This is a genomic window from Pseudenhygromyxa sp. WMMC2535, assembly GCF_011083025.2.
Genome location: NZ_JABJWV010000001.1, coordinates 2,471,659 through 2,528,909, shown reverse-complemented (window position 1 = coordinate 2,528,909; position 57,251 = coordinate 2,471,659). Strand labels below are relative to the sequence as shown.

General features: G+C 70.1%; 46 protein-coding genes and 2 tRNA genes (1 of these 48 running past the window's edge). 17 read left to right on the top strand and 31 right to left on the bottom strand.

Going from position 1 to position 57,251, the window contains the following annotated elements; translation table 11 throughout:
- Positions 1-84 carry the final stretch of a hypothetical protein gene (locus G6O69_RS09625; RefSeq protein WP_172303220.1) on the top strand. 975 nt of this gene lie to the left of the window's left edge, so only the last 84 of its 1,059 coding nucleotides appear in the window; the start codon falls outside the window, past its left edge; the stop codon is at positions 82-84.
- Positions 85-89: 5 nt separating this feature from the next.
- Entirely contained in the window at positions 90-557 is a 468-nt protein-coding gene (locus G6O69_RS09620) for a helix-turn-helix transcriptional regulator (protein WP_255215750.1), read from the top strand.
- A 22-nt stretch (positions 558-579) separates the two neighbouring features.
- On the opposite strand, the gene G6O69_RS09615 is transcribed toward G6O69_RS09620, so the two are convergent.
- Entirely contained in the window at positions 580-1,101 is a 522-nt protein-coding gene (locus G6O69_RS09615; protein WP_172303219.1) for a hypothetical protein, read from the bottom strand.
- A gap of 122 nt (positions 1,102-1,223) precedes the next feature.
- On the opposite strand from G6O69_RS09615, the gene G6O69_RS09610 reads away from it, so the two are divergent.
- Both G6O69_RS09610 and G6O69_RS09605 read left to right on the top strand, forming a co-directional pair.
- Positions 1,224-1,862, top strand: a complete 639-nt coding sequence (locus G6O69_RS09610) for a methyltransferase domain-containing protein (protein ID WP_172303218.1) — start codon at positions 1,224-1,226, stop codon at positions 1,860-1,862.
- Positions 1,859-2,641, top strand: a complete 783-nt coding sequence (locus G6O69_RS09605) for a patatin-like phospholipase family protein (protein ID WP_172303217.1) — start codon at positions 1,859-1,861, stop codon at positions 2,639-2,641. Before G6O69_RS09610 ends, G6O69_RS09605 begins: the two co-directional genes overlap by 4 nt.
- A 934-nt stretch (positions 2,642-3,575) precedes the next feature.
- Here G6O69_RS09605 and G6O69_RS09600 read toward each other — a convergent pair.
- The 9 genes from G6O69_RS09600 to G6O69_RS09560 form a co-directional block, all read right to left on the bottom strand.
- Positions 3,576-4,352, bottom strand: coding sequence for a hypothetical protein (locus G6O69_RS09600; RefSeq protein WP_172303216.1), 777 nt, complete (start codon positions 4,350-4,352; stop codon positions 3,576-3,578).
- Positions 4,353-4,604: 252 nt separating this feature from the next.
- A complete protein-coding gene (locus G6O69_RS09595; RefSeq protein ID WP_172303215.1) occupies positions 4,605-5,186 on the bottom strand; it encodes an ADP-ribosylation factor-like protein in 582 nt (193 codons plus the stop codon).
- Positions 5,187-5,191: 5 nt separating this feature from the next.
- Positions 5,192-5,818: a GTPase domain-containing protein gene (locus tag G6O69_RS09590; RefSeq protein WP_172303214.1), complete on the bottom strand. Its 627-nt coding sequence runs from the start codon at positions 5,816-5,818 to the stop codon at positions 5,192-5,194.
- A 6-nt stretch (positions 5,819-5,824) separates the two neighbouring features.
- On the bottom strand, positions 5,825-6,307 hold the full coding sequence (locus G6O69_RS09585) for a roadblock/LC7 domain-containing protein (protein WP_172308187.1): 483 nt from the start codon (positions 6,305-6,307) through the stop codon (positions 5,825-5,827).
- Between the two features lie 544 nt (positions 6,308-6,851).
- The gene (gene recR / locus G6O69_RS09580) at positions 6,852-7,481 is read right to left on the bottom strand and encodes a recombination mediator RecR (RefSeq protein WP_346017024.1); all 630 of its coding nucleotides are present in this window, start codon (positions 7,479-7,481) and stop codon (positions 6,852-6,854) included.
- Positions 7,478-7,801, bottom strand: a complete 324-nt coding sequence (locus G6O69_RS09575; protein ID WP_172303213.1) for a YbaB/EbfC family nucleoid-associated protein — start codon at positions 7,799-7,801, stop codon at positions 7,478-7,480. The genes recR and G6O69_RS09575 overlap by 4 nt, the downstream gene beginning before the upstream one ends.
- Before the next feature lie 10 nt (positions 7,802-7,811).
- Positions 7,812-10,742, bottom strand: coding sequence for a DNA polymerase III subunit gamma/tau (gene dnaX, locus G6O69_RS09570; protein ID WP_172303212.1), 2,931 nt, complete (start codon positions 10,740-10,742; stop codon positions 7,812-7,814).
- 45 nt (positions 10,743-10,787) lie between these two features.
- Positions 10,788-12,380: an alkaline phosphatase family protein gene (locus G6O69_RS09565; RefSeq protein WP_172303211.1), complete on the bottom strand. Its 1,593-nt coding sequence runs from the start codon at positions 12,378-12,380 to the stop codon at positions 10,788-10,790.
- Positions 12,381-12,579: 199 nt separating this feature from the next.
- Positions 12,580-12,810, bottom strand: a complete 231-nt coding sequence (locus G6O69_RS09560; RefSeq protein ID WP_172303210.1) for a hypothetical protein — start codon at positions 12,808-12,810, stop codon at positions 12,580-12,582.
- Positions 12,811-13,179: 369 nt separating this feature from the next.
- Here G6O69_RS09560 and G6O69_RS09555 point away from each other — a divergent pair, with 369 nt between their 5' ends.
- Positions 13,180-15,147, top strand: coding sequence for a serine/threonine-protein kinase (locus G6O69_RS09555; protein ID WP_255216190.1), 1,968 nt, complete (start codon positions 13,180-13,182; stop codon positions 15,145-15,147).
- Between the two features lie 486 nt (positions 15,148-15,633).
- Here the strand turns inward: G6O69_RS09555 and G6O69_RS09550 are convergent, their stop codons facing one another.
- The 3 genes from G6O69_RS09550 to G6O69_RS09540 form a co-directional block, all read right to left on the bottom strand.
- Positions 15,634-17,673: a cytochrome c peroxidase gene (locus G6O69_RS09550; RefSeq protein WP_172303208.1), complete on the bottom strand. Its 2,040-nt coding sequence runs from the start codon at positions 17,671-17,673 to the stop codon at positions 15,634-15,636.
- A gap of 610 nt (positions 17,674-18,283) precedes the next feature.
- The gene (locus tag G6O69_RS09545; RefSeq protein ID WP_172303207.1) at positions 18,284-20,005 is read right to left on the bottom strand and encodes a bifunctional aminoglycoside phosphotransferase/ATP-binding protein; all 1,722 of its coding nucleotides are present in this window, start codon (positions 20,003-20,005) and stop codon (positions 18,284-18,286) included.
- 4 nt (positions 20,006-20,009) lie between these two features.
- Positions 20,010-20,720 (bottom strand): CBS domain-containing protein, encoded by a 711-nt coding sequence (locus G6O69_RS09540; protein ID WP_172303206.1) that lies wholly within the window; start codon positions 20,718-20,720, stop codon positions 20,010-20,012.
- A 140-nt stretch (positions 20,721-20,860) separates the two neighbouring features.
- Here G6O69_RS09540 and G6O69_RS09535 point away from each other — a divergent pair, with 140 nt between their 5' ends.
- Complete coding sequence (locus G6O69_RS09535) at positions 20,861-23,050, top strand: prolyl oligopeptidase family serine peptidase (protein ID WP_172303205.1); 2,190 nt, start codon at positions 20,861-20,863, stop codon at positions 23,048-23,050.
- A gap of 64 nt (positions 23,051-23,114) precedes the next feature.
- Positions 23,115-23,942, top strand: a complete 828-nt coding sequence (locus G6O69_RS09530) for an SDR family oxidoreductase (RefSeq protein ID WP_172303204.1) — start codon at positions 23,115-23,117, stop codon at positions 23,940-23,942.
- A 91-nt stretch (positions 23,943-24,033) separates the two neighbouring features.
- On the opposite strand, the gene serA is transcribed toward G6O69_RS09530, so the two are convergent.
- On the bottom strand, positions 24,034-25,269 hold the full coding sequence (gene serA, locus G6O69_RS09525; RefSeq protein ID WP_346017023.1) for a phosphoglycerate dehydrogenase: 1,236 nt from the start codon (positions 25,267-25,269) through the stop codon (positions 24,034-24,036).
- A 189-nt stretch (positions 25,270-25,458) separates the two neighbouring features.
- Between serA and G6O69_RS09520 the strand changes: the two genes are divergently transcribed.
- Positions 25,459-25,527 (top strand) — tRNA-OTHER (locus tag G6O69_RS09520).
- A 2-nt stretch (positions 25,528-25,529) separates the two neighbouring features.
- A complete protein-coding gene (locus G6O69_RS09515) occupies positions 25,530-27,989 on the top strand; it encodes a hypothetical protein (RefSeq protein ID WP_172303203.1) in 2,460 nt (819 codons plus the stop codon).
- Positions 27,990-28,049: 60 nt separating this feature from the next.
- Here G6O69_RS09515 and G6O69_RS09510 read toward each other — a convergent pair whose 3' ends face one another.
- Positions 28,050-29,048 (bottom strand): hypothetical protein, encoded by a 999-nt coding sequence (locus G6O69_RS09510; protein ID WP_176396738.1) that lies wholly within the window; start codon positions 29,046-29,048, stop codon positions 28,050-28,052.
- A gap of 188 nt (positions 29,049-29,236) precedes the next feature.
- Between G6O69_RS09510 and G6O69_RS09505 the strand changes: the two genes are divergently transcribed.
- The 3 genes from G6O69_RS09505 to G6O69_RS09495 all read left to right on the top strand — a co-directional run bounded on the left by G6O69_RS09505 (position 29,237) and on the right by G6O69_RS09495 (position 34,807).
- Positions 29,237-30,241, top strand: a complete 1,005-nt coding sequence (locus G6O69_RS09505; RefSeq protein WP_172303201.1) for a hypothetical protein — start codon at positions 29,237-29,239, stop codon at positions 30,239-30,241.
- A complete protein-coding gene (gene tssI, locus G6O69_RS09500; protein ID WP_172303200.1) occupies positions 30,238-33,726 on the top strand; it encodes a type VI secretion system tip protein TssI/VgrG in 3,489 nt (1,162 codons plus the stop codon). Before G6O69_RS09505 ends, tssI begins: the two co-directional genes overlap by 4 nt.
- A gap of 100 nt (positions 33,727-33,826) precedes the next feature.
- A complete protein-coding gene (locus G6O69_RS09495) occupies positions 33,827-34,807 on the top strand; it encodes a hypothetical protein (RefSeq protein ID WP_172303199.1) in 981 nt (326 codons plus the stop codon).
- Positions 34,808-34,946: 139 nt separating this feature from the next.
- Here G6O69_RS09495 and G6O69_RS09490 read toward each other — a convergent pair whose 3' ends face one another.
- The 5 genes from G6O69_RS09490 to G6O69_RS09470 all read right to left on the bottom strand — a co-directional run bounded on the left by G6O69_RS09490 (position 34,947) and on the right by G6O69_RS09470 (position 40,795).
- Complete coding sequence (locus G6O69_RS09490; protein WP_172303198.1) at positions 34,947-36,566, bottom strand: TolC family protein; 1,620 nt, start codon at positions 36,564-36,566, stop codon at positions 34,947-34,949.
- Positions 36,567-36,577: 11 nt separating this feature from the next.
- Positions 36,578-37,906: an HlyD family efflux transporter periplasmic adaptor subunit gene (locus tag G6O69_RS09485; protein WP_172303197.1), complete on the bottom strand. Its 1,329-nt coding sequence runs from the start codon at positions 37,904-37,906 to the stop codon at positions 36,578-36,580.
- A 27-nt stretch (positions 37,907-37,933) separates the two neighbouring features.
- Positions 37,934-40,120 carry an ABC transporter ATP-binding protein gene (locus G6O69_RS09480; protein WP_176396735.1) on the bottom strand — a complete coding sequence of 729 codons (2,187 nt, stop codon included), beginning with the start codon at positions 40,118-40,120 and terminating at the stop codon, positions 37,934-37,936.
- Between the two features lie 150 nt (positions 40,121-40,270).
- Positions 40,271-40,447, bottom strand: a complete 177-nt coding sequence (locus G6O69_RS09475; RefSeq protein WP_176396734.1) for a hypothetical protein — start codon at positions 40,445-40,447, stop codon at positions 40,271-40,273.
- 57 nt (positions 40,448-40,504) lie between these two features.
- The gene (locus G6O69_RS09470) at positions 40,505-40,795 is read right to left on the bottom strand and encodes a PAAR domain-containing protein (protein ID WP_172303195.1); all 291 of its coding nucleotides are present in this window, start codon (positions 40,793-40,795) and stop codon (positions 40,505-40,507) included.
- Positions 40,796-40,982: 187 nt separating this feature from the next.
- On the opposite strand from G6O69_RS09470, the gene G6O69_RS09465 reads away from it, so the two are divergent.
- The gene (locus G6O69_RS09465; protein ID WP_172303194.1) at positions 40,983-41,315 is read left to right on the top strand and encodes a hypothetical protein; all 333 of its coding nucleotides are present in this window, start codon (positions 40,983-40,985) and stop codon (positions 41,313-41,315) included.
- Between the two features lie 220 nt (positions 41,316-41,535).
- Here the strand turns inward: G6O69_RS09465 and G6O69_RS09460 are convergent, their stop codons facing one another.
- From G6O69_RS09460 to G6O69_RS09450, 3 genes are all read right to left on the bottom strand, one after another.
- Positions 41,536-41,958 (bottom strand): hypothetical protein, encoded by a 423-nt coding sequence (locus tag G6O69_RS09460; RefSeq protein WP_172303193.1) that lies wholly within the window; start codon positions 41,956-41,958, stop codon positions 41,536-41,538.
- 110 nt (positions 41,959-42,068) lie between these two features.
- Positions 42,069-43,121, bottom strand: a complete 1,053-nt coding sequence (locus G6O69_RS09455; RefSeq protein ID WP_172303192.1) for a hypothetical protein — start codon at positions 43,119-43,121, stop codon at positions 42,069-42,071.
- A 12-nt stretch (positions 43,122-43,133) separates the two neighbouring features.
- Positions 43,134-43,775 (bottom strand): sigma-70 family RNA polymerase sigma factor, encoded by a 642-nt coding sequence (locus tag G6O69_RS09450; RefSeq protein WP_172303191.1) that lies wholly within the window; start codon positions 43,773-43,775, stop codon positions 43,134-43,136.
- Between the two features lie 95 nt (positions 43,776-43,870).
- Between G6O69_RS09450 and G6O69_RS09445 the strand changes: the two genes are divergently transcribed.
- Complete coding sequence (locus tag G6O69_RS09445) at positions 43,871-44,695, top strand: PHP domain-containing protein (RefSeq protein WP_172303190.1); 825 nt, start codon at positions 43,871-43,873, stop codon at positions 44,693-44,695.
- Here the strand turns inward: G6O69_RS09445 and G6O69_RS09440 are convergent.
- From G6O69_RS09440 to crtD, 3 genes are read right to left on the bottom strand one after another with little or no spacing between them, the layout of a single operon-like run.
- A complete protein-coding gene (locus G6O69_RS09440) occupies positions 44,692-46,056 on the bottom strand; it encodes an NAD-dependent succinate-semialdehyde dehydrogenase (protein ID WP_172303189.1) in 1,365 nt (454 codons plus the stop codon). The two genes, G6O69_RS09445 and G6O69_RS09440, sit on opposite strands and share 4 nt — an antisense overlap.
- A 10-nt stretch (positions 46,057-46,066) precedes the next feature.
- Positions 46,067-47,164 carry a carotenoid 1,2-hydratase gene (locus G6O69_RS09435; protein WP_172303188.1) on the bottom strand — a complete coding sequence of 366 codons (1,098 nt, stop codon included), beginning with the start codon at positions 47,162-47,164 and terminating at the stop codon, positions 46,067-46,069.
- Entirely contained in the window at positions 47,161-48,702 is a 1,542-nt protein-coding gene (gene crtD / locus G6O69_RS09430; RefSeq protein WP_172303187.1) for a 1-hydroxycarotenoid 3,4-desaturase CrtD, read from the bottom strand. The genes G6O69_RS09435 and crtD overlap by 4 nt, the downstream gene beginning before the upstream one ends.
- Before the next feature lie 256 nt (positions 48,703-48,958).
- On the opposite strand from crtD, the gene G6O69_RS09425 reads away from it, so the two are divergent.
- Positions 48,959-49,789: a polyprenyl synthetase family protein gene (locus tag G6O69_RS09425; RefSeq protein ID WP_217909801.1), complete on the top strand. Its 831-nt coding sequence runs from the start codon at positions 48,959-48,961 to the stop codon at positions 49,787-49,789.
- Positions 49,790-49,896: 107 nt separating this feature from the next.
- Positions 49,897-49,970, top strand: a tRNA-Asp gene (locus tag G6O69_RS09420).
- A 1,441-nt stretch (positions 49,971-51,411) separates the two neighbouring features.
- Here G6O69_RS09420 and G6O69_RS09415 read toward each other — a convergent pair.
- From G6O69_RS09415 to G6O69_RS09395, 5 genes are all read right to left on the bottom strand, one after another.
- Positions 51,412-52,098: an MBL fold metallo-hydrolase gene (locus G6O69_RS09415; RefSeq protein WP_172303185.1), complete on the bottom strand. Its 687-nt coding sequence runs from the start codon at positions 52,096-52,098 to the stop codon at positions 51,412-51,414.
- A gap of 75 nt (positions 52,099-52,173) precedes the next feature.
- The gene (locus tag G6O69_RS09410; RefSeq protein WP_172303184.1) at positions 52,174-53,358 is read right to left on the bottom strand and encodes a peptidoglycan DD-metalloendopeptidase family protein; all 1,185 of its coding nucleotides are present in this window, start codon (positions 53,356-53,358) and stop codon (positions 52,174-52,176) included.
- Positions 53,359-53,362: 4 nt separating this feature from the next.
- Positions 53,363-54,970: a permease-like cell division protein FtsX gene (locus tag G6O69_RS09405; protein ID WP_172303183.1), complete on the bottom strand. Its 1,608-nt coding sequence runs from the start codon at positions 54,968-54,970 to the stop codon at positions 53,363-53,365.
- A complete protein-coding gene (locus G6O69_RS09400) occupies positions 54,970-55,254 on the bottom strand; it encodes a hypothetical protein (protein ID WP_172303182.1) in 285 nt (94 codons plus the stop codon). The genes G6O69_RS09405 and G6O69_RS09400 overlap by 1 nt, the downstream gene beginning before the upstream one ends.
- Positions 55,254-56,078, bottom strand: a complete 825-nt coding sequence (locus tag G6O69_RS09395; RefSeq protein ID WP_172308184.1) for an ABC transporter ATP-binding protein — start codon at positions 56,076-56,078, stop codon at positions 55,254-55,256. The genes G6O69_RS09400 and G6O69_RS09395 overlap by 1 nt, the downstream gene beginning before the upstream one ends.
- Positions 56,079-56,237: 159 nt before the next feature.
- On the opposite strand from G6O69_RS09395, the gene prmC reads away from it, so the two are divergent.
- A complete protein-coding gene (gene prmC / locus G6O69_RS09390; RefSeq protein WP_172303181.1) occupies positions 56,238-57,131 on the top strand; it encodes a peptide chain release factor N(5)-glutamine methyltransferase in 894 nt (297 codons plus the stop codon).
- Positions 57,132-57,251: the final 120 nt, after the last annotated feature.

Below are 57,251 nucleotides of genomic sequence, written 5' to 3'. Positions count from 1 at the left end.
CGCGGCTTTCGTCGCTGCGCCTGCGCCGAGCTCGAGGCTCGCGGCGACGCGCGCTGGGCCGCCTTTGGAGCACAGGAGCAATGAGTACGATGGCTAGTCAAGACAAGGTTCGAGTCCGCTTCTCCGTCGACGACGACGAGCAGGCCAACAAGATCTCCGCGCTGCTCGAGGCCCTCGGCTACGAGCCCGTTCGCGAGATCGATCATGGCTCCCCGCAGCTTCGCCTGCGCTGGGCCGTCACCCGCCTGGCGCAGCTCGCCCGGCTGACCGAGCGCGAGCGCGACATCCTCGGGCTCGTGCTCCACGGGAAGCTCAACGCGGAGATCGCCGCCGAGCTCGAGATCAGCAAGGCCACGGTCAAGTGGCACATGCACAACATCTTCACCAAGACCGGCGCGGGGACCCGCGAGGCGCTGCTGCGCGAGGCCCTGCAGCTCAGCCCCAGCCAGCCCCTGGGCGTGCGCACGGAGGACATCCAGGCCGAGCTCGCGGGCAGGGAGGCGGCCGGGTCCAAGGCGGGGCCCGAGGATCAGGAGGATCCCAAGCCCGAGGGTTGAGCTGAACTCGGCCGAGCTGGGCTCAGCGCTCGGACTTCAAGGTCACGTAGAGGAACTCGCGCTCGTCGCCGCGCAGGCGGATCTGCACCCGAACCAGGTACAGGCCGTCGTCGAGGCGACGCAGCTCGCTGCTGAGCCGACGCAGAGGTCGCGGGTTGGCGGCGACGTCGTAGTCGAGGCGCAGGACCTCGCCGCCGTCGCGGCCGGCGACCTCGCGGACCAAGAAACGCCCGAAGTGCAGGCCGGCGTAGGGCAGCAGCCAGGCGTTGGCTCCGAACTCGCCCTCGATGTCCTGGCCGCGCCACAGCGGGAGCTCGGCGACGACCTTGAAGAGCAGCGCGCGGGCCTCGCGGGGCAGCCAGTCCAGGCCGAAGATCGCGATCACGCGGCCGCGCTGGTGGCCGCAAAAGGCCGAGGCCGGGGGCGCCTGCAGGCCCGCGAAGAGCTCGTCGAGCTCGCGCATGCTCATGCGCGCGAGGGTCGAGGGGTCTTCGCTGTCGAGGGAGTGCGCGCGGGGGTCCGCCTGGAGCTGAGCCGTCGACATGTGCGCATCATACCTCGTGGGCGGGAGGCGCAGGCGCGGGCGCGCGCGGCGAATCGGGCGCTCCGGCCTCGATGCGTCTCGGGGGAGCTTGTAGAAGCAGCCTGCGTCCGTATCATCGCCGGGTGCGAGGCGTCCGCCAGCACGTCAACCCCCTGGGCGGGACCTATCTCGAGCCCAGGGCAGAGGCGATCACTCCCCCGAGCGCGGCATCCCGCGTCGAGGTCGAGCTCGGCTGCGCCGACGCCAAGTTCAGCTTCGAGCTCGCCGAGCGCGTGCCCGAGGCCTTCGTCGTCGGCCTCGAGATCCGCGAGCCCCTCGTCGAGCGCAACGCGATCCATGCCCGCGCCATGGGCCTCGACAACCTGCGCTTTGGCTACGTCAACATGAACGTCGACCTCGACCGGGTGTTCGAGCCCGGGAGCGTCGACTGCTTTCACCTGCTCTTCCCGGATCCATGGTTCAAGGCGCGGCACCGCAAGCGCCGGGTGGTCGAGCCCGGACTGCTCGCCGTGATCGCCGAGCAGCTGCGCCCTGGCGGCGAGCTGCACTTCGCCAGCGACGTCTACGAGCTCGCCCTCGAGGCCATGGCCGAGCTCGAGGAGCCGCGGGCGGCGAGCCTGGGCTTTCGCAACCTCGCGGGCGAGTGGTCCTTTTGGCGCGGCAACCCCTGGCCGGCGAGCAGCCGCCGCGAGGACACGACCCTCGCCCGTGGCCAGCGGGTCTGGCGGATGCGCTACGTGCTGGACGGGGCCGCGCGATGAGTCGCCGCGTCGAGGCCCTCGCGGCCGAGCCCTTCACCTTGGCGCTCAGCGCCGGCTTCTTTGGCTTCTACGCCCACACTGGCGTGCTCTTGGCCCTCGAGCAGGCCGGCCTGAAGCCGCGCCGAGTCGTCGGCGCCTCGGCCGGGGCGATCGCGGGGGGCATGTGGGCGGCGGGTCTCTCGGGCGCGCGCCTGGCCGAGATCCTCACGAGCCTGCGGCGCGAAGATTTTTGGGATCCAACCTGGCAGCGAAGCCGCCCCGAGCAAGCGCGAGATCCGGGCACGGCCTTTGGCCTGCTGCGCGGGCGCAAGTTCGATCGCTTGCTCGCCGACGCCCTCGCCGAGGTCGGCGTCGAGAACATCGAAGACTGCGCCGTGTCCTTCGCGGGCGTCACCCACGAGCTTCGTCGCCGACGCACGGTGGTCCACGAGCGCGGCCCGATCCGCCCGGTGATCCGCGCCAGCGCGGCCTTGCCTCTGATGTTCGGCCCGGTCCGCGTCGCGGGCACACTGCACGCCGACGGTGGCATCAGTGATCGCCCGGCCTTCTCGGCGCTCGCGGCCGACGAGCGCTGCCTCTACCACCACCTGCCGCATCGCTCGCGCTGGCCGAGGGTCTCGGGCTCGGAGGCGGACGACCGCCGCGAGAGCGTGCTGCGAATGGTGGTGGTCCACGACGAACTCCCGCGGGTCAACCCGATGGCGCTGGATCAGGGCCGCCGGGCGCTCGAGAGCGCACGCGAGCAGACCCTGCGCTGGCTCGACGGCCGCTCGGGGTGAGCTCTCTTTTCTCGGCCGGCAGCCACGCGCACGGACCAGCAGGGGCCCACGTGTCGAGAGGAGATCTGGCTGGTCTCTTGCGAGGACCTTCCTGGCCGGCAGACACGCGCACGGGCCAGCAGGGGCCCACGTGTCGAGAGGAGATCTGGCTGGTCTCTTGCGGGGACCTTCTTGGCCGGCAGACACGCGCACGGGCCAGCAGGGGACCCCATCCGCTCAGACAGGTCGCTGACTCCGGAGAGCTTGGTTCGAGCGGGGGGCCCACCTTTGCGAGGGGCGTCGCTTCGAAGGTGCAGATCGTACGCGAAACTCGCTGATGGGGTCCCCTGCTGTCCCTCTTGTGCGCGTCTTTGTCGGGGGGAATCTCCGCTCCAGAGAAGAGGAGGCCTGGATCTTGGAAGGAAGAGCGCATCTTGGAAGGAAGAGCGCATCTTGGAAGGAAGAGCGCATCTTGGAAGGAAGAGCGCGTCTTGGAAGGAAGAGCGCATCTTGGAAGGAAGAGCGCGTCTTGGAAGGAAGAGCGCGTCTTGGAAGGAAGAGCGCGTCATCACCCCTCCGGATCGGAGACACCGTCCCACTGCTCCGGGACCAGAGAGCTCTCCAACAAAAGACGCGCACAAAAGGGCCAGCAGGGGACCCTCAGGCCGAGTTTAGCGAACGTACCCAACCTTCGACGCGCATCTCCCCACCAAAGAAGCCAATCGCCCCACGCAGATCCGGCCGCAGTCAGCGATCTGTTTGAGGCCTGAGGGTCCCCTGCTGGCCCGTGCGCGTGCTCGCTACCGAGAGCATCCCAGCCCAAAGCCCGCACCCCTCCACCGGCAAGCAGCCGCCCCCCCAAGACCGGAGCAAGCAGCAGCCCCCCAAATAAAGAGAACCCGAGCACCGCACGAGCGATCGCGCAGCCTCGGGTCGAGAGGATCGAGCGAGAAGCTCAGCCCAGGGGGTCGCCGCCGCCCAGGGGATCGCCGCCGCCCTTGAGCTTGAGCGGCTTCTTCTTCTTCTCTTCCTTCTTCTTCTTCTTCCCGCCGCCGTCGTCATCATCGGCGGTGGGCGAGATCTGAGCCTCGCCACCTTGGGCCGCGTTGGGCTCCTCGGTGTCCTCCGGCACCTCGCCGGCCTTGATCACCTGCACCGGCCCCTGCTCGGGAGCAGGCGGCGGCTTGCTGTCCTGGATGTGCTTCCACGCAAAGAAGCCACCCACGCCCAGGCCGATGACCAGCACCGCCCCGAGAAAGACCCACTTGCCGCCGCCACCGGCCGGCTTGAGGTCGATGTCGTCGTGGTGCGCCTCGGGGGGCGGGCTCGAGAAGCTCGCCGGGCCGCCAAAGGGGTCGTCCGCGGGCGAGGCGATGGGCGCCGCCGCCGGGGCGGCCGCGGGCACAGCCAAGACAGCGGCCGCCGCTGGGGCTGCCGCCGCCGCGAAGTCCCCCGAGCCGGGGTGAGGCTTGGACAGATCGTCGTCCGCGATGGTCGAGCGCGGAGCGTCGTCATCGTCGTCCGCGTCTTCATCGTCGTCCGCGACGGCCTCGAGCTGGGCGTAGAGCGCCTTGATCTCGGTGTCGAGAGCGTCGAGGGCCGCCGTGTGCTGCTTGAGCACCGCGGGATCCGTCGCGCTTTCGATCGCTGCCTCGTGCTCGCCACGCTTCGCCTCGAGCTCTTCGAGCTTGGCGATCGAGGCCTCGATCCATTCGGGGGAACCGACTTCCATCGTGGGTGGGTCTCCTTGCATGCTCCAAACGGAGCTTCGCCGCCGGGAGCTTCGCCGCGGCGCCAGGGCGCAACATAGCAAATTCTGACCATCGGCCGCGAGCGGGCGCCGACCGCGGGGTTGGTGCGATCCCCGGGCGGGCGTTGACGACTCGTCTGAAACACAAAAGGCGCGAGGTGTGCACACCTCGCGCCCTTGCGCCCTCCGGTCAGGAGGCCCGGGAGCCGAGCCCGAGGGCTCGCGCCCGCGAGCTCAGCCGCGCTGCTTCTTGATGACCTGGCGGGCGAGGCCCTTGAGGGTCTCGAACACGCCGGTGCCGTCGATGGCGATGGCCTCGTAGGAGGGCACGCCCGTCGTGTTGAGGGCGCCGTCGAGCTCCTCGACGGTCACGACCTCGGGCATGTCGCGCTTGTTGTACTGGATGACGTAGGGCAGCTCGTCGAGGTTGAAGCCCTGCTCCTCGAGGTTGAAGCGCAGGTTCTCGAGGCTCTCGAGGTTGGCGTCCATGCGCGCCTCCTGAGAGTCGGCGACGAAGCAGACCCCGTCGACGCCGCGCAAGATCAGCTTGCGGCTCGCGTCGTAGAACACCTGACCGGGCACGGTGTAGAGGTGAAAGCGCGTTTTGAACCCGCGGATCTCACCGAGGTCGAGCGGCAGGAAGTCGAAAAAGAGCGTGCGCTCGGTCTCCGTGGCCAGCGAGACCATCTTGCCTTTGGCCTCGGGCTTGGACTTGGCGTAGATCCACTCGAGGTTGGTGGTCTTCCCGCACAAGCCGGGTCCGTAGTAGACCAGCTTGAAGTTGATCTCTCGTGCGCTGTAGTTGATGAACGACATGGTAGTTAACCGCTGCCCTTGCGAAGTTCAGTGAGGACTTGCCTTGCCAGGGCCTTGAGCGTGTCGAACACCCCCTCACCGGACACCGCGCACGCCTCGAATTCTGGGACCCGGCGGGGGTTGAGAACGTCGGACAGCTCGTCCACCGGGACGGCGCTCGGCAGGTCGCGCTTGTTGTACTGGAGGCAGTGAGGGAGAGCGTCGAGGTCGTAGCCGATCTCCTCGAGGCTCGCGCGGAGCGACTCGAGGTTCTCGGTGTTGGCCTCCATGCGCTCGAGCCGGGAGTCGGCGACGAAGGAGACCCCGTCGATGCCATCGAGGATCAGCCTGCGGGTGTCACGGAACACCGAGCCAGGCAGGGTGTAGAGGTGCAGGCGGGTCTTGAACCCGCGGATATCGCCGAGGCTCAGCGGGAGGAAGTCGAAGAACTGCGTGCGCTTGGTCTCGGTGGTGTGCGAGGTCACCTCGGAGGCCGGCGAGACCATCTCTCCCTCGAGCTCCGGAGGACGGGTCTCGGGAGGGCGGGTCTTGCTGTAGATGAACTGCAAGTTGCTCGTCTTGCCGCACAGCTCGGGGCCGCAATAGACGAGCTTGCAGTAGATCTCGCGCGCGCTGTAGTCGATGAAGGACATCCCCCGTCAGCTGAACAAGTTGTCGATGTCCTCGTCCGTGATCGCGTCGAAGATGTTCTGCTTTTGGGTGTCGTTGGCGCTCTTCTCGGCCAAGCGCGTGAACACGTCGGTCAGCGCCTCGCTGGCCTTCTTGACCCGAAGACGAACCAAGCCGTGGGTCGTGTTCTTGTCGAAGAGGACGACGAGGATGATCCGCCGATCCACGATGGTCATGTGGACGGAGATGTCCTTGCCTTCGTGGAACTGGCCAGTGAACTCCTCCTCCTCGATGAGCTTGGCGATACCACCGGTCGCGGCGACGTTGCCGGCGACCAGCGAGCTGAGCGAGGTGGTGTCGAGCTCGGCGTCGACACCAGAGGCTGCGATCATCTGGCCGTTCTTGTCGACGATCAGGATCGTGCGAGCGCGAGAATCCTGATGGAGCCGGTCGGCGATCTCTTTGATCTCGGCCAGCTCCTCATCGTACATCGAGAGCTGCGGGTTCAGCATGTTCAAGATGGAACTCCTGACCGAACTGCGCCCACTTGGGCCCGGGGCACTCCCCCGTCGAGCTGCCGGTCCACGCCGCGACGGGGGCCCACACACCGTGATTCCGTGCTTTCCCTATTGGCTCGCATGACATCGTAAGCGAAGCCCACGTGAGACGGGCTCCTCACCGGAAGCGAGTCGACTGGGAACGGGGGGAACACGGCGTGCTGGAGGTGGCCAAGTTAACAGACTCCGCCGAGCAAGTCCATGCACCATGCGCGCTGAGATCCGGATGGTTCTCAAAGGCGATCTCGCGCCCCTTCGTCCATGCTGGACCGCATGCGCGCGGCCGAGGTCCCGCCGGGGCGCGGTCTTCGGGCGCAGATCGGCGATAGATGCACGCGCTGCCGCGCCTCGCCGCGCGACGCTTTTTCCAAAACGAGTTCGCCGGATGCCTTGACTTTTGGGCCAGAGACGGGTGCCTGGCGCTGGGCACCTGGGGCCATGCTGGACGAACTCGAGGCACGCTCTCGGCGCAATGGCGCGGCCTCGCCCCAGCCGAGATCTAGATCGCGCGGCGGTCTTCGAGCGCGCGGTGCAGCGTGGTCATGTCGGCGTACTCGAGCTCGCCGCCCACGGCGACGCCGGAGGCGATGCGGGTCACGGACAGACCGAGGGGCTCGAGCAGCTTGGCGAGGTACAAGGCGGTGGCGTCGCCTTCGACGTTGGGGCTGGTCGCGACGATGATCTCGCGGACCGGGCTGGGCTTGGCGCCCTCGCCCGTGCGCAGGCGGGCGAGCAGCGAGTCGATCTCGAGCTCGTTGGGCCCGACCCCGGCGAGGGGATCGAGCACACCGTGGAGCACGTGGTAGCGCCCGCGGAACACCCCCGCGCGCTCGAAGGCCATGCGGTCCTGGGGCTGGGCGACCACGCAGATGACGCTGGGATCTCGGCGGGGATCTCGGCAGATCTCGCAGACCTCTGCGGCGGCGAGATCTCGGCAGATCGAGCACGGCTGCATGCGCGAGGCGGCGCTCTCGATCGTCTCGGCCAGGGCGTGGGCGTAGGCCTCGTTGCTGCGCACGATGGCCAAGGCCAGGCGCAGCGCCGACTTCTCACCGATGCCCGGCAGGCGCGCGAGCAGCTGCGTCAGCCGGCGCAGCGGGTCGCCGGAGGCGCCGGAGCCCTCGCTCACAGGTTGGGCACGCCGCCCGGGAAGAGCCCCGGCGGGAGCATGGACCCGAGGCCCTCCTGGGCCAGGGCCTTGGACTTCTCGATCGCGTTGTTGGTGGCCGCGACGATCAGGTCTTGGAGCATCTCGCGGTCCTCGGACATCGCGGCCTCGTCGATCTCGATCGCCGTGACTTGCTGGGCGCCGGTCATCTTGACCTTGACCATGCCGCCGCCGGCGGAGCCCTCGACGGACTGCTCGGCGAGGCCCTTTTGCAGATACTCCATCTGCTCACGCATCTGCTGGGCCTGCTGCATGAGCTGGGACAGGTCGAAGTCGGCCATGATGGGGCGACTATAGGTCGCGCGGGGCGTCGCCGCCAGCGTTGGGCAGGCCGCGCTGGCCGACCGGGGGGAGGCTGGGGCCCTGGAGGGGCACGATCTCTTGCACGGCGCCGTCGAAGTCGTGCAGCAGCGCCTGGATGCGTGGGTGGCTGCGGGCGTCGTGCTCGACCTGCGCGACGTGCCGCCGCCGGCGCTCGGCGTCGACGAGCTCGAGGCTGGGCAGCTCGGGCAGCGCGGGCGCGGCGTCGATGATCTCGAGGTGCATGGCCTCGCCGAAGTACACCGAGGTCAGGTGCTCGAAGGCCGCGTCGAGCTCCGGGTTCTCGCGCAGCTGGTTGCAAGAAAAGTTGCCCGTCGCGCCGGCGAGCTCGATCCGACCGGGGCGCAGGGCGACCAGGCCGAGGCGCGAGAGCACGGCGTGCAGCATCGTGTCTTCGTGGCGGATGCGATCGAGGAAGGTCTCCCAGGCGTCCCAGGGGGCGAGCTCGGTCCAGGAGATCGCCTCGCGCGGCGCACAGCGAGAGCTGGGACAGCCGGCCTCTGGATCTTCATTTTTGGTCGGCGCGAGCTCGCTGTTGGTCAGCTCGAAGCCGTTGGGCCCGGGCTGGCCGTTTGGGCCGGGCTGGCCGTTGGACCCCGGCTGGTTGGCCCAGGGTTGAGCGTCGGGCCCGGGCTGGTTGCGCCAAGCTTGGCCGTTGGGCCCCGGTTGGTCGTGCTGAGTCTGCGCGTTGGATCCCGGGTGTTCGTTGGGCTCGGGCTGGCTGCGCCAAGCCTGGCCGTTGGGGCCCGGGTGTCCGTTGGGCCCCCGTTGACCCTTGGGCCCGGGCTGGTTGCGCCAAGCTTGGCCGTTGGGGCCCGGGTGTCCGTTGGGCCCGGGCTGGCTGGGCTCGGGCTGGTTGGCCCAGGGCCGCTCCTGGCCGTTGAAGGCTGGCTGGCTGTGCTGAGCCTGCGCGTTGGGTCCCGGGTGTCCGTTGGGCCCGGGCTGGTTGGCCCAGGGCTGAGCGCGATCGCCCGGGCCCGGATGGTCGTGCCGAGCCTGAGCGTTCGGGCCGGGCTGACCATGCTGAGCCTGGTCGTTGGGCGCCAGCAGATCGGCCCAAGGTCGAGCGCCGTCGGGGCCACCTCCGGGCTGGCCGTTGGGCCGAGGCTCGGGCCGCGCAGCCTGGCGAGGAGGCGTCTGGCGTGCGGGCGGGGTGGTGCGCGGGGTCGGTGGCGGGCTGTCGGGGAGCAGCCCCGCGTCACGGGCGAGCTGCTCGAGCATCTCGAGGTGTGCGTCGGCGGCGGGCGCAGCCGAGCGTGGCGCGGCGGCCGGCTGGGCGGGCGCGGCCTCGGGGCTCGGCTCGGGACGCGGCGCGCCGTGCTCGAGATTCGCTCGCTGCGGGGGCGCGTGGTGATTGGGCTGAGCGCTCGGCCCCTGCTGTGCGCGCGCCTCGATCGCCGGGCCGGCCTGCGCAGGCTCGGGTCGCGCACCGTGGGCCTGGCCCTGCGCCCGAGGACGGGCGTCTGGCTGCGCTTGGGACCGGGCGTCGTGTTGGGGCCGGGCGTCGTGTTGGGGCCGAGCGTCGTGCTGCGGCTGTGCGTGCCGGGGCGCGGGCGAACCCTGCTCTGGCGCGACGAAGCCCCGCGGTCCCGGGCCACGATCGCCGCGCGGTCCACCGCCGCCGCGAGAGGGCGCGCCGCGACCTCGCCCGCCGCCGCCCTGACCCGAGCCGTGGCCGCCGCCCTGACCCGAGCCCCGCCCGCCGCCCTGACCCGAGCCCCGCCCGCCGCCCTGACCCGAGCCCCACCCGCCGCGACCCTTGCCCAGCGCGTCGAGGCGCTCGACCAGATCGCCGAGCGGCAGCATGGGCTCGACGCTGACCAGCTCGAGCAGGCCCATCTCGATCACCAGCCGAGGCACGCGGCTGTTCTCGAGGCTCTCGACCACCCTGGAGAAGCGGTCGAAGTACTGGGCGATCTGCGAGGCCTCGACGCCGCCGGCCTGCTCGACGAGCTGCTCGTAGAGGTCGTCGCTCATGTCGAGGAGCGCGTCGCGGCTGTGGGTCAGCTTGACCACCGAGAGGTCGCGCAGGTGCTGGAGCACCGCGATCGCCAGCTGCATGAGGTCGTTGCCGCCGCCGGTCAGCGCCTCGAAGCGGGCGAGGACGTCGCCCGCGTCGCGCTGGAGCACCGCCCCGACGAGCTCGGCGATGGCGTAGCGGCTGGCCTGGCCGAGGACCGTGCGGACCTCCTCGGCGGAGATCGCCTTGGGGTCCTGGGCGAAGGCGATGACCTTGTCGAGCAAGGTCAGCGAGTCGCGGACCGAGCCGTCGCCGCAGCGGGCGATCACGTAGAGCCCCTCCTTGTCGACGGCGAAGCCCTCCTTGGTGAGGACCTCCTCCAGGTAGGGGATCAGCGTGGCGGCCCGGACCCGGCGGTAGTCGAGGCGCGAGACCCGAGAGAGGATCGTGGGCAGGACCTTGTGCGGGTCCGTGGTCGCGAACAAGAAGGTGACGTGCGGCGGGGGCTCTTCGAGGGTCTTGAGCAGCGCGTTGAAGGCGTGCGAGCTCAACATGTGGACCTCGTCGATGATGTAGATCTTGCGCCGCGCCGACTGGGGCAGGTAGTTGACCTGCTCGCGCAGCGAGCGGATGTCATCGACGGAGTTGTTGCTCGCGCCGTCGATCTCGATCACGTCGACGGAGCGGCCCTCGTTGACCGCGACACACTGTGTGCACTGGTTGCAGGGCTCGGGCGTGGGGCCCTGCTCGCAGACCAGGCACTTGGCGAGGATCCGCGCGGCGGTCGTCTTGCCCAGGCCGCGGACGCCGCAAAACAGGTAGGCGTGGTGGACCCGGTCCGCCTTGATGGCGTTCTCGAGCGTGCGCGTGACGTGCTCCTCGCCGATCATGTCGGCGAAGCGCTGAGGTCGGTATTTGCGCGCGAGGGCGAGGTAAGCCACGGGCCCCCGATATAGCACGGGCGGCTGCGCCCGGAGCACCGCGGCTCAGACGAGCTCGACGGCGCCGAGGCGCTGGCCGGTCTCGAGCAGCTTCATGACCCGAGCGCGCTCGCGGGCGGTGAACGCCGGGGTGATCGGCCAGTTGCCCGTCGCGCGCATCAGCTCCTCTTGAGAGCTGTGGACTCCGCAGCGCGCGAGCACCTGCTCCACGTTCACGACCGCCTTGGGCAGGGGCGAGGGCGGGGTCGGGGCGCCGAGGGTGTCGGGGTCGATGCAGCTCGCGAGGTCGTTGACCCCCGCGGTGCGCTCGTTCATCTCGGGCAGGCCGAACCTGCGGGTGACCGTGGCCGGGAAGCTGGCGTGGTCGAAGACCGTGTGGTTGACGCAGCCCTTGCGCACGTGCGGGCCGATGACCACGGCCGGGACGCGGAAGCCCTGCTGCTGCCACTCGCTGCCCTCGGAGTCGGGGGTCGTCGGCGGCGGCACGTGGTCGTAGAAGCCGCCGTGCTCGTCGTAGGTGATCACCAGCAGGCACTTCTCCCAGTACTGCGACTGCGCCAGCGCCTCGTAGACCGTGGCGATCAGCGCCTGGCCCAAGCTGATGCTGTGCGAGGGGTGATCGTCGTTGCTGCTGAAGCTCGGATCCAAGATCACCACCTGCTCGAGCTTGCCGTCTTCGATGTTGGTGAAGAACTCGTCGAAGCTGTCGGTGCCGCCGAAGCCGAGCAGCGGGAAGGCGCCCCAGCGCCACGCGAGGTCGCCGTAGTAGTTGTTGTTGGAGATCCCCGCGTCGTTGCAGGCCTGCTGGACCGTGGTCGGATAGGGGAAGGCCGGGGTGTTGCCCTGGCGGCCGTTGGACGTCCCGCAGTGCAGGTAGTAGCGGTTGGGCCAGGTCGGGCCGAGCAGCGAGCAAAACCAGCGATCGCAGAGGGTGTACTCGTCGGCCAGGGCCCACAGCACCGGCAGGTCCTCGCGCACGTGGTAGCCCATGACCTCGTGGGCGAGGTCGATGCCATTTTCGGCGATCTGCTCGGTCACGAAGCCGTCGTTGGCGCCGTTGTTCCATTGGGCGTGGACGGGATCCCAGGCGTGAGGCGGATCCGCCGGCTCGAAGTTCTCGAGGTGGAAGACCTGCTGCTCCCCGCCGAGACCGTCGGGGTTGCTCTCTTCGCCCGTCAGCCCGTCGACGTCCGTCTGACCCTCGACCAGCTGGCGCGCGCCAAAGAAGTGGTCGAAGGAGCGGTTCTCCATGCACAACACGATGATGTGCTCGACCTCCGCGAGGGCGGCAGCGGCGTCGAGGCCCGTGTCGTCGACGCAGGCGTCGCCACCTGCGCTGGTCTCCGAGTCCGTGTCCGTCTCGTCTTGCGAGGTGTCGGTCTCGGTCTCGGTCTCGGTCGAGCCGCTCTCGTCGTCCGAGCCGCTCTCACCGCCGTCCGAGCCGCTCTCGGTCGTGCCAACCTCGTCTTCTCCGCCAGAAGAGTCGCTCTCTTCTGTACCGGTACCTGCGTCATCGGTACCCGACGCCCCCTCGTCGCTACAGCCAACTGCGGCGGCGCCGAAGAGCGCGCCCATGCCCTGCATGGCGCGGCGGCGAGAGATCAGCCTGCGGACGGAGTCGAGGACCTTCTTGCTCATTCGCCCGGCATGCTAACGCCGCGGGCGCTGCGACTGGGCCCCCGTGCGCTCAACGTGTCGGAGATGGCCCCAACGTGAAACAGGCACCCTCTCGGAGTGCCTGTCATCGCGTAACTTCGCGGAGCTCGAGCGGATCTCGAGCGGATCTTGCGCCGCTCATCGAGCAGCGGTCTCAGCTCGGCTTCAGCTCGGCTTCACCTCAGAAGGTGAAGTGCTGCGAGACGATCTCTTCGGGCTCGGTCTCGGGCTGGCGCTGGGGGCGAGCCTTGAGCACCGTGGGCACCGGGACGCCGGCCGCGTCGAGCTTTTCGGCAATGATCTCTTCGAGATAGCCGCTCACGCTGAACCCGTTGGCGTCACAGTAATCCTTGAGTCGCTGGTAGGTGATGCCCTTGACTGAGATGCTTCGCCGGGTCTGTCGCTTGGCCATGTGTGTCGTTGCTCCCCGTACTCGTCTCCTACGCCAACGGGATCTGGCACGCAAGGGTCATTCCACAAGATGTTGTGGTGCGCTCGATACGCGAACACCACATCCTGTGGATGGACCGACGGAAGTGATCGGAAACATTGCATAAATTAGCTGTCGATGGATTTATTTTAGACCGACCGATTCACCATCATCTAGATAGACTCATCACTGATATTTTCACCTGTGGAGAAGATCTCCGAGATCTCCTCAGGCAATTTCACGATGTTCGTTGTGGTTATGGGCCACCAGAGCGGCCCGCGGGGAGACCGGTGACCCACCAGACGCTTTTGGCGTATCGTGATCACCGGCGGACTTCGCCCTGTGACCTCCATGCAACCCGAGGCCGACACACGAGTGCTCTCGCCCCGCGTTGGGCAGGGGGACGCTCGGGAGGAGCAGCAAGAGCCGGTGCTCCTGCGGCGCTGGGTTGGTCGCTATGAGCTGATCCAGCGCCTGGCCCACGGGGGCATGGCGACGGTCTACCTCGGACGCGCCAAGGGCAAGGCAGGTTTCGAAAAGGTGGTCGCCGTGAAGGTGATCCACCCCCACCTGGCCAGCGAGGCCGAGTTCGTGGGCATGTTCCTCGACGAGGCTCGGATCGCGGCGCGCATCCATCATCCGCACGTCGTCGAGATCCTCGATCTGGGGCGAGTCGACGAGGGGGACGGCTCCTACTTCATGGTGATGGAGTTCATCGAGGGCGAGAACCTCGCCGCGCTGGTCCGCGCCCTCGGGGGTGAGCGCCTGCCGATCTCGGTGATCCTCCTGCTGCTCGCCGACACCCTCGAGGGTCTGGGCGCGGCCCACGACCTGCGCGACGGCGAGGGCGAGCTCTACCGCCTCGTCCACCGCGACGTCTCACCGCACAACATCCTCATCAACCTCGGCGGCTGGGCCAAGGTCGCCGACTTTGGGATCATGAAGGCCGCCGGCAAGTCGTCGAGCACCAAGACCGGCGAGCTGCGCGGGAAGCTGGCCTACATGTCCCCGGAGCAGGCGCGGGGAGGCCGGGTGGACCTACGCACGGACCTCTTCGCCGTCGGCGTGGTCGCCTGGGAGCTCCTCGCTGGCGAGCGCCTGTTCGCTTGCGAGACCGAGGCCGCGACCCTCGAAAAAGTCATGGCCTGCCGGATCCCCGCGCTGATCGGGAGCGAGGCGGAGCACGCCCGCCCAGAGCTCGACCTCGAGCGTTGGCCCGAGCGCGCCGAGCTGGCCGAGGGCCTCGACGCGCTCTTGGCCCGGGCCCTCGACGCGGATCCAAAGGCGCGCTTCGAGAGCGCCGCCCAGATGCTCACCGAGGTCAAGCGCCTCGCTCGGCTGTGCGAGGACATCCTCGACGAAGACCCCGAGCCGCGCACCTACCTCAGCGAGCTGATGCAGCGCTTCTTCCAGGCGCGGGTCGACTACGCCCGCGCGGCCCTGCGCCGCACCGGGGAGTACGACGCCCTCGTCGCCGACCCCGAGCCACGCAGCGCCCAGGCCCGCGACGACGACACGCGCTGGAGCGAGGCCACCTTGGAGATCGCCCGCCCCGTCACGGGCTCCAACCCCACCCTCATCGACGGCACCATAGGCCACCACGGAGACCCGCGGGCCCTGACCGGCCCCTACCCGCCGGTGCCCACGGGCTCACACCCCAGCCTGCCCGGTCAGGACCTCCGCGCCTCGGCCAGCTATCCCTACATCCCCGCCCCGCCGCCCGCGAGCACGTGGCTGATGTGGCTGCTCCTCCCCATGCTCGGAGCCGGCATCGCCGTCGCCGCCATGCTCGTCCTCTCCCCCTTCGCCCAGGCCCCAAAGAGCGACCCCTCGCCGGTCCAAGACCAGCCCCAGCCCCAGCCCCTCACCCCGAAGAGCGCGGCCACCAGCGCAGGCGCGACCGCCAAGGGCAAGGAGCCGACCGACACAGACAAAGCCGCCGCCAGCGAGGTCAGCTGGTTCATCACCACCCAGCCTCCTGGCGCCACCATCCGCCTCGAGGGCGAAGCCTGGTCCGACCCCACGCCGACCACCGTCAGCCTCCCACGCGGCGACACCACCATCGACCTCACCCTCGAGCTCGACGGCTACAAGACCGAAGTCTTCCCGATCATCCCCTCGACCGGCCAGAGCTTCAGCCACACCTTCGACCCCAACCCCACCTCGGCCAACAAAGCCCGCACCCGCCCGCGCGTCCGCCCCAGCACCGAGGCCGGCGACGCCACCGCTACCGCGGACACCCAAGACACCCCCGTCTTCGCCGGCGACAAAGCCCTCCTCGGCGCCCCCGACAGCCTCCGCGCCCCAGGCAAAGACTAGCGCGCGGGGCCTCCCACCCCAACCGCGCTACCCCGACCATCGAGTGCGGCGAAGACTCTGACCATCGAGTGCGACGGAGACCCCGACCACCGAGTGCGACGGAGGCCCGCCCATCGAGTGCGACGGAGGCCCCGCCCACCGAGTGCGACGGAGAAACTCCCCTCATTGTTGGCGGCGGAGAAACCCCTCGCCAAAGACGCGCACAAAAGGGACAGCAGGGGACCCCCTGAGCGAGTTTAGCGTACGTACTGCCCATTCGACGCAACAACCCACAAAAACCCCACCCCAGGCTATCGAGAATCAGGTCGAAGTCAGCGATCTGTTTGAGCGCAGGGGGGTCCCCTGCTGTCCCGTGCGCGAGCCTGTCGAGCACCGAGCTCTCCGCAGACCCCGAGACACCCCTCTCCGACAACAAAGACCCCATAAAACCAAAAAAGAGGACCCCACCAAAGCAGGGCCCCCTCGACCACCAAAATCCTCACCCCCTCAAGGCTGATCCCCCCCATCCATATTGATCCCATCCCACTGAAAGTTCGTCCCACACTCCTCCTCGAACACCGGCAACAACTCCGGCGGCAGATCCGGAAAGGTCGTCCCATACCCGAGCATGACGTTGTCCCGCGAGTCCAGGTAGGAAGGCTTCGGATCAGGCTCGATGCTCACCGCCAGCCCCAGCCCGCCCTTGCCCATGTTGTTCATCTCGATGAAGTCATCGAAGCTCATCGCGTACTCCTCTGGCAAGCTGGTCGAGTAGTACACCTCGAGCTCCGTGGGGTTGTAGATGTTCTTGGGCAGCAGCGAGAACATCACCCCCGCCTTGCCCAGCTCATCGAGGATCCTGTCGTACTCGAGGTCGAAGTGGACGTTGGCTTCGAGGGTCTCGGGATCCGGGTCGAACATCTGCGTGCCGATCATCTGACCCGCCGGCAGGTAGACCATGAACGCGTTCGCCGGCGGCTCGTCGAGCACCCAGTCCGTGTCGATGAAGTCCCCGCTGACCGCGTCGTACCAAAAGGGCGCGATCAGGTTGAACATGCGCGGGACCATCCACATCTGCCAGATCCCGTCCTCGACGCAGTCCGGGTAGGCGTTCCACTCCGTCGAGGGGTTGTACTCGTAGCAGAGGTCCGGGCGGTAGGGCAGGCCCTTGATCTGCGCGTCGATGGCCAAGGTGTTGGCGTTGCGGTCGAAGCTGACCGTGACCGTGCCCGTGTCCTCGACGCACATCGAGGGCTCCTGGATCTGGTACTCGCGGAAGGTGGTGCCGCCAAAGCCCCACTCCATGGTGATCGCGCCCTCGTAGTTGTCGGGCACGACCAGCTGATCGTGGCCGACGGGCAGCCCGCTGGGCACGGTCTCGGGGATGGTGTGCTCGAGGTCGAGGCTCGCGGGGTCCGTGAGCGCGTGCATGAACTCGACCATCTCGTCGAGGCGCTGCTCCCTGAAGTCCATGTCGGCGAGCAGCGGGCTGACGTGGTCGAGGACGAGGTCCTGGTTGGCGACCAGGGTATCGGAGAGCGCCGGATCGACGCCCTCCTCGTCGGGGTCGAAGTCGAGCAGGCTGGCCTCGGGGTCGAGGTAGTGCTCGATGAAGCTCTCGAGCGAGGTGTACTGGCCCGCGTGGCCCCACGGCCCCGTGAGGTCGATGTTGCGCAGCGGCGCGGTGCGGAAGCGGTAGAAGTCGTCGGTGCTGCGGCTGACGTCGTAGTGACCCCAGTCGTCGGTCAGCGAGACCCCGCGCGCGCCCTTGCCTGGGCCGATCTGTGGCAGCGCCGTGTTGTGGAACTCCACGTCGGTCAGCGAGGCGCCGCTGTGACATTGGGAGCACTTCGCCTTGCCCAGGAAGTGGTTGGCGCCCTGGAGCTGGTCCAGGCTCAGCGCCCAGTCGTCGCCGCGCAGGAACTGGTCCCAGGGTGTGTCGGCGGCCTCGAAGGCGGCGACCTCGAAGCCCGCGATGGCGTTGGCCGCGTGGGCGAAGCTCATGTCCTCGAAGTCCGTGCCGGGGTAGGCGGCCTCGAACATCTCGACGTACTCGGGGATCTGCGCGAGGCGGGCCATGAGCGCCTCCCACATCAGCGTGAAGCTGCTGTCTCGAATCAGCGAGAGCTCGCTGGTGCCCAGCTTTCCGCGCATCTCCTCGCGCGAGGTCACCGGGAACATCGCCTGGGCCGAGACCACGCCAAACTCGAACACGTCGAGCATCTCCTGCGTCAGCTCCTCGTCCGCGGGGCTCTCGACGCCCCCGTGGAAGCTGACCCGCCCGTCCCAGAACATCGTATCCATCGCGTGGAGATTGAATAGCGGCGGGGCGTTTCGAGGGATGAAGATACCGTCGGGGTGCACGCGATCGGCCCCCAGTCCGACTCCACCCACCCCAATGGACAGGCTCAAATTGTCATCTGAGCTCAATGTGGGGTGGTGACATGTCATACATGACACGTCACGTGTGCCTGATAGTTCCTTGTCGAATGCCAGCGCTTGGCCGAGCTCTACCAGCTCTTCGCGGACCTCGGGGGCCGGCGGCATTGCTTCGATTCCTTGCTGGTGAGCGCGATATCGAACTACTTGAGCGAGGATTAAATGATAGAGGATTTGAGAACCGCCGCGAAATTCGGGGTCCTCGTCCGCGATGACGTCAATTTCGTCATCTGCGATGTCACAGGCAGCAATCGGGGCAGAAATCCCCAGCGAGCAAGCGATTAGCCACGGCTCTACGCGCCGGCCATTCGGTCGGGTCATGTTTTTACCTCATCTTCGAGCGAAGGTTCGAAGAAGAACTTTAGGCGAGAGGAAATTATAAGCAATTACAATTTGCCCAATCTGTTATGAATTTTTCTGGGCAGTAGGGCTGCGATGAATCTCCGAGCGCGAAAAAGGGCGCTCAATCGCGCCTGTGATGAGCGCAGGGCCCACTTGCGGTGAGTGACGCCAAACCCCCTTTCCCTCGGTGCAACTTTGTTTTGGCGCTATCTAGAGTCGCAAAGCCGACCCCGAGCATCACGCGCCAGCGCCGTGGGGGGAGAGTGCACGGATCTGAGTCGTGGGTTTTGGACGCCGAAACCTGCCGGCCAGCCAGTTGAGACGGCCAGCCAGTTGAAACGGCCAGGGTCGAGCTCAGGCCCTCTGGAGCGCCCACTCAGCGCAAGCCGACGCGAGCCAGGGCAGCGAGGCCCGCATCGACGAGCTGCGCGGGGCTCCCCGAGGCGTCGACCACATCGCTGCGGCACAGGCGGGGATCCACGGGCGTCCAGCGCTCGCGGGCCGCGAGGTACACCGCCCAGTCCGCGTCGGAGGGGTCGCCGCGGCGGGCCGCGAGGCGCTCGCGGACCAGGGCCTCGGGAGCGGTGAGCACGAGCAGGTGCGCCGGGATCCCCCAGGCGATGGCGCTGTCCACGAAGCGCCGACGTCGCTCGCCGTCGATGAAGGTCGCGTCGACGATGGCGCGGCCCCCCGACAGGCAGACCGCGCCAGCGCGCTCGAGGCAGGCCGCGTAGGTCCGGTCGCTCCACGCTCGCGAGTAGATGCCGCCGTCGACGGTCTCGGCGGCCGAGGCCAGGGGATCGAGGCCGGCGAGCTGCTTGCGGACCTCGTCGGCCCGGATCCACTCGAAGCCAGCGCGCTCGTGCAGGCCGCGGGCGAGGACCGACTTGCCCGTGCCCGGCAGACCCGCGAGCAGGATCAGGCACGGCCGGCTGGCCGGTTCGGAGAGCTCGACGAGGGCCAGGCGCGCGCGGGCCTCGGCCTTGGCGCGCGCCTTTTGTTGGGCTCGCTCCCCGAGCTCGGCCTCGGCGGCGGCCATGGCCGCGACCTTGGCCCGGACCATGGCGCGGTAGCCCGTATAAAAGGAGAGCAGCGCGGCGCCCTCGTGATCTCGGCTGGCCGCGAAGAAGGCGTCGGCGAAGGCCTGGGCCAGAGACCAGGCGCCGCGGGCCTGGAGATCCATCATCAAGAAGGCGAGATCCGAGATCGGGTCGGCCCAGCGGAAGCGGTCGGTGAACTCGATGCGGTCGATGACCAGCAGCTCCCGGGCGCCGGGGAGCTCGAGCATGGCCTCGGCCCGGGCGCGGTCTTCGGCCGTGGCCGAGGGCAGGTGATAGACGTGGTCGAGGCGCAGGTCGCCGTGGGTGTCGCGGACGTGGCCGCGCTGGTGGCGGTCGTGGATCGTCTCGCGCACCCGGGCGAGCTCGGCCTCGGTCGCCGCGCGCACCCGGGCGAGGAGCGCCGAGTCCATGGGGGCCGGCCGTCCAGCCGCCTCGGCTGCGGCGATCAGCGCCTCGAGCTGGCTGAAGTTCTCTCGCGCGTTGCCGCTGACCGTCTCGATGTCGCCGAGGCGCGCGAGCTCGGGGTGGGCCTGAGCCGCGGCCTCGCCGGCGGCGTAGAAGCTGGCCAAGGTCGAGGCGAGCGCGCGCAGCTGCGGCGGCTCGAGGGCGCCGCGGCGCAGGAGCTGCTCGAAGGTCGCCGAGTCCGGCAGGCGCCGCATCCACACCGCCCACTCGAGCACCTGGCTGGGGTCGGGGCTGGGGTCGGGGTCGGGATGATCGGGATTGGGGCGCAGGACCCGGGGGCGGCCGTCTTCGTCGGCGACGATCGCAACGACGCCCAGGTAGACGCCGGGAGCGAGGGCCGCGTTGACCTCGACCTCGGCCTCGCAGTCCTCGCGCCTGGCCGCGAGGGTGGTGAAGTTCAAGAACCCGAAGTCGACGGGCTTGTGGATCTTGAACACCTCCTCGCCGACCAGGAACACGGCCGAGATGTGGGTCTGGCACAGCTCGATGGCGGGCGCGGCCGCGGGGTCGAGCCAGGGGTAGGCCCGCGCCTCGGACAGGCCAGCGATCAGCGCCTCGAGCTCCATCGTCATGGCTTCACTGCGAGCGCCGGGGCAAGAGCACGTCGATCACGCTGGGTCCGCCACCCTCGTCGCCGCTCGGACCGAAGGCCGCGGCGCGGAAGGCCAAGCTGCCCTGCTCGAGTCGCGTGCGGACCTGCTCGGGCAGGCCGTGGTCACCCTCGAGCAGCGAGCGCAGGCGGGCGGGGACGTCGGCGTTGGCCTCGGCCCACAGGACCTCGTCGGGGTTGCCGGCGTGGGTCAAGACCAGCATGCCTGGGCCGCCGCGGAGCTTGGCGATGTGCTCGGCGTCCAGCGGCAAGTTGGGCGACCAGCTCAGGCCGCTCTCGGGCTCTTGGTTGGGGAAGGCCGGCGGGTGTGCGGCGGGCAGGCCGACGAGACCGCGGATCACGTCGAGGGAGGACACGAAGCCCACGACCTTGTCGCTGGCGTCGACGACCACGAGGTGGTGATAGGCGAGCTGACCCATCTCGCGCCCGGCCTGCTCGGCCTCGGCGCTGGGAGAGATCGTCGCCGGCGGCGTGGTCATGTGCTTGTCGACGCTGTCCTCTCGCGACGCCCGGGCGAGGTTGCGCAGCGAGACCAGGCCCAGGGCCACGCCCTCCTCGTCGACCACCGGCGCGGCGGTGATCCCCAAGGTGAGGATCATGCCGAGGACCTCGCCGACGAGCTCGTCGGTGCGCACGGCGTAGACTTCCTTGTTCATGATCTCGGCGACGGTGGTCATGGCGCGCGCGCAGACTAGCAAGGATCGCGGGGCCTCGCAGGCGCCGAGGATGCGCGCGTGGGTGGCTCCGGCCCCGCGAGATCATGTGAGGGTGGTCGCGGGGCTTGCCGCCGAGCCGCGGGCGGTGTTCGATGAGCCCGATGTCTCGCGCCCCTCGTGCCCTCGTCCTCGCGCTGCCGGCCCTCGCCCTGGGCGCCCTGGCAGCCTGCGCGCCGCCCAACGCGGCCACGCCCTATCCGACGACGGAGCCCCCGGAGGGCGAGGCGCAGGCCGAGCAGGCGCAGGCCGGCGATCCCAACGTGGTCCGCTTCCTCGGCCGCGAGATCGACCTGGCGCCCTTCATGGAGGGCTTCCCCTATGAGCGCTTCTCGCCGTCTCTGGAGCACGGCGAGCTGTTCTTCATCGAGACCGGGGACCGCTACCTGCTGCGCGCCCTGGCGCTGCCGCCCGAGGGCAGCGAGCCGCGCAGCCTCGACCTCGCCCAGGCCCCGGCGATCACCGAGGTCGACTGGTCGACGCGCAGCTTGTGGGGCGTGAAGGTGCACGGCGAGACCGACACCCTGTGGCTCCACGCCGACGCAAGCAACGACGAGCAGATGAACCTGTGGCGCCTGCCGCTGGCCAAGGGCGACGCCAAGGCCGACGCCAAGGACGACGCGGGGCTGCCCGAGCCCGAGCAGCTGACCTTCGCCGACTACGTCTACGGCTTCGGCTTCTCCGAAGACGAGGCCCGCGTCGGCTACCTCGCGCGCAGCGGCAAGCAGGCGCCCTACCGCACCTGCCTGCGCCTGCTCGACGCGAACGACCCCAAGGCCGAGCGCGCGGACCAGGAGGTGGTCTGCGACAGCCCCGAGCTGAGCTTCACCTGGTCCGACCTGCATTTTTCGCCCAGCGGCGAGCAGGTCTACTTCGCGGCCCTGCGCGAGGGCGACCGCAAGCGCGCCCAGCTCGTCGAGGTCGACCTTCGCAGCGAGCTGCCGCGGGTGAAGGTGATCACCAACGAGAAAGTCTCGCGCAACGCCCCGAGCGTGCTCGAGGGCTGGGTCGACGGGGACCAGCTGCTCTTCACCGCCAACGACGAAGGCTTCGACAATCTCTATAGCTGGTCGCGCAAGACCCGAAAGACCCGCAAGCTGAGCGACCTGAGCGAGGAGATGCTCGGGGCCGTGCGCACCGAGGCCGGGGTGTTCATCGCCCACGGGACCCCGGCGGGCAGCACCTTGGCGATGCTCGACGCGCGGACCGGCGCGCGCCTCGGCGAGGCCCAGGTCCCCGCCAAGGTCTCGCTCCTCGACGGCCACGGCGGCCGGGCGCTGTGGTCTCAGCAGTCGCCCAGCAAGGTCTGGGAGCTCGACCTCGCCAGCTTCTCGCGCACGGGCGACGAGCTCGAGCTCGCCAACACGACCCTCGTGGGCCTGCCCGCGCAGCTCGAGGGCGAGCTCGTTCGCTGCGAGGTCGAGGCCGCCAAGATCCCGACCTTCGACGGGCGAGAACTGCACGCCTTCGTGCTCCGGCCCAAGCAGCCCCTCGCCGCCGAGGCCGGCGGTCCGGTGGCCATGGTCCGCTCGTTTTACGGCGGCGACAACGAGTGGAACCGCTACGACCAGATCCTCTGCGCCGCGGGAGTCACCGTGGTCTCGCCGGCGGTCCGCGGCTCCTCGGGCTTCGGCAAGGAATTTTACGGGCTCAACGACCGCGACCTCGGCGGGGACGAGATCGTGGATCTGTTTTGGGTCGCGCGCTGGATCGCGTCCGAGCTCGGCGTCGACCCGGGCCGGATCGGCGTCTACGGCCGCAGTCACGGCGGCTACGCGACCATGCGCGCCATGACCTTCCCGCCCCAGACCAACGCGCGCGACGAGTCCTACCGCTTCGCCTTCGGCCTGGCCGAGGCCGGCTTCTCGGACATCGTGGCCTTCCACGACGCGACCAACATCCCCGACTGGGTCGTGCTCGAGGCCGGAGACCCGGCGGTGCCCGAAGACCGCACGCGGCTCGAGGATCGCAGCCCGGTCAACCATGTGGATCTGCTCCAGGCGCCGATCTTCTTGCTCCACGGCGCCAACGACTGGCGCGTGCCGGTGGATGGCTCGCGCGCCTTCGTCGAAGCGGCCGAGGCCGCCGGCAAGCAGGTGACCTACGTCGAGGTCCCCGGTCAGGGCCACCACATCGAGGGCCAAGAGCGGATCGTCGCGGCCTGGCAGGCGCGCTTCGGGTTCATCGAGGGCGTGCTCGCCGGCGACGCGGCCGAGACGGCGATGAAGACCGAGGCGAGCGCGAAGACCGAGGGCGCCGGGGAGGCCGAGGGCGCCGAGGCCCCGGCGCCCTGAGCTGCGCCCACGTGTGCCCGGCGCGAGCGTGGACGGGGCCCGCGGGCGCTGCTAACACGGCGGCGTGCGTTTTCGAGATCGCGTCGTCATCGTCACCGGAGCCTCCCTCGGCGTGGGCCGGGCCGCCGCCGAGTCCTTCTTTCGTGAGGGCGCCAAGGTCGTGCTCGTCGCCCGCCGCCTCGGCCCGCTCGAGCAGGCCGCCAAGGAGATCGCCGGCCGCGAGGACCACGAGCGCCTGCACGTGATCCCGGCCGACGTCGCCGAGCTCGACTCGCTGCGCGCCATGGTCGAGGGCACCGTCGAGCGCTTTGGCGGCCTGCACGGCCTGGTCAACAACGCCGGCGCCCACTTCCGCGGCCCGCTGAGCACCCGCTCCCCCGAGGAGCTGGGGGTCATGGTCGACGTCAACTTGCGCGCCCCGATCGTGCTCACGCGCCTTTGCCTGCCGCACCTCCAGGCGGCCACGGGCGCGCGCTTCGTGGTCAACGTCGCGAGCTTGGCCGGCAAGATCCCCCTCGACGGCGCGGCCACCTACTCGGCCACCAAGTTCGCCCTGCGCAGCTTCTCCTTCGCCCTGGCCGAGGAGCTGCGCGGCTCGGGGATCAGCGTGTCCGCCGTCAGCCCCGGGCCGATCGACACCGGCTTCATCATGGACGAGCTCCACGAGGTCGAGGACATCGTGCTCTCGCAGACCATGTGCACCGCCCAGGACGTCGCCGACATGGTCCTCGACTGCGCGGGCGATGGCCGGCGCGAGCGCGAGTTCCCCGTGGGCGGGGGCAAGCTCGCAACCTTGGGCTACCTGGTCCCCGGCCTGCGCCGGGCGATCAAGCCGGCCCTCGAGCGCAAGGGCGCCAAGGTCAAGGCCAAGCTGATCCGCGAGCGCAGCTGAAGCTCCGCGCACGCCACATGTGCTTCGACCGAGCGCCCGCGCAGGGCGGGGCTCGGTCGAGTCGGGCTTGGGGACGGACGCGGCGGCGCGCTCAGCCGAGCAGGCGGGTGCGCAGCGAGTGGTCGAGGGCCTGCAAGCCGCGGCGGAGCTCCTCGGCTCGGGGATCGTCCCGGGGCAGGTCGACGTCCATGAGCAGCAAGCCCACGCCGCCGCCGGTCTCGAGCCGCTGACCGGTGATGTTGAGGCCGACCTGCGAGACGACCTGGTTGGCCGCCGAGAGCACGCCGGGCACGTCGCGGTGGATGTTGACCAGGCGGCAGCCGCCGGGGCGCAGGGCGGGGGCGTCGATGTTGGGCAAGGTGATGCAGGCCGTGGTCCGGCCGGTGGTCATGTAGCCGGCCAGGGCCTCGCTGACCTCGCGGCCGATGTTGGCCTGGGCCTCCTGCGTGGAGCCGCCGATGTGCGGGGTCAAGATGACCTCGCGCAGGCCCTGGAGCGGCGAGGTGAAGCGGTCCCCGGCGGCCTTGGGCTCCGCTGGGAACACGTCGATGGCCGCGCCGGCGACGTGCTTGGACTGGATCGCGTCGCGCAGGGCTTCGATGTCGACGACGGTGCCGCGGCTGGCGTTGACCAGGTAGGCGCCGCGCTTCATCTTGGCGATCTGCTCGGCGCCGAACATCCCCCGGGTCTCCGGGGTGTTGGGCACGTGCAGGGTCACGAAGTCGGCCTCGGCCAGGAGCGCGTCGAGGCTCTCTGCCGCGCTCGCGTTGCCCAGGGGCAGCTTGTTGACGATGTCGTGATAGATGACGCGCAGGCCCATGGCCTCGGCGAGCACGCTGAGCTGCGAGCCGATGTGCCCGTAGCCGATGATGCCCAGGGTCTTGCCGCGGACCTCGTGGGCCCCCTTGGCGTCCTTGCGCCAATTGCCCTCGTGGGCCGCCCAGCTGCGCGCGAAGAGCTGGCGCGAGAGCGCCACGACCTCGGCGATGACGAGCTCGGCCACGGAGCGGGTGTTGGAGAAGGGCGCGTTGAACACCGCGACGCCGTCCTCGTTGGCGACGTCGAGATCGATCTGGTCCGTGCCGATGCAAAAGGCACCGACTGCTACCAGGCGCGGCACGGCCTCGAAGATCTGCTTGCGGATCTTGGTCTTGCTGCGCACGCCGATCATCACCGGGCCCTCGCCGGGCAGGGCGTTGAGGGCGGTGATCAGCTCGTCGGGGCCGAGGCCCGCGGAGCTGCGGTGGACGGAGATGTTGGCCCGCTCGAAGGCATCGTCGGCGGACGCGTGAATGCTCTCGCTGAGCAGGACGTGGGCACGGATCACGGTGCGCGAGTCTGCAAGCCAGGGACGCCGGGGTCCAGGGGTGGTGGGCGCTGTGGGCGCGATTGGCCGTGATCGCGGGGGGAAGGGCGCTCACGGCTGGGTCGCCGACCGCGGGGCAGGGTGCTGTCGCGCTGGTGTCGGGGGGTCGCAGTCGGCTACAGTGTCTCGCAGCGATCTTCTCGAAGTTTTCCTGAAGTAGTTCAGCGGAAGAACGGCTGGCTGACCAGTTGGGCGCAGGTTCGAATCCTGCCTTCAGGTTCATGAGTGACACGGAAGATCCCAAGCCGAGCGCGTCCATCGGCTACGCCTTTTCCAGGCTCGAGCGCGCGCTGAAGACGGCCACCTCGCACGCAGACGCGGATGTTAGAGCGCGCGCTCGAGCGCGGCACGAGGCCTGGGCGAGGGTCGTCGAGGGCATGGCGGGAGGCCGCTTGCAGATCGGCTCGCGCACGCCCGTGGCGGACACCCCGGCGTGGGTCACCCTCGAGGTCGTCCACGGCGGGTTTGCGACGGGTCGCTACCTCGCCGAGGGCGAGCTGCGAGCGCACGAGCTCGCGCTGCTCGATACGCTGTCGGCCCCGGGCAAAGACACCCCGCGGGCCCGCCTCAACGCCTGGTACCTCGGCGACGCCGGACAAGCGCAGCTCGCCGCGGCCGTGGACGAGGGGCGCCTGGAGATCGCCATCCCCGAAGAGGCGGCGCTGCCCGTGGTCGCGGCCTTGCTCGCGCGCGGTCGGGAGCCCGAGGCGCTCGAGCTGATAGCGACCTTGGGCCCGCTGATGCACCGGCTGCGCTTCTACCCGCGCTTGCGGGCGACCCCCGTGCTCGAGGGAGGATGCGTGCGTCGCCGCAGCGTGGCGGAGGTCGCCAGCATGCTGCGGGCGACCCGACCCAAGCCCCAGGTCGCGGCCATGACCGAGGCGCTGGGGATCTGGAACCCGCTCTATGATCGCCTCGTCGAGCTGTGGCTCGAGACCCTGGATCCCGAGGACCCCGCGGGCAGGCCACGCTTGCGACGTGGGGACGATGGCCAGCTGCTGCGAGGCGAGCACGGGCAGCCGCTGCTCGCGGGGGGCTGGCCGGGCTCGCGGGACTCGGCGGCCTGGTGGACGCGGCGCGCGGCCTGGCTCTCGGACTATCGCGCGGCGGCGCAGGCCCACGCGCTTTGTGGCAAGCATCGTCGGCGCAAGAGCAACTTCTCGCGCCTGCGCGAGGCCTTGGAGGCGGCGGAGTCGGTTCGCGGTCGCGGCCAAGGGGGCCTCGGGGCGCTCGGCGCTCGCCTGCTCGGGGGCGTACGTCTGGCGCTCGCCAACACCCTCAGCAAGCACGGCGCCCCCGGCTCGGGCCCACGCGAGGCGCTGCGTCGGGCTCAGGCCGAAATCGCGGCGCGCCCAGGCTTCGCGCAGATCGCCGTGGTCATCGCCGATCGCGTCGCTCGCTACCCGGGCGAGGGCGGCCTGCCCACGCTCGAGGGCTTCGATGATCCAATCTCCTCGAGTGAGGCCGCGCAGGCCTCGATACCCGCGGGGACCCGCGTACCCTCGCACCTGAGCTCCAAGCTGGCGAACGCTCTGGAGGCGCCGATCCCCGCGCTCATCGAGCGGGGGGTGATCTCCTCCAGCGAGGTGCTCGCGGAGCTGCTCCCGCAGATCACGGCGCAGATCTGCGCCGCCGGCCTCGACGATCCGGGGCTGCGCGGGCTCTTTGCCCAGACCTACGCGGCCTTTCGTCGTCGGCGCTCACTCTTGCTCCTCGACCTGAGCCACCAGGTCCGCCTCGAAGAGTTGCCCTGGATCGCCGCGCTCGAGCCCCTTCGTCGACCGGGGCTCGACGGGCAGCGTGAGGCTCGCCAGACCCTCGAGCAGCTCGTGATGTCGGCCCTTTGTGGCTTCCCGCAGACGATCGTCCCCAATGTGTTGACGCGTGAGTTGGAGGCTGTGGCCAAGCGCGCTGGACTCGAGCTCCCCCTCGTCCAGGAGCTCGCCGTCGACATCTTCATGGGGACCTTCACCGCCAAGTGGCCGGAGGCCGCGCGGGAGGCCTGCGAGCGGCTCGAGGGCAAACTCTACGCGCGCTACTACGACCTGCCCTCGCCTCGGGACGAGGCCCTGCATGCGCCCAGGGGTGTCGGCAAAGCGCACGCCGAGCAGGCCGGCACGCGCTTCGCGGCGCTGTGCAAGCAGCGCTCGTCGGAGGCGAGGATCGACCCGCAAATGAACCTCGAAAACTGCGGATGGCTCGAAACCCGCGGGTCGCAGCTCGAGCAGTGCCAGATCCTCACGACGCATAATTTGGCGACGCTGACCTGGGGCCTCGGCCTCGAGGCCAAGCTCGCCAAGTTCGCGGCCGAGCTGGCCGCGCGCTGCTTTGCGTGGATCCTCGGTCGCCGAAGGCAGCGGGCTCCCAACGAGTGGAGCCGGCAACACGTGATCAAAAACGCCGGCTATGCCTGGCGCCAGGCGATCTTCTGGCTCTCGCTGTGCAGCGAGTCGGAGCAGGGCGCCGCCCTGAACGAGCTCGAGCGTGGGCTCGCGGCTGCGCCTGGCGTCGAGCTCGTCGCCCTGGCGCAGGCCGTGAGCGGGCTGCGGATGGTGCTCGAGGGCGGACGCTTCGACGCCGAGGGTCGCGGACCGCTCGGCGAGCGTCGCTTTTTGGGCTGGGGCATCGGCGGTCACTGGATCACGGGCCAAGCCCGTGGTGCTCGAAAAATCAACTGGTGAGTGAGACGAACCCCTGAGGAAGGATCCTCGGGTCGCCCCCGGTCGCCTCGGTCGCCTCGGTCATGGGGAGGAGGGGGAGAGCCCATCCTCGGCGATCCTCTGGAGCAGGAGCCGCCGAGTCAGCGCGATGATGTCTGGGCTACGCAGGGGCGTCGTCGCCATGACGAGGTAGCGTCGGCCCTGGGCCGCTTGCACGGGGAGCGCGAAGGGGCAGCTGCTCATGGTCGAGAGCTCGCCGACGCAGAGGCTGGCGATGGGCGTCTGAGCCCAAGCACTGCGTTGATCAGGAACAGTGACCTGCGGGGCAAAGTGGCGAGCGCCGCCAACTCTGGCCCCCGACCAGTCCATGGTGACGCGCGCGTCGAGACGCGCTCGAACTTCGTCCCTCGTCATGAGCGTCTGGCTGGGGATCGCCAACAGCGGGCCGAGATCGTCGAGGTAGACGGAGACGAAGCGTACGCGGCGAGTGGACTGGCCGATCACGGCGCGAAGCGGCCCGTTTTCGAGATCGTGGTGGGTGCCGAGCGCGTCGACCTCGGCGGCCGTCGTGATGCCGGCGATCCGCGAGTTGGTGAGCGGCTCGATCCGATGCGCTTCATGAGGGAGGCGCTCGTCGACTCGGTCGACCACGCAGTAGTCTTCGTCTGCACGGGGCGCGTCGATGCGTCCGCGCCACAGCTCACCTGCGATGGGGGACCATCGACGGATGGTCTCTTCCGTCAGCGAACACTCGATCCAGGCGGGTGCGGTGGGTGTTCTCAGCAGGCCGCGCCAGCGCTGGGTGCAGTCGGCGAGGGACTGCGCGCTGGTTCCTCGACAGGCGACCGTGTCGAGGAGCAGCAGCTCCGGCGCCGTCGGAGCTGTCGCAGGTGGAGGAGGCTCGAGCTCGGCCGGCGCCACGGGGAGCGGCGAGGGGGCGGGAGCGGCGGCCACCTCGTGTATGGCCTCGCCTCTCTTGGCAGGCTCGGAGGGGAGGGGCTCGTCGGGCGGGAGCTCGCGTTGGCATGCAGCCGTCCACCCGAGGAGCGAGACCAACAGGGCCCTGAGACGCGCTCGCATGATCGGAGCGTAGCGTACTGGAGTCGACTGGCGTGACGGGCCGCGAGCCCCCTTGCAGGTCGCTCTCGACGGCCACGATGCCGAAAACCCTGTCCATGGTTTTCGACCTCGCCAGGCGACTGGGCCCCCGGTCCGAGCGCCGAGGGCGTCGCAGGGTGCTCGGTTTTTCATCTATCATCGCGGCGTGGATGACCGCCATGAACCCGGACGATGAGCTCACGGCCCTCGTTGCGAGCGCGCCCGTCGTGCTCCGGGCCCTCGGACCGCGAGCCAGCCGCTCGAAGGACGCGCTGGTGCACGCGCTGGTGCGCCCGCTCTTCGCGGCGCTCGGCTACGACTCGACCTCGGTCCACACCTCGACGATCGCAGGCGTGGATCTGACGATCTCGGCGCAGGGCGAGCTGCGCATGCTCGTCGAGGTCCTGCCCGAACTCGCCGCGGCGCCCAGCGAAGCGCTGAGCGCCGCGTTGGCGAGCGCGGGGGCTCGGCTGGGGATCGCCACCGATGGACTCGTGATCCAGGTCGTCTTCGTCGGCGCCGACACGCCCGGCGTCGAGCTCGACCTCCTGTCCCTCGACCTCGCCATCGGTGGGCCCGGGCGCGCCGCGTTGGCGCAGCTGTCCCGGGATGGCTTCGATCCCGAAGCCATCGCCCTCGACGCCGCGCTCGCGCGCGTGCTCGGGGAGCCGCCGGCCGCCTTCGTCGAGCTCGTGCATGGCGAGCTTCATCCGGGCGCGACCCTCGAGGCCGGCGAGCGAGCTCGCTTCACCCGCGCCCTCACCCTCGCGCTCGCGCGCGCCGGCCACTCGCCGGAGAGCGCGGACCCGGAGAGCGCCGAGGAGCCAGGCTCGGGGCCGGGCTCGGAGCCTGGCAGGGGCGAGGTCATCGTCACGACCGAGGAGGAGCTCGCCGGCTACGCCCTCGTCCGCGAGCTCCTCGCCGATGTGTTCCCGCTCGAGCGCCTCGGCTACCGCGACCGCGAGCGCTTCTTTGGGATCATCGTCGACGGTGACGAGCGCCAGACCCTGTGCCGTCTGCACTTCAACCGCGTGCGCAAATACATCGGGATCTTCTCCGCGCCGGGCCGCGAGAAGAAGCACCGCGTCGACGACGTCGAGGCGATCCGAGGGCTGCGCGAGCCCCTGCGCGAGGCCGCTCGCCGCTGGGTCGATTCGACAGGAGCGCCGTCATGACCACGCCTTCTCCCCATGGTCGCTTGCAGCCGGTGTTGTCCGAGCTGTGGATGCCGAACAACCCCGAGGTCAACTGGCAGGTGCTGAGCTGGCGCGGGCGCGAGGGCATCGGCGCGCCCTATGTCTACGAGCTCGAGCTCGCCAGCGAGGCGCCCTACGACACTTGCGAGGAGGTCATCGGCGCCAACTGTGAGCTGCTTTGCGATCGCAACGGCCTGGTCCGCGTCCGCTATGGCGTGCTCGATCAGCTCGAGATCCAGATGTCCTCGGAGTCGCGCGTCGAGATCGCGGGGGTCCGGGCCCAGGCGCGCATGGTCCCGGCCTTCAAGCTGCTGGATCAGCAGATCGACACGCGCTTTTTCGCCGGCAAGACCGTGATCCAGATCGTGAGCGAGCTGCTCGGCTCGGCGCTCGCGGTCTACGGTCGCGAGGTCGACGTCGAGTCCTGCATCAAGCGCGAGTACAACCGCCGCGACTACTGCGTGCAGTTCCGCGAGTCGACCTTCGCCTTTTGCAGCCGGATCCTCGAGGAGGAGGGCGTCGGCTACGTGTTCGAGGCCAACGACGACGATCAGGTCGAGCGCATGGTCCTGGTCGACAACAACGAGGACTACCAGGAGGTCGACCTGCTGCTGCCCGAGCCGATGCCGATCGTCCTCAACCGCGGCGAGCAGCTCGACCGCGAGTCGCTGCACAGCTTCGACTGGCGCAGCGCCAAGACGCCCAACCGCGTGGTCACGCGCGGCTACAACCGCAAGCTGCCGGGCGAGGTCGACGAGGGCAGCGCCGAGCGCGAAGACACGCACAACCCGAGCACGCGCGAGGCCTACCACGACGCGGTCCTGCGCCAGATCACCGACGACCCCGTCGATGACCCCGCCGCAGTGAGCTTCACCGGCGGCGACCTCGACCAGGCCGGGGCCCAGGCCGCGCACATCCACGCGGCCCATGCCCTCGAAGCCGAGCGCGGCGGGGGGCGATCCAACGCGATCGGCTTTGGCGCGGGCAAGATCTTCACGCTCGCCGAGCATCACCGCGAGGCGCTCGCCTTTCACGAGTTCCTGATCACCGCCGTGCGTCACGAGGGCGGGGGCGAGGGCGGGGGCGAGGGCGAGGGCGGCTACTCCAACAGCTTCGACTGCGTCGCGCGCGAGCAGACCTTCGTGCCCCAGCGCAACACGCCGCGGCCGCGGGTCCAGGGCGTGCAGACCGGCGTCGTCGTCGGGCCCGCCCTCGACGAGATCCACACGGACCCCCAGGGGCGGATCAAGGTCGAGTTCCACCGCGACCGCTACAGCAGCGCCGACGAGCACGCCTCGTGCTGGATCCCCGTGGTCCAGTCGTGGGCCGGCAACGGCTTCGGCGCGGTGATCATCCCGCGCGTCGGCATGGAGGTCGTGGTCGCCTTCGTCGACGGCAACCCCGACTGCCCCATGGTCGTGGGCTGCGTCTACAACGGCACGAACACCCCGCCCTACGAGCTGCCCGCCGAGTCGACCAAGACCACGTTCAAGACCCAGTCGAGCCCCGGCGGCGACGGCTTCAACGAGCTGCGCTTCGAGGACGCCCACGGCTCGGAGCAGATCTTCATGCGCGCGCAAAGGCGCATGGATCTGCGCGTGCGTGGCTCGCTCTACGAGACCAGCTACGGCAACCGCGAGGAGCGGGTCGGCTGGGAGAGCGACGGCGACTCGGGCGGCGACCACAACACCTTCGTCCACAAGGACGTCAACCATCACGTCCAGGAGATCCGCTACACCAAGATCGAGAAGAAGCAGTACGAGACGGTGGTCGAGGATCACCTCGAGGAGTTCCAGGCCAACCACATGATCCACGTCGGCGAGACCGCCCAGCTCAGCGCGGCCAAGGTCGTGGTCGAGTCGAGCGGGGTCGTCAGCCACAAGGCCGGCGACGTCATGCTCGCCGGGAGCTCCTCGGTCAACCTGCTCGGCGGCGGCAAGGTAGCGATCGAGAGCAACAACGCGATCGAGCTCAAGGTCGGCGGCAGCTTCATCTCGATCACCCCGGGGGAGATCGCCATCCAGGGCGTGAGCGTGCGGATCAACAGCGGCGGCGGCGTGGGCTCGGCGAGCGACGGCGAGACCGCGGAGGCGATCGAGATGCTCGATCCCCTCGACGCGCTCGCGGCCAGCGACGCGCCGGGCAGCGGGGGAGGGGGAGGCGGGCGCGAGCGCAGCGGGCGGAGCGTCGAGCCTCACCACGCCCCGCCGATGGAGCCGCCGCCTCCGCCGATGCCCGGCAACCCCACCGTCCGCCCCGACGGGACGCTGCGACAATTCCTGACCATCGAGTGGGTCGAAGACGAGACCTGGTGCAGCGAGCCCGCGACCTTGACCGGCACGACCTCGGGCTACACCGATGGCGACACCGAGTCCGCCGATGTCCGCAACGCCAGCGACGGCGCGGTCCAGCGCTCGGTCACGCTGACGGTCAACTCGAACGCCTACACCCACAATTTCGACGTCGTCAACCTGCTGCCGCGCAAGTCCGGGGCCAACTACGAGACCGAGCGGACCCTCGACGCGACCTGCCTCGGCCAGACCACGCCCGAGGCGATCCGCCTGCGCTTCATCCCCAACCTCGCGCGCGAGCACTGCTCGATCGGGAGGTCGCACTTCGACATGGAGGTCGTCGAGTACGAGGTCAGGATGATCGGCTCGATCACCTATGTGCCAGGCTGGATCAACTACGTGATCCAGCTCGGGGCCACGGTCCCCGCGGGGACCGGCGGCGACGTCGGGCTCAACTTCGGCAACAGCCCCGGCAGCTTCACGGGCTCGGACTGGCGCTACGCCAAGCGCACGGCCGCGGGCCTGGTCTACTGGAACGGCACGGCCTGGACCGCGGTCCCGGCGACCTGGTCCGATCCCTCGCACATCCTGCTCTACCCGATCGCCGTGTGGAACGAGGGCGGGACCCGGCACACGCAGTTTGGTAGTTTGCAGTGGCCCGAGCCGATCCCCGCCTGGGGCACGACGGAGACCAACTTGGCCTCGACCACGCTGCCGACCTGGACGACCAACATCAACAACATGTGGACCAACAAGTTCGACATCAAGCGCCGCGAGTGTCGCAGCACTGAGGCCAAGTGTTGTCGCTACAAGACCAAGGCCGTGGTCACGTTCACGCAGACGGCGACGCTCGGCGACGGGATCGTGCTGGCCGCCAACAACGCCCGGTCCAACGCCAAGGTCTGGTCGCTCGGCGACCACCGCGCCGGGATGCCGCCGCACGAATTTGGCCACCACCTCGGCAACCCCGACGAGTACGCGGGCGGCGTGGGCGTGGACGCCAGCGTCAACACCGACGGCGCGACCGCGGGCATCGACGCCAACTCGATCATGGGGGCAAACATGATCACCGTGAAGCGCCGCCACTACAACACCATCTGCCTGCACCTCGAGGCGATGGTCAGCAACCAGCTCAGCCGCACCTACAACTATGACGCCGTCCCCCTCGTATAGGCTCTCGCGCCGCGCGGCCCTGCGCCAGCTCTCCAGGTTCGGGCTCGGGTTCGGGCTCGGGTTCGCGCCGCTGTTCGCATGCCGCTCCGAGGAGTCCCCGATGACCTCACCGACCGCCGATCCCCAGACCTCGCCGGCCTCGGGCCAATCCCCTGGCCCGAGCACCGACGCCGACAATGACTTTCGCCTCGACTTTCGCGTGCGCGGGGGGGACCTCATGGCCACCCTCCCCGGGCTCGAGCCGGACGACGACCCCGTCGAGATCCACGAGTACATGACCTGGCTGCGCGTGCGCGGGGATCTGGGTCTGGCGATGATGGTCCTCAGCCGTCACAACGGCGACCTCGAGGGGCGCCCCGTGGGCCTGTTCTACGTCAAGCTGAGCGCCGCCGAGCTCGGTGACCTCCGCCAGCGCGTCGAGTCGATCAAGTGGGCCGAGCTCCCGGCGCCGACCGGTGGCGACGTGACCGCGAGCACCCTCGAGCTCGACTACAGCCACGGCAGCTTGCTGATCCGCCGCCAGTTCAACGCGAGGAACCGCGAGTTCATCGCCGCGATCTGGCCGGTGATGGAGGCGCTCAACGCCAAGCAGTCGGGCATGCTCGCCGCGCCGGCCAACACCCTCGTCGTCAGCGCCTCCGGGACCGACGACCCCGCGAAGGCTGGCGCCTCGCTCGTCCAGGTCAGCCTGACAAATACCGGCCGCGGCCCCGTGACGATCGTGGATCCGCGCGTCCCAAACGCCGCCGGCGAGGCTCGGATCGAGCTGCTCTTCACCGCCGCGAGTCAGGACCCACGCCCGCCGACGTGGGCCGCGATCCCGCTGCCTGCGCTGGCCGAGGGCGCCCCCGAGCAGGTCACGATCCCCGCTGGCGGGAGCCTGAAGATCCCCACCACGTGGCAGGCCCAGCCCGGCGACTACTACCTGCGCGGGGAGTGGAAGGACTACGTCGGCCCGAACCCCGCGCAGCTCCCGGTCATGCCTCTGGGCGACGTGATCGGCGAGCCACACACGGCGCACAGCCTCTACATCGTGCGCGGGGCCGCGTTCTCCAAGGGGACCCCGTTCACGGTCACCTGACCGAGGCCCGGCCGAGCGCGGCCGAGCGCGGCTGAGCCCATCGGCGTCGACCTGCGGGCTCGCTTCCCGAGCTCCGCCCTCGTCGAGGCCGCGGGCGAGACAGCTCGGCCGTCAGGCTCCGCGCTCGCCGAGAGGCGCCTCATTCGATGCTCACCGGCTGCACCCCCAGGCCGGTGGCGACCTCGAGCGCGGCGCGGGCGGTGAAGTAGCGGCCCAGGGCCTCGACCTCGTCGCTGGCGGCCTGGGCGACGGCGAGCTCGCGGAGGTTGACGAGCAGCAGGTCTCCGTCGCCCAGCTCGAAGCGGCGCAGCTCGGCGTCGGCGAGGTCGTGGGCGAGCTCGAGCTGCTCGTCGGCCAGGCGCGCGCGCTGGTAGGCGGCGGCCAGCGCCGAGTGAGCGTCGAGGACGTCGACGGCGACGCGGTCGCGAGCGAAGCGCAGCTCGGCGTCGACCTGGGCTAACTCCGCGCGCGCGCGCTGATACTGGCCGCGAGCCTTGCGTAGCGGGATCGGCAGCTCGAGCTCGACCACCGCCGCGACCTCGACCGGCAGCTTGTCCTCCGGCCCGGGGCCGAGGTCCTTGGCCACCCAGCTCGAGAGGTCGATCCGTGGGTTGCGTTGGTTCTTGGCCCAGCGCAGCTCGATCTCGGCCTGCTCCCGGGTGTCGAGGGTGGCCGCGAGGTCCGGGCGGCGCTCGAGGGCCGCCGCGAGCTCGGCCTCGAGGTCGATGAGCGCGGGCGCCTCGGGGGCGGGGAAGCGCTGCGGGAGACGATCGGCGCCGGCGAGCAAGGGCGCCCCACGTTCGTCGCGCAGGTAGAGCGAGAGGGCCAGCGCGGCCGCCTGAAATTGTCGCTCCGCGCCGACGATCCGGCCCTCACGATCCAGGACCAGGCGACGGTTGTCGACGCCGATGATCCCCTCGCGGTTGCCGAGGTCGATCTGCCGGCGCAGCCCGGCGTCGCGCTCGAGGGCGATGGCGAGCAGCTGGCGCTCGATGTCCAGGACCAGGCCCGCGACCACCCACGACCAGTAGGCCTCGGCGGCCTTGGCCTCGAGCTCGAGGCGCTTGGCGTCGCGCAGGGATCCGGTCCGCGCGACCTCGATGCGAGCCTGACGGATGTCGGCGCGCGTGCGATCGATCGGCCCGTCGCGCAGCAGCGGCACGCTGACCCCGGCTCGCAGCTCGCCGCCGGCCGCCGTCAGCAGCTTGCCGTCGTATACGGCGAAGTCGCCCAGGCCCACGCGCCAGCCGGCCCATACGCCCAGCCCCCACAGCGGCGTGGGCTGCTCGATGCGCAGGTCGGCGACGCCGTGGGTGTAGTAGCCCAGGGGCTGGACCAAGCCGCGCATCTTCAGCTTGCTGTCGAAGCCCCCGCGGGCCGAGAGCAGCTTGCCCTCGGCGGCCTCGCGCTTGCGATCCGCGGCCTCGAGCCGCGGGTCGTGGAGGTCGAGGGCGGCGATGACCTCGGCGAGGGTGAGCACTTCACCGCGCTCTTGGGCCGCCGTCTCGGCGCTGAGCCCCGAGCTCTCGGCCACGGGACTCAGCGCGGCCTCGCGGGGGTCGCTGCGGCGAAAGTTGTCCACGCCTTTGCGGTCGCGGCTGACCTCCGGGTCGAAGCTCGGCGCCGGCGGGCCCTGATCTCGCGCGTTCTTTTCGGGAGGCACGCCCGTCGGCGGCGTCGCCGAGGCCGTCGCTCCGACGAGCGCGAGCAGCAGCCCGGTGCCGAGCGCGAGGGCGCGAGCGCCTCGTTGCGCCTTCACTCGTTGCGCCTTCACTTGCCAACCTTGCCGGCGCTGACAGGCTCGCCGCCGGGGTCGACCACGGGCGGGAAGCCGTTGAACTGACGCCACAGCTCGAAGCCGAGGCTGACCTGGTCGAGCAGCACCCAGCCGTTGACGCGCACGCCCTGGCGCAGCCAGCGGCTCTCGGGCCACGGCTCGTCGTTGGGATCTGGGCGCACGACCACGCGAAAGCGGCCGCTGGCGTCGGCGGTCGCGTCGACGAATACGACCTCGCCGCCGAAGGTGCCCACGGCCGCCGACGGCCAACCCACGAACTGCACCGCCGGCCAGCCCTGGAATTGCAGCCGGACCTTGCGCCCGGAGGTGACGAGCGGGCCGTCCCTGCCCTGCACCCACAGCTCGACGGCGCTCGAGCTCATGTCCGGGACGAAGCTGGCCACGGGGTCGCCGGCTTTGACCATCTGCCCGTCCTGCTTGACGATCTGCTGGAGCACGGTGCCGTCGCGGGGCGCGACGATGGTCATGCGCCGCTGCCGGGCGAGGCGAACCTCGACCTTCTGCAGCTCGGACTCGGCCTTGGCGAGCTCGGACTCGGCCTTGCGCAGCGAGGACTTGGCCGACTCCACGCTGGCGCTGGCGTCGGCGCCGGCGAAGCTGCGATCGGCGCCCAGGGCCTCGACCTCGCGCTTGGACGCCTCGAGGTTGGCCTCGGCGCGATCGAGGCCGGCGTGCTTGGTCTCGAATTCCATCTCGGCGAGCTCGAGGTCGCGCTTGGACGAGAGGCCCTCCTCGTAGAGCGCCCTGCGACGATCGAGGTTGAGGCGGGCCGCCCGCTCGGCGGCTTCGGCGGCGTCGACGGCCCGCTCGGCCGCGCGCAGGCGATCGCGGGACATGTCGACGCGCAAGCCCGCGGACGAGCGCTTGGCGTCGCCGGCCAGCTCGAGGGCGGTGATCCGGGCCTCGGCGACGTCGACCGATCCCTGCGCCGCGCTCTTGGCCATCTGCGCCGCCCGCCGCTGACGCTCGATGCGATCGAGGATGTCGGGGTCGTTGTCGGAGATCTCGGCGATCGGCGTGCCCGCGCGGACCCGCGAGCCCTCCTGCACGTGCCAGCGGACGATCCGCCCCTCGATGGGGGCTTCGATGGCCTGCTGACGCTCGAGCGGCGCGTAGGCGATGACCCGCCCGGTCCCCGGCAGGCTCTGCTGCCAGGGCGCGAACATGGCCATGATCAGCAGCAGCGAGGCCGCGCCGATGAGCCTGGCGAGCACCCGCGCCGCTCGGGGCGTGCGGCTCTCCAGCATGCTGGGGCGAGCGCGGTGCAGCGCCGAGGTGTGAAGGTTGTCGAGGGAGGACATGGCCGGGAGGAAGAGGGGGGTCGAAGCTCAGCGAGCTGCGCGGGCCTGGACCCGCGGGTCGTCGCTGACCACTAGCAAGGTCCAGGGCGCGGCGGGGTCGAAGAGGTGATCGAGCAGGCGCTCGAAGGCGCCCCCATCGGGGCCGAGCCCGGGACCGAGGCCGAGGCCGTCGAGGCCGCCGTCGATGATCAACAGGCGGGGACGACGAAGCAGCTCCCGGGCGAGCACCAGGCGGCGGGCCTCGTGTTCGCTCAGCGGCGCGCCCCCGGGCAGGATTCGGGTCTTCAGGCCGTCTGGGAGGGCGGCGACGCGCTGGTCGAGGCCGACGAGCTCGAGGATCGCCCGCAGCGCCTGGGCCTCGCCTTGGGCCGGACGATCGTCGAGGTTGTCGAGCAGCGAGCCGGCGACGAGCTCGAAGCCGCGGACCATGGCCAGCTCGCTGCGCAGGAGCTCGAGGTCGAGCTCGGCGAGCGGGCAGCCGTCGATGTGGACCTCGACGCGCTCGCCCGAACCGCGGCGCTCATCCTCGATCAGCCCAAAGAGGCGGTCGCAAAGCCGCGAGCGCGCCGGCGAGCAGCCGGCCAGGACCGCCCGCGCGCCCGGCTCGAGCTCGAGCAGGACCTCCGGCGCGGGGGCGTCGGGGTCGAGGGCGTCGACGCCGACCTTGCGGCTGAGCACCCGCACGGCGAAGGGGCCTGCTCCGCCCGCCTCGCCCGTCTCGCCCGCCCCGATTGCGGGGGGGCGCTCTCCGCCGCTGCGCTCGAGGGGGAGATCGAGGACCTTGCCCAGCTTCTCGGCCGCCGCGGTCGCGTCGTAGAAGTTCTCGAGCTGCTTGCCGAGCTTGCCCAGGCCCGCGCCGATGGCCGTGACCACGAGCTCGGCGGCGACGAGCTGGCCCAAGGTCAGCTGGCGACGGATCACCAGCCAGCCGCCGATGCACAGCAGCGCCGTGCTGGCCGCGACCTGTAGACCGACGCCGCCGATGAGCTGACGCAGCAGCCGGCGGTAGTGCTCGGCGCGGGCCGCCAGCCACTCGCGGATCAGCAGCTCGGCGCGCGCGTCGGCGAAGCGCCGCGAAGCGCGATCGGAGAAGCGCCGCGGGCTGCCGGCGAGATCCTCGAGCCAGGCCGCGACGGCGTACTTGCGCTTGGACTCGGCCAGGCTGCTGTCGACGGCTCCGCGCCCGGGGATCAGCACGACGGCGAGCACGGCCAGCAGCAGGGCGAGGGCGAAGGCGAGCAGCAGCGGGTGGTAGAAGGCCAGCAAGAGCAGGCCGACGAGGAGCTGCAGCGCGAGCGTGGTGCCGTCGAGGAGCAGGCTCGCGCCGGCCTTTTGCAGGGTCAGCACGTCGAAGAAGCGGTTGGCGAGCTCCGGCCCGTGATGGCGCGCGCGGGTGGCCGGGCTCAGCCTCGGCAGGCGCCGGGCGAAGTCACCGGCCACGCGCACGAAGAGCCGGCGCTGCAACATCTCGACGACCACGGCCTGGAGCACGCGCAGGACCGCCGTGAACCCGAGCCCGGCGGCGAGCAGGATGCTGAGCACTACCAGGGGCTGGAGCACCGTGCCGAAGGCCACGGTGTTGACCAGGGCCTGGACCGCGACGGGCACGGCCAGGGTCATGGCCCCGATCGCCAGCGCGTAGACGAGGATCACCGTGACGTCCTGGCGATCGAGGGCCGTCAGGTTTCGCAGCCGGCGGATCGGGCCGACGCGCGCCCTGGTCGACGCCGGGGGCCGCTCGACGGAGGCGAGGGGCAGCAGCGGCTCGATCTGCAGCCAGCGCGTGCTCGACCGCTGCGCGCCCTCGTCGAGACCCTGAGCTTGCAGCCACTCGATGGCCGTTGCTGGGCTCATCCGCCGGCGCTGCTCGCCTTCGTCATCGATGATGGCGACCTCGAGGACGCCGCGCTGGCACCCGAGGAGCACCAGCCAGCGGCCTCCCTCGGCGCCGGGGATCCAGCTCAGCGCCGGGGGCGAGAGCTCGACGAGCGCCCGCGGGTCGCTGACTCGGCGGGGCTCGCAGCCGGCGCTCGACAGCTTGGCCAGGCGCGCACCGTGGCTGAAGACCTCGACCCAGTCCCCATCGCGCCGGGCCAGCGCCGAGGCGGCGGCCTCCCAGGCCAGCCGCGGTCCGATGGTCACCCCGCTGCGGGCGGCGAGGAGCTCGAGCACGCGAGTCAGGGAGGCCGCGCGCGGTCGTGAAATCGCATCCATGGCACAAAGCGGGCGACCGACAGGGGGGCAGCCCGCTCTCGGTTTAGCCCCTGCCTGACTTGCATCAACAAAATGTGCCAACAAACTCGTTTGCGCCCACGACAGGGAGTCGGGGGCTCGCGTGCGAGACAAAGGGCGCTAACGAGCGAGTCAGGGTCTTGCTGGCGGCCGCTCGAACACCGTCACGAACGGCCTGGCGGCGCCGCGCTCTCCAATGGGCACACTAGTGCGCGCACCAGAGGACTTGAAGGGTCCCAGGCGCCGGACCGCCGGCTGCTGACGAGGCGCGAGGAGGGAGTTTGTCGGGCACAAATGACTGACGAGCAACGAAGTCAGCGGCCGGTGCTCCAAGCCTGGGGCCCTTCAAGTCCTCTGGTGCGCGCACTAGCCCCCGACGAGCACCGTCGGGCAGCCCATGATGATCAACCCGCCGTGTGCGGTTGGATCCCCCATGCGTGCCGCCGGCTTGTTCCCGAACGTGACCGTCGTCGACCCCTTGGTGATCGAGTTGGGCGGCCCGACCGGGCACAGGCAGCTCCCCGTGACCGTCGCCGCCGGCTTGCTCCCGATGAGCACCGTCGGCACCCCCGGCGGCATGATCACCCCGCCGATATGCGGGATCGGAGCGGTCGCCGGGCAAAGGTGCGGATCTCCGACACGCGCAGCGAAGGGCATGGGCCGAGTTTACCAGACCCCGCCCAGCGAACACGCCCGCGCCGCCGTTCGGGCCAGGAGGGCCCCACGTGCTGTCGAGGCGAGCCGCCCAAGCCGTCCGGATGGGCCATCGGAGCCGTGGACGAGGCGCGCACACTAGCGCCCGCGGTTGAAGTCTGGCGGCTCATGTTCCTATCATGGCGCAGTGATGATGAAGAAGCTCCCCATTGTCCTCGCTGCCTGCCTCGCTTTTGTCGGCGGCCTCGCGCTCACCGGCTGCAACGCGAAGGGTACGTGCATCATGATCTCCCAAGAGGGCTCGGGCCTGGCCACCGACAGCTGCTGGATCGACTACTACGAGAGCGCCTGCAACGAGCCGGCCGTCGATACGAAGACGGAGTTCTTCAAGGAGGACTCGACCGCGGGGGTGGTCCGCTGCCAGTCGGAGGGCTTCTCCTCGGAGCTGAGCGGCACCGAGATGAACACCATGCTCGAGAAGGGCGAGAGCGTCATCTTCTATCGCCCGCACGAGGCGAAGTGATGGTCATCTGGAACTCGTGCGAGCGCGGGACAGCTCGTCGGTGCCCCGCGCCAGAGCGGCAATTAATTGTCGCCAGGAGTCATCTGCTGATGATATACACGTTTTTCTAGGTGTTCATATTGTAACGATGGTGATGTTGAGAGCCTCGAACCATCAGCCGCAACCGAGCTGCTCGAGTTGTTGGAGCATCACCTGGCTCGATGCTGGAGCGCAGGCGCACTCAGCCGTGGGCCAGGCCGCGGCTGTGCGCCGCCGTGATCGCCTGCGAGCGCCGACGAGGGCGGCGCGGCTCGGGGGCGTCGAGCTCTCGCTCCAGCTCCAGCTCGGCCTTGGTCGCGTGGGCCAGGGGCAGGTCGAGCATCATCGCGAGCACGCTCGCGCCCATGCGCACGACCGAGTTCCCTCCGACGAGCACGATGTGGTCGATGCGGTGGCGGTGCGCCCACAGCAGGTGCTGCCAGGCCAGCCTGGCCTTGCGGTCGTAGCCGGTCATCGCCTCGACTTGGAGCACGAGGGCACAGGGGCGCTTTTGCAGCTGGCCAATCACGGATTTGGCCGAGGCCACACCTGCGGGCTGGTCGAGGTGGCCATCGAAGCGGGCGACGATCTGACCTTTGTCGAACTCGACCGACCACGACATCATTTTATATGTATACCTAGGCTCCTGTTCAGTAAAGCTAAATGTTTGGTGACCCGTGGTTCATGGACAATACATCCTGTGCCCGCGATCAATGTTGCGCGGGGAGGAACGGGTTAGGGCGCGATGGCGATCGCGATGCGATGGATCTGCCAGCTGCCGTCCTCGCCACCTTCACGGACGGCGCCCGCGTCGCTCGGGAGGCTGCCGGGGCGACCGACGAGCAAGGCGATGGTGTAGGCGCCGGGCTCGAGGCCCAGCTGTCCGATGGTGCCGGCGACGCGGACCGAGCCCGAGGGCGAGATCTCGACGAGCTCGGCGAGGGCGAGGGGGAGGCCGCGGTCGAGGCGCTGACCGGCGAAGGCGAAGGCGCGGACCTCGAGCTCACCTTCGACGGCCTCGCGCGGACGCAAGATCCACTCGAACTTGCTGCCGCGGCGGTAGTCGTGCGGCTTGGTGTCTGCATTGGGCTCGCCCTCGCTGCTCTCGCCTTCGCTGCGCAGCTGCTTGAGGCCGCCGTCGGTCTCGAGCTGGTAGGCGGGCATGGGTCCGCCCGAGGCGTCGGCGACGAGCTGGCCGCTGCCGCCCGAAGAGTCGAGGAGCTCCTGGCTCGGCGGCCAGAACACCCACGCGACGATGGCCGCGGCCGCGGCGATCAGCAGGCCGCCAGGCACCCACCACCACGGGCCCGTGCCCGCGAGGCGAGCGGTGAGCGAGGTCGCGGCCTGAGGCTCTTCGGCTTCCTTGGCCTCCTTCGCTTGGGCGGCCGCGGCCAAGGATACGACGTTGTCCGCGATATGCGCTGGCGTCTGGTCGTGCTCGAGCGCGGTCGTTGGCGTACCTGGCTGGTCGGCCTGGTCAACCTGGTCAGCAAGCCCGGCCGTCGCCGCGTCGCCGCCGGTCATGGCGAGCAGCGCGTCGACCAGGGACTCGCGCTCGGACTCGGCGAAGGGAGAGAAAAACTGCTCGGCGCGCTCGATGTCCTCGGGCGCGTCGCCGAGGGCGCTCGCGCGCTCGCGGGCAGCCTCGGAGTCGAGCTCGCCGGCGGCGCGGGCGTGCCACAGCGCCTCGCGGTCGAGGTCGCGGCGGAGCAGGCCGAGGAGCTCGGCGTCGGCGGGGTCCTCGGGCTGCGCTGGCCGCTGGGGGCCGGTCTCGGGCGAATCATGCACGGTCTATGGCCCTCATCGGATCCCTTGTTTGGGGGCGTCTGAAATCTGACGCCCTGGTCGTGATTCTTGGCTGGGCTCGAGGTTGGCCACGAGCTTGCGGAAGCGAGAGCGCCACGCGTAGACGGCGTCGCGCGTCATCTCTGCGGCGCGCATGACCTCCTCGACGGAGCGCTCCTCGACGTAGAGCATCTGAAAGAGCAGCTGCCCGCGCTCGTCGAGGCGATCGCGAAGGGCGTCGATCACACGGTCGAGCTGCTCTTGGGTCTCGTAGGTCTTCGAGGCGTCGGACGCGGTCGGGAGCGCGGGCTCGAGGTCTTCGCCGGCGAGCGGCTTCTCGGACCAGGGGTTGCGCCGTCCACTGCGCAGGATCGCCGCGACCTGGCGGCGGGCGACCAGGCGCACGAAGCTCTCGAGGGAGCGCCCGCGCTCGGGGTCCCAGCTGCGCAGGGTCTTGCCGCCCTGGCTGAGCAGCTGGACGAAGACCTCTTGGGTGAAGTCGCGGACCTCCTGGCGGGGATCGCGACGTTCGACCGCGGCGCCGCGCATGAGCGCGAAGCCGACCTCGGTTTGGATCGCTGGCAACAGACGATCGACCAGGGCGCGCATGGCCTGGCGATCGCCGTCGAGTGCTCGCGCGACCTGCTCGGGAGTCACCGCTGTGCTCGCTCCTCTCGGTGGTGCCGCTTTGGGCCCCGGGCGCCCGAGCATACAACCATGGGCCGCCGGCCGTCCCCTGATAGGCTGTACCCGTGCGCTTGGAGCTGCACTGTCACTCGACCTGCTCGGACGGGAGCCTCGAACCCGAGGCCCTCGCCAGCGCCGCTGGTGAATTTGGCGTCGAGCTGTTTTGCCTGACGGACCACGACACCATGGCCGGCTACGAGCGCACTCGCGCGGCGCTCCCCGGCGTGCGGGTGTTGCGGGGCCTCGAGCTCAGCTGCAAGCACGACGGTCGGACGGTCCACATGCTGATCTGGGGCGTGCAGCCCGGGCCCGGCTGTGAGGCCCTCGCGCGCCGCCTCGATGAGCTGCGCGAGCTCCGGTGCTGGCGGATCGGGGCGATCTGCGAGCGCCTCGCGGCCCTGGGTGTCCACCTCGACCCCGAGGCGATCCTCGCCGACGCGGCCCATCGCACGCCGGGTCGCCCCGACGTCGCGCGTGCCCTGGTCGAGGCGGGGGTGTGCAATTCCATGCGCCACGCCTTCGACCAGTTTCTACACGACGGGGGACCAGCCAATGTGGCCATCGATGGCATGAGCGTCGAGGACGGCCTGGCCCTGGGTCGAGCCGCCGGCGCGCGCATGGCCCTGGCGCATCCACACACGCTGCGCCACCACGCCCTGGTCAAGGCGCTCTTCGTGGACCTGCGCGACGCGGGTCTCGAAGGTATCGAAGCTTACTACGGCAGCGTGAGCCCGGCGCGGGCCGAGCCGTGGCTGCGCCTGGCCGCGGAGCTGGACCTGGTGGTCACGGCGGGCAGCGACTTTCATGGCGAGGCCCTCGCCCACGTGAGCCGCCCGGGCATCGAGCTGCCATCGGCCCACGCGGAGCGCCTGCGCGACTGGCTGTTCTAGGAGATCAGCACGGTCTTGCTGTGGACCCACTCGAGCAGGCCGCGGCGGCCGAGCTCGTGGCCGTGGCCGCTCTGCTTGACGCCGCCAAAGGGCATGCGGGGGTCCGAGCGCACGAAGTCGTTGACGACGCAGACCCCGGCCTCGAGGCGATCCCGGGCGATGACCTCGGCGCGCGCGCGGTCGCGGCTGAACACGGCGGCGCCCAGGCCATAGACCGAGCCGTTGGCCACGGCGATCGCCTCTTCTTCGGTCTGCACGCGCATGATCGCGGCGACCGGACCGAAGAGCTCCTCGTCGCCGGCGGGCATGCCCGGGCGCACGTTGTCGAGCAAGGTCACGGGGTAGTAGGCGCCGGGGCCCTCGGGCAGCTGGCCGCCGAAGCGCAGCAGGGCGCCGGCGCTGACGCTGCGCTGGACCTGATCGTGGAGGCTGTCGCGCAGGTCGTGGCGGGCCATCGGCCCCACGGTGGTGCTCTTGGCGTGGGGATCTCCGACCACGGCCTGTTGGAGCGCGGCCGAGAAGGCCTCGCAAAAGGCGTCGGCCACCGGGGCGCAGACGATCATGCGCTTGGCGGCGACGCAGGTCTGGCCGCTGTTTTGAAGCCGGGCCTTGGCGCAGATCTCGGCCGCGAGCTCGATGTCGGCGTCCTCGAGGATCAGGTAGGGGTCGCTGCCGCCGAGCTCGAGCACGGTCTTCTTGAGGTAGCGGCCGGCGGCCTCGCCCACGGCCTTGCCGGCGCGGGTGCTCCCGGTCAAGGACACACCGACGACGCGCGGGTCCCCGATCAGCTCGGCCGTGGCCCCGTGATCGATGACCAGGGTCGACAGGCAGTTTTGCGGGAAGCCGGCCGTGCGTAGGGCGTGCTCGATGGCGAAGGCGGAGCCGGTCACGTTGGCGGCGTGCTGGAGCAGCACCGTGTTGCCGGCGAGCAGGGCAGGGACGGCGCAGCGCAGGGCCTGCCACCAGGGGAAGTTCCAGGGCATGACCGTGAGCAGCACACCCAGGGGTTGGTGGGAGACGTAGGCCGTCGCGCCCTCGACCTCGACGGACTCGGGGGCGAGCATGGCCGGGCCGGCCTCGGCGTAGTGCTCACACAAGGTGGCGCACTTGTTCATCTCGGCGCGGCCCTGGGCGAGGGGTTTGCCCATCTCGTCGGCCATCAGCTCGGCGCCGGCGTCCGCCTGGTCGCGGAGCACCTTGGCCAGGGCGCGCAGGTGGTCGGCCCGGTCCGCGACGCTCAGCCGACGCCAGGACAAGAAGCGCTCGTGGGCCTGGGCGAGGCGGGCCTCGGTCTCGGCGGGCGAGAAGTAGGGGTACTCGTGGAGCGGCTCGCCGGTGGCAGGGTTGATCGTGGTCGGCACAGGGGGGATGTCACCCCCGACGGGTACGGAAAGGCAAGAGGAACTGGGTCGATGACGCACGAAAGCGCTCGAGATCGACGGACTCGTGCATCGTGACCGTCGAAAGGGTTTCGGTCGCGGTTTCGGTTTCGGGCGGGCGCGCGCCGATCGCCGCGTGCACGAGGTTGCGGGTGTAGAAGGGCGAGTCCTCCAGGGTTTCGATCAGCTGCGGCTGCTCGCCGGGGCGGACGCGGATCGGGCGGTGCATGCCCCAAAACGAGCGCGGGAGCTCGCTGGCAGCGCCGAGCTCGCCGTCGGCGATGGGCGCGAGGGTGCGCGTGCTCGGGAACAGGCGCCAGCCTCGCGGGTGCAGGCCGCCGCGGGGATCGACGACGTCGTAGAGGATCCCCGCGTGCTCCCCGAGCTCGGCCCGCGCCCAGCTCCAGCTGCGAAAGCCGGCCTCGAGGGCCTCGTCGCCCTCGTTGACGTCGTGGTAGGCGGAGCCCTCGAAGCGCAGCGCGGGCGCCTCGAACTCGACCTCGGCGCGGCCCATGGGGGCGACGGGGTACCAGCGGTGGCGGGGCTGCTCGCGCCAGGGATCCAGCTCGATGCGCGGGCCAAAGATCGCCGCGGGGCGCAGGCGGACGCGGCCGCGGATGGCGTGGGCGAAGATCGGTCGCCTGCCCAGGAAAGGCTCGCGCTCGTCGATCTCGACCTGGAGCAGCGGGCCGTGTTCGTCCTCGGTCCACGCGATGGTGCTCGCGCCCACGCCGAGGCGCGCGCGCTCGCGCTGGGCCGAGGGGTACTCGCTCAGCGCCCAGGCTCGCTTGTTGCGGCCGCGGTCGAGCAGCGCCGGCGCGCCGGGCTGGTAGAGGGCGACGTTGACGGCGCTGTGCCGCGTTGGATCTGGTGGCGCCTCGCCGCGGGCGCTCGCGCGGCGGCGCGCCGCGAAGTAGTGGGGCGAGAACACCGAGCCGACGAAGATGATGATCGTCAGCCCGAGGCGGTGGTCGTCGCTGATCACGTCGACGTACCACCAGGCGTAGCCGCCGGGCGCCACGGGCCAATCGAAGCGCCGCGGCTTGGGGTCGGGCGTGAAGCCCGTGGGCTCGCGCTCGGGTGGCGTCATGGTGGCTCCGCGCCGAGGTCCTCGCCGACGGCCTCGCCCGCCAGCTGACCGCTGAGGCAGACCATGGGGATCCCCGCGCCGGGGTGCGCGCCGCCGCCTGCGAGGTAGAGCCCCGGCACGCGCGTGCGCGCGGCGGGGCGGCGGAAGGGGGCCATCATCGCGTGGGTGGCCGTGCCGTAGAGCGCCCCGCCGGTGCCCGGGAAGAGCCGCTCGAATTCGCCTGGGTCGCTGCGCAGGGTCTGCGGGCCGCACAGGTCGAGCTCGAGGCCGCAGCGCGCGAGCGCGGACTGGGTGCGCTCGGTGAGCGCGTCGAGGGTCGCCAGCGAGAACCCGCGCTCGCCCCTGGCCGGGGCGTTGACGAGCACGAGCATGCGCTCGCCAGGGGCCGCGTCGCCCTCGATGTCCTCGGGCGCTCGGGTTCCAGACTCGTCGCGATCCTGGGCGCAGATGTAGACCGTGGGCGCCTCGGGCAGCTCGCCGGCCTCGAGGGCGCGAAACTCCGCCGGGTAGTCCGGCGAGAAGAACACGCTGTGGTGCGCGAGCTCGAAGCCGCGAGCGGGCGCGCGCAGGCACCAGGTCACCGCGGAGGAGGAGCGTGGCGCGGAGGCCTCGAGGCCCAGGCAGCCGCGCAGCTGCTCGCCGAGCAGGCCGGCGTCGAGGGCCTCCGGGGCCGCGTTGACGATCACCGCCGAGGCCGGGAGGACCACGCCCGGCTCGCCGCGCAGGCGGACGCCAGCGGCCGCCTCGGCGCGGTCGAGCTCGACCCGCTCGACCTCGCAATTCGTGCGGATCTCGACGCCGAGCTCCTCGGCGAGGCGGATCAGGCCCTCGGCGAGGGCGTACATGCCCCCGGCCACGCGCCACGTCCCGGCGCGCTCGACGTGCGCGATCAGGTTCAAGGTCGCCGGCGCGCGAAAGGGCGAGGAGCCGTAGTAGGTCGCGTAGCGGGCGAAGAGCTGGCGCAGGCGCGGATCCGGGAAGAACCGGCCGAGGGACTTCCACATGCTGCGGTGCCAGTCGATTGTCGAGAACTTCAGCAGCCCCCGCAGGCCGCCCTCGGTGACCACCGTGGACAGCCGTGGCCGCTTCGAACGCAAGAAGGGCGCCTCGACGATGGTGAAGATCCGCTCACTGTAGGCGCAAAAGCGCCGGTAGCCCGCCGCCGCCTCGGCCCCCGCGAAGGCCTCGATGGCCGCCGAGGAGCGCTCGACATCGGTGAACAGATCCAGCATCGACGCGTCGGGCCAGGCGTGACGAGCGAGCAACTCGAGCGGCTCGAGGCTCACGTAGTCGTCGAGCCTTCGGCCGGCGCTCGCAAAGAGTTGGTCGAAGGCCCAGCGCATGGTCAGGACCGTGGGCCCGGCGTCGATGTGGTAGGGGCCGACGCGACGCATTTTGCCGCCCACGGTGGTGCTTCGCTCCAGCAAGATCACGCGCAGGCCACTGGCCGCCGCGCGAATTGCCGAGCTGAGACCCCCGACACCCCCTCCGACGACGACGACCGGGGCATTCTCTGCTACAGTGCCTCCCGCGCTCACGACCCCACCATGGCTCCGTCACGGCTCATAAACGGCATCTGGGACTTTATCGAGTCTCATGACTTGCCGGACAGGATTAGCCTCCACGATGAAGGGTGTCCAGGGTTTGAACAAAAACCAGCCTCAGATTGACAAGGGTTGTGCAGCGGGTCAGGCTGGCCTTGAGATGATCGGGCTCGAGCGGATCGAAGAGGCACTTCAGCGGGCGCTCGGGCTATGTGAGACGCCTGCGACGCCCCATGGACTTCGCGCGGCCATGGACCACGCGGTCTTCCCCGGTGGCGCCCGCCTGCGGCCGGGTCTGGCCATGGGCGTGGCTGCGGCCTGCGACGCGTCCGTGGCCCCCGAGGCCCAGGCCGACGTGGCCGCGGCCATCGAGTTGCTGCACTGCGCGTCGTTGGTCCACGACGACCTGCCTTGCTTCGACGACGCGCCGCTGCGCCGCGGTCGGCCCTCGGTTCACGCCGCCTTTGGCGAAGAGCTGGCCGTGCTCGCTGGCGACGGCCTGATCGTCCTCGCCTTCGACGTGGTCGCGCGCGCCCAGCTCGAGCCGGTCTTGGTGCCCAAGCTCGTCCGCGCCATCGCCCAGGGCGTGGGCGCGGTCGGTGGGCTGGTCGCTGGCCAGGCCTGGGAGTCGGAGCAGGCCGTGGGCCTGCGCACCTATCACAAGGCCAAGACGGGCGCGCTCTTCGAGGCTGGCGCCCGGGTGGGCGCGCTCCTGGCCCAGGCCGACGCCGAGCCGTGGGCGCAGTTTGGTGCCCGTCTCGGCGAGGCCTACCAGATCGCCGACGACCTGCGCGACACCCTCGACGACACCGCCAGCCTGGGCAAGCCCGCGGGCCAGGACATGGTCCACAACCGCCCCAACGCCTGCATCTCCCTGGGCATCGACGGCGCCCTCGCTCGGCTCCGCAGCTTGCTCGACCAGGCCATCGCAGCGATGCCGGCCTGCCGCCATCCGCAGCGCGTGGTCCAGTGGGTCGAGGGCTTCGGCGCTCGCCTCTATCCCCGGGCCGTCCGCCCCGGCATCAACGGCAAGCCGCAAGCCAGCGCCAACCAGCCCGTGCTCGCGGATCTGCGCGCGTGACACTCGCGCGAGCGAGTGCGTGAGCTAGCACCGGCACAAAAAAATACGCCCTCCTTGACAGCCAGGCCTGCTTCAAACACACTCCCGGCTCCAACGAAACGACCCCAGGGGCGGTAGTTAAGTCGGTTATAACGCCGGCCTGTCACGCCGGAGGTCGCGGGTTCGAGTCCCGTCCGCCCCGTCTTCGTTGCCCAGAGGCTCCTTCTTCACTGAAGGGGCCTTTGGTCTTTTAAGCGCACTTCGCAGCTTGGCGGAGTGCGAACTCCACGCGCCTCGAGTCGACCGAACTCGAGGGGATTGTGCTCGGTCTTTGGCAGGGAGCCTTGCTTCGGGCGTTACACCGCGGCCTGTTCGGCGGAAGCCTTCCCACCCCTGCGCTCTCGCCGGGTGGCGGGCGACCAACATGATGGAGCAGCCTAGCCGGCTCGGTGCTCGGGGCGGGCCCCTTCCACTCGAGCGGCCTGCTCTACGTCGGCGAGGGACATGCCGTTGCTCGCGGGCGAGGTGCTCTTTCATGTCTGCTTTTCGAGGGAGCTCGGGTCTTTTGCGATGGTAGTTGCTTCGGGCGGTACACCGCGGCCTGTTCGGCGGAAGCCTTCCCACCCCTGCGCTCTCGCCGGGTGGCGGGCGACCAACATGATGGAGCAGCCTAGCCGGCTCGGTGCTCGGCGCGGGCCCCTTCCACTCGAGCGGCCTGCTCTACGTCCGCGAGAGACATGCCGTTGCTCGCGGGCGAGGTGCTCTTTCATGTCTGCCAGCGCGATCTCCCGACGTTTCGCACAAGCCCTCTTTGTCCCTTCAGCTCAGAGCCATCCTTCGCCTTCACGCCCCGATTCGGAGTCATCCTCCACGTCTCCGGAGCGGAGTCACCCCCCGAAGAAGAGGCGCACAAAAGGGACAGCAGGGGACCCTTCCTGCGAGTTTCGCGTACAAATCTCCACCTTCGGAGCGACTGCACTCATCAATGTAGTCATCTGCCCCACCACAAATCCCCAAAGTCAGCGAGCCTGTCTGAGCAGGAAGGGTCCCCTGCTGGCCCGTGCGCCTGCACCGTCGTCAACGACTCCCCTCGCAAAAGACACAACCCTCCACGTCTCCGGAGCGGAGTCACCCCCCCGAAGAAGAGGCGCACAAAAGGGACAGCAGGGGACCCTTCCTGCGAGTTTCGCGTACAAATCTCCACCTTCGGAGCGACTACACCCATCAATGTAGTCATCTGCCCCACCACAAATCCCCAAAGTCAGCGAGCCTGTCTGAGCAGGAAGGGTCCCCTGCTGTCCCGTGCGCCTGCACCGTCGTCAACGACTCCCCTCGCAAAAGACACAACCCTCCACGTCTCCGGAGCGGAGTTCCCCTCCCGAAGAAGAGGCGCACAAAAGGGACAGCAGGGGACCCTTCCTGCGAGTTTCGCGTACACGAGAGCACCTTCGGAGCGACTGCACTCATCAATATAATCGTCTGCCCCACCACAAATCCCCAAAGTCAGCGAGCCTGTCTGAGCAGGAAGGGTCCCCTGCTGGCCCGTGCGCCTGCACCGTCGTCAGAGCAGACCCCCGCAAAAGACCAAAGAAAAAGCCGAGCCCCCACTCAGAAGCTCGGCCCCACAAAAGAGCATCACCCAATCACTCGGGCGACCACTGTGGCTCCGGCGGCAACGAACTATTCGGCGTCTTCCCCTCCATTCGGTGCGCCACGAAGTCCGCCACCGTAGGCAGCTTCAAGTAGGGATTGTCCCGCAGCTGCTCATCCACCGTCGCCCGCGTCGTCGGCCCATAATCGTGCCCCGGATAGAGCACCGTATCCCTCGGCAGCTTGTCGACCATCGCGTGCAGCGTCCCATACATCACCTCCGGATCCCCCCCCACGAAATCACAGCGCCCGCAGCCGTTGACGAAGAGCGTATCTCCCGTCACCACGCTGTCGCGCAGGCGGTAGCAGCACGAGCCCGGCGTATGCCCCGGCGTGTGCATCATCGTGATCTCCGTCTGCTTCCCGATCGTCAGCGTATCCCCAGGGCTCGACGCCACCAGGTTCTCGCAGCGAAAGCCCGAGAACTCGACCTCCGGCCGGAGCATGTGCACCGGCACATCGAGGGTCTTCAGCAGCTCGTCGACCATGTTCACGTGGTCGAAGTGGCTGTGCGTGCACAAGATCGCCGCGATCTCGACGTCGAGGCGCGCCGCCTCGTCGAGGATCGTCTGGGCGTGCCAGGCCGGATCCACGACCGCGACCTTGCGGGTCGCCTGATCGCCGATGAAGTAGATGAAGTTGTCCCAGGGACCGAGGCCGAATTGATGGACGAAGGTCATGCGCGCCCACAGGGTACCAGCTGCGCCGGCGCCTCTGTGCGCGCGCTTTGTCCCGCTCGGACCGCTCGGGCTCGCTCAGCCTCGCCGACGCCCGCCGCGCTTGCGCGGGCGCAGGTAGGGCTCGGGGTCGATGGGCCGCGCGCCGTGGCGGATCTCCACGTAGGCCGTGGTCCCCAGGCCGTCCTCGACAGCCTTGGGCCCCACGCGACCGAGGGCGTCTCCGGCCTCGAGCTCCTGGCCCTCCTCGACGTGCACGCTGAGCAGCCGCGCCGTGAGCGAGAGGTAGCCGCCGCCGTGATCGACGACGACCACGCGCTCGTAGCCCGGCAGCGCGCCCACGAAGCGGACCTCGCCGGGGGCGATGACCCGGACCTCGTCCTCGGCGCGCGCGCGCAGCTCGACGCCGTTTCGGTGCATGCCGATCTTGGTCAGCGGATCTTCGTAGTCGCCAAAGTCACCCACGACCCGGCCGTCGACGGGGCGGACCAGGGTGTCCTCCTCGAGCAGATCGAGGCCGCGGCGGCGCAGCAGGTCTCGGCGCTCGCGGTGGAGCTCGCCGAGGAGCTCGCGCTCGGCCTTCTTGGCCTGGCCACGCAGGCGCCGCTGGAGACGCCGACGCTCGCTGTGGGCCGCGGCCAGGCGCGGGTGCAAGCTGGCGTCGCCCGCGTCGAGGCTGCGGTCCTGCATGCGCGCGAGCGAGTCGAGGGTCGAGAGCACGGCGAGCTCGCGGCTGGCGGTCAGCAGCTCGGCGCGGGCGCGCTGCTCGGCCTGGCCGTGGATGCGCAGCTGCTCGAGGTCGCGGTCGACGAGCTGGCGCAAGGTCCGGCCGCGGGCGGCTCGCTGCTGCGGGGTCGAGCGCCCGTCGGCGCCGTCCTCGAACATCATCTCGAGCACGCCGCCGCCGCGGGCGAGCTTGTAGAGCTTGCGCGCCCGCACGGCGCCCACGGCCTCGCGCTCGGAGCGGCGCGCACGGTAGACGTCGAGCTCGCGCAGGCTCTCGTTGGCGCGGTGCTCGAGCAGCTCGCCGGCCCAGCTGAGGCTCTCGCGCTCGCGCTCGCGGGCGACCTTGGCCCGCTCGAGCTCGTTGGCGGCCTCGGTCAGCTCGAGCTCGCGCTCGGCCGCGTGGCGCAGCAGCTCGCGGCGCTTGGACAGGGGGACGCCGGCGCTGGCGTCGTCGGCGAGGACGCCGAGCAAGCTCAGGCCGAGCAGTCCCGCGGCGGCGCCTCGGGTCAGGCGGGCGAAGAGTCGTCGAGACGCCATGGGTTCAGACCTCCGCGTGGCGGGCGACGGCCGCCCGGGCGCCGATCAAGCCGAGCAGGGCGCCCAGGCCGAGGGCCGCGCTGACCTCCACGACCGAGAAGAAGCGCAGGGAGCCGGCCGCGAACACCAGGGCCAGGCCGCGCTCGAGGAAGGGGCGGATCAGCTCGAAGCCCAGGTAGAGCGCCGCCAGGGCCAAGGCCGTGCCGAGCACGCCCTGGAGCACGCCCTCGACCATGAAGGGGCCGCGGACGAAGCGAGCGGTGCCGCCCACGAGACGCAGGATCTGAAGCTCGGCGCGCCGGGCAAACACGCCCAGGCGGATCGTGCTCCACACGATCGCCAGGCAGGCCAGGCTGACCAGCACGCCCACGCCCACCGCCAGCCAGCGCAGGGTCGTGAGCATGTCCTCGGCCTGCTGGACCCACGGCCCGAGCACGCTGACCTCCTCGACGCCCTCCATGTCCTGCACCCGCAGCGCCAGGGCGTCCGCGAAGCCGGGCTCGACGCCCTCGCCGAGCGAGAGCTCGATGGTGTCGGGCAAGGTCGAAGGATCCACGCCCTCGAGCAGGCCGCCGGCCTCGCCAGCGGCGTGGCCGTGGTCCTGTGTCCCCGCGAGGCCCTCGCCGAGGCCGTCCTGGAGCCGCGCCATGGCCTGCTCCGGGGTCACGCGCTCGGCGTGGGCGACCTCGGGCAGGGCCTGGAGGCGGGCGGTCAGGGCCATGGTCTCGGCTGGATCCGCCTCGGGATCCATGAACACCGTCACCGGGACCTCGATGCCCAAGGTGGTGGCCACGGCGTTCGCGTTTTGAAACATCAAGGTCGCCGTGCCCAGGAGCAGCATGCACACGGCCATGGTGCCCACGGCCAGGAGCTGGACGAGGGGGCTTTGGGCCATGCCCCGCAGGCCGCGGGCGAAGGCGTAGCGCAGGGCGTTTGCCGAGGCCCAGACGGGGACCGAGAGGGGGTCGGGGTCGTTGTCGATGAAGGCCTCGAGGGACTCGTCTTCAGCAGCCTCGGGGTCGGCGTCGAGCTCGAGCTCCGCGCTCTCGAGGGACCCGTCCGCGAGGGTCTCGCCATCGAGGGACTCGTCATCGAGGCTGTCGACTTCGTCCGTCTCGCCCGCGTCGGCGCCCTCGAGGGCCTGCGCTGGCTCGGGCACGATCGCTTCGGCCGTGAACGCGAACGCGCTCTCGTCCGCCGGCTCGGCGTCGAGGTCGAAGACCGGCTCGCTCGCGGCCGCGTGGGCCTGCGCCTCGAGTTCGCGCAGGTCCATGAGCCCGGAGCCGCGCAGGGCGTCCTCGAGCTCCACGGTGTCGCTGGGCTCGAGCAGCACGTTGCCGAGGGCCTCTTCGTCGAGGGCCTCTTCGTCGAGCTGCGGGTGCTCGAGCTGCGGGTGCTCGAGCTCCTCGGGCTCCTCGTCGTCGACAAAGTCGAATTCGAAGCGAAGCTCCGGCTCCAGCGCCTCGGGCTCTCGGCCGTCCTGACTCTCATCGGGAGCTTCGTCGCGGATCACCCCCAGGGCGACCAGCGGCGCGCTGTACTCTTGCGCCTCTTGCTCCTCATCGAGGACCTCGCAGTCCTCGACATCGATCTCGAGCTCGACGGCCCGCATCAGGCGACCTCGGCGACTTCGGCGTCTCCCGCGGCGTCTTCGGCCTGGGCGTCCTCGAGCTCGAGGGTGATCGAGATCTCGAGGGCCTCGCGGGGGCGGGCTTCTTCGGTCGACTCACCGTCGATCTGGACGAGCTCTTCGACGAGCTCGTCGACCAAGAGCAGGAGGTCCGGCCCGGCCCATGGCTCGGGCTCGGCGACGGCGCGATCGAGGGCCGTGAAGTCGGGATCGGCGTCCGCGAGGATGCTGTCGTCGTGGTTGCTCGAGTTGCTCGGGGTGTTCATCAGGCCACCTCTTCCAGTTCGTCCCTCTCATCGAGGGCGCTGTCGCTGAATTCGTCGTCTTCGACGCTAGCGAGGGCGTCGATGGGGTCGCCGCGCTCATCGAGGGCGGCGGCGGTGAAGCTGGGTGCGCGGTCGAGGACGCGGTCCTCGACGAGCTGGCCGCGCTCCAGGTAGAACGCGCGGCTGGCACCGGCGTGCCGGTAGACCAGGGGGTCGTGGGTCGCCAGCAAGATCGTCGTCCCGGCGGCGCGGATCAGCTCGAGCTGACGCAGGATGTCCATGGTCAGCGCCGGGTCGAGGTTGCCCGTGGGCTCGTCGGCCAGGAGGATCGGCGGGCGGTTGGCGAGGGCGCGGGCGAGGGCCACGCGCTGCTGCTCGCCGCCGGACAGGCAGCGCACGGGCGTGCGCGTGTCCGGGTCGAGGCCGACCCGAGCCAGGGCGTCGCGGGAGCGGGCGGTCACGTCGCGGCGGCGCAGACCGAGGACCTGGAGGCTCAGACGCACGTTCTCGAGCGGCGTGGCCTCCGGCAGGAGCTTGAAGTCCTGGAACACGGCCCCGAGGTTGCGGCGCAGGTAGGGGATCGAGGCGCGGGTCAGGCGGTGGACGTCGCGCCCGGCGACGCGGATCGTGCCCGCGTCCGGCTGCTCCATGGCCAAGATCAGCTTGAGCAGGGTGCTCTTGCCGGCCCCCGAGGGGCCCATCAGCAGGGCGAATTCACCCTTCCCCACGCGCAAGCTGACGTCTCGCAGGGCCTCCCGGCGCTGGTTCGAGACGCCGTAGGTCTTGCTCACGTGGGCGAGCTCGATGATCGCGGGGGTGGCCATGGACACCCTTCGCCGGTAGCACGCGCGATCCTCGCGATGAAATTTGTGAGCGAATCACCCCGAGGCTGAGCAGCCGAACAGCGTGGGTTCACACACCCCCACCCGCGCGCCCTCGGCCTTGCCGCGGCCGCCTCCGCGTGTGAACCCTGGTCCGTGGCCATGCCTGGCGATCGAGGCGCACGCTGGACGGTGCGCGAGCTGTTGACCTGGACCAGCGAGCGCTTCGCCGAGCTCGGCATCGAGGACCCCCGCGTCGACGCCGAGCATCTCCTCGCCAAGGCCCTGAGCTGCTCGCGGGTCGACCTCTACCTCCAGCACGACCGCCTCCTCGACGAGGCCGAGCGCGCCCCCTTCCGCGAGCTGGTCCGCCGCCGCCTGGCGCGGGAGCCGGTGGCCTACATCGAGGGACAGCGAGGCTTTCACGCCCTCGACCTCGAGCTGCGCGTGGACCCGCGGGTGCTCGTCCCCCGCCCGGAGACCGAGCACCTCGTCGACTGGCTGCTCGAGAACCTGCGCCCGGCCCCGGCCCCGCTCATGGACGTGCTCGACGTCGGCACCGGCTCGGGGGCGATCGCGCTGGCGATCGCCAAGGCGCGCTACGAGCTGCGGGTCACCGCGGTCGACCGCAGCGCCGACGCCCTCGCCCTCGCGGCCGACAACGCGGCGCGCCTCGAGCTCGGGGAGCGCGTGCGCTTCTTGCAGTCGGACCTGCTCGACGCGGTCGAGGATCCGCCGGGGGGCTGGACGGCGATCGCGGCGAACCTGCCCTACATCCCGAGCGCGGACATCGAAGGGCTGGCGCCGGAGGTCCGCGACTGGGAGCCGCGCATGGCCCTCGATGGTGGGGCGGACGGGCTGGATCTGATCCGCCGGCTGGTGGCGCAGGTGCAGGAGCGCAAGGCGTTGGCGCCGGGGGGGTGGATCTATCTCGAGCTCGGGATCGGGCAGGCTGGGGCGGTGGAGGATGTGCTGCGGGGGGCGGGGTTCGAGGCGGTGGGGAGTCGGGTGGATTATGGGCGGATTCCTCGGATCGTGGGGGGGCGGGCTCGGTGATTGTCTGCTTTGGCAATGTGGGGGGTCATGTCTTTTTAGGAGAGGGTCGTTGACGACGGTGCAGGCGCACGGGCCAGCAGGGGACCCTTCCTGCTCAGACAGGCTCGCTGACTTTGGGGA

Bases quoted from the DNA above. Each gene is read 5' to 3' on its own strand.
- G6O69_RS09535 (WP_172303205.1), top strand. From the start codon at position 20,861: ATGTCTCGCGCCCCTCGTGCCCTCGTCCTCGCGCTGCCGGCCCTCGCC.
- G6O69_RS09410 (WP_172303184.1), bottom strand. From the start codon at position 53,358: ATGGCGTCTCGACGACTCTTCGCCCGCCTGACCCGAGGCGCCGCCGCG.
- G6O69_RS09555 (WP_255216190.1), top strand. From the start codon at position 13,180: ATGCAACCCGAGGCCGACACACGAGTGCTCTCGCCCCGCGTTGGGCAG.
- G6O69_RS09405 (WP_172303183.1), bottom strand. From the start codon at position 54,970: ATGCGGGCCGTCGAGCTCGAGATCGATGTCGAGGACTGCGAGGTCCTC.
- G6O69_RS09495 (WP_172303199.1), top strand. From the start codon at position 33,827: ATGACCTCACCGACCGCCGATCCCCAGACCTCGCCGGCCTCGGGCCAA.
- G6O69_RS09505 (WP_172303201.1), top strand. From the start codon at position 29,237: ATGACCGCCATGAACCCGGACGATGAGCTCACGGCCCTCGTTGCGAGC.
- G6O69_RS09540 (WP_172303206.1), bottom strand. From the start codon at position 20,720: ATGACCACCGTCGCCGAGATCATGAACAAGGAAGTCTACGCCGTGCGC.
- G6O69_RS09585 (WP_172308187.1), bottom strand. From the start codon at position 6,307: ATGCTGAACCCGCAGCTCTCGATGTACGATGAGGAGCTGGCCGAGATC.
- G6O69_RS09565 (WP_172303211.1), bottom strand. From the start codon at position 12,380: ATGAGCAAGAAGGTCCTCGACTCCGTCCGCAGGCTGATCTCTCGCCGC.
- G6O69_RS09550 (WP_172303208.1), bottom strand. From the start codon at position 17,673: ATGCCGCCGGCCCCCGAGGTCCGCGAAGAGCTGGTAGAGCTCGGCCAA.
- tssI (WP_172303200.1), top strand. From the start codon at position 30,238: ATGACCACGCCTTCTCCCCATGGTCGCTTGCAGCCGGTGTTGTCCGAG.
- G6O69_RS09395 (WP_172308184.1), bottom strand. From the start codon at position 56,078: ATGGCCACCCCCGCGATCATCGAGCTCGCCCACGTGAGCAAGACCTAC.
- G6O69_RS09465 (WP_172303194.1), top strand. From the start codon at position 40,983: ATGATGAAGAAGCTCCCCATTGTCCTCGCTGCCTGCCTCGCTTTTGTC.
- G6O69_RS09600 (WP_172303216.1), bottom strand. From the start codon at position 4,352: ATGGAAGTCGGTTCCCCCGAATGGATCGAGGCCTCGATCGCCAAGCTC.
- G6O69_RS09415 (WP_172303185.1), bottom strand. From the start codon at position 52,098: ATGACCTTCGTCCATCAATTCGGCCTCGGTCCCTGGGACAACTTCATC.
- G6O69_RS09590 (WP_172303214.1), bottom strand. From the start codon at position 5,818: ATGTCCTTCATCGACTACAGCGCGCGCGAGATCTACTGCAAGCTCGTC.
- G6O69_RS09510 (WP_176396738.1), bottom strand. From the start codon at position 29,048: ATGCGAGCGCGTCTCAGGGCCCTGTTGGTCTCGCTCCTCGGGTGGACG.
- G6O69_RS09460 (WP_172303193.1), bottom strand. From the start codon at position 41,958: ATGATGTCGTGGTCGGTCGAGTTCGACAAAGGTCAGATCGTCGCCCGC.
- G6O69_RS09435 (WP_172303188.1), bottom strand. From the start codon at position 47,164: ATGACGCCACCCGAGCGCGAGCCCACGGGCTTCACGCCCGACCCCAAG.
- G6O69_RS09545 (WP_172303207.1), bottom strand. From the start codon at position 20,005: ATGACGATGGAGCTCGAGGCGCTGATCGCTGGCCTGTCCGAGGCGCGG.
- G6O69_RS09485 (WP_172303197.1), bottom strand. From the start codon at position 37,906: ATGTCCTCCCTCGACAACCTTCACACCTCGGCGCTGCACCGCGCTCGC.
- G6O69_RS09595 (WP_172303215.1), bottom strand. From the start codon at position 5,186: ATGTCGTTCATCAACTACAGCGCACGAGAGATCAACTTCAAGCTGGTC.
- G6O69_RS09560 (WP_172303210.1), bottom strand. From the start codon at position 12,810: ATGGCCAAGCGACAGACCCGGCGAAGCATCTCAGTCAAGGGCATCACC.
- G6O69_RS09620 (WP_255215750.1), top strand. From the start codon at position 90: ATGGCTAGTCAAGACAAGGTTCGAGTCCGCTTCTCCGTCGACGACGAC.
- G6O69_RS09575 (WP_172303213.1), bottom strand. From the start codon at position 7,801: ATGGCCGACTTCGACCTGTCCCAGCTCATGCAGCAGGCCCAGCAGATG.
- G6O69_RS09480 (WP_176396735.1), bottom strand. From the start codon at position 40,120: ATGGATGCGATTTCACGACCGCGCGCGGCCTCCCTGACTCGCGTGCTC.
- prmC (WP_172303181.1), top strand. From the start codon at position 56,238: ATGCCTGGCGATCGAGGCGCACGCTGGACGGTGCGCGAGCTGTTGACC.
- G6O69_RS09425 (WP_217909801.1), top strand. From the start codon at position 48,959: ATGGACCACGCGGTCTTCCCCGGTGGCGCCCGCCTGCGGCCGGGTCTG.
- G6O69_RS09605 (WP_172303217.1), top strand. From the start codon at position 1,859: ATGAGTCGCCGCGTCGAGGCCCTCGCGGCCGAGCCCTTCACCTTGGCG.
- G6O69_RS09470 (WP_172303195.1), bottom strand. From the start codon at position 40,795: ATGCCCTTCGCTGCGCGTGTCGGAGATCCGCACCTTTGCCCGGCGACC.
- G6O69_RS09615 (WP_172303219.1), bottom strand. From the start codon at position 1,101: ATGTCGACGGCTCAGCTCCAGGCGGACCCCCGCGCGCACTCCCTCGAC.
- G6O69_RS09515 (WP_172303203.1), top strand. From the start codon at position 25,530: ATGAGTGACACGGAAGATCCCAAGCCGAGCGCGTCCATCGGCTACGCC.
- G6O69_RS09400 (WP_172303182.1), bottom strand. From the start codon at position 55,254: ATGAACACCCCGAGCAACTCGAGCAACCACGACGACAGCATCCTCGCG.